The organism is Methylopila sp. 73B (assembly GCF_000526315.1).
Taxonomy (GTDB): Bacteria; Pseudomonadota; Alphaproteobacteria; order Rhizobiales; family Methylopilaceae; genus Methylopila.
Genome location: NZ_JAFV01000001.1, coordinates 671,264 through 727,848, shown reverse-complemented (window position 1 = coordinate 727,848; position 56,585 = coordinate 671,264). Strand labels below are relative to the sequence as shown.

At 66.1% G+C, this 56,585-nt stretch carries 58 protein-coding genes and 1 tRNA gene (2 of these 59 running past the window's edge); 19 read left to right on the top strand and 40 right to left on the bottom strand.

Annotation, left to right across the window (positions count from 1 at the left end; translation table 11 throughout):
* From K244_RS0103525 to K244_RS0103480, 10 genes are all read left to right on the top strand, one after another.
* Nucleotides 1-558: the 3' portion of a DegT/DnrJ/EryC1/StrS family aminotransferase gene (locus K244_RS0103525; protein ID WP_020184864.1), read on the top strand. It extends 642 nt beyond the left edge of the window; 558 of the gene's 1,200 nt are visible here — the last part of the coding sequence; the start codon falls outside the window, past its left edge; it ends in the stop codon at nt 556-558.
* A gap of 38 nt (nt 559-596) precedes the next feature.
* A complete protein-coding gene (locus tag K244_RS0103520) occupies nt 597-1,643 on the top strand; it encodes a hypothetical protein (protein WP_020184863.1) in 1,047 nt (348 codons plus the stop codon).
* Between the two features lie 494 nt (nt 1,644-2,137).
* Complete coding sequence (locus K244_RS0103515; RefSeq protein ID WP_020184862.1) at nt 2,138-2,761, top strand: Crp/Fnr family transcriptional regulator; 624 nt, start codon at nt 2,138-2,140, stop codon at nt 2,759-2,761.
* Nucleotides 2,762-3,001: 240 nt separating this feature from the next.
* A complete protein-coding gene (locus K244_RS0103510; protein WP_020184861.1) occupies nt 3,002-5,419 on the top strand; it encodes a multicopper oxidase domain-containing protein in 2,418 nt (805 codons plus the stop codon).
* 15 nt (nt 5,420-5,434) lie between these two features.
* Nucleotides 5,435-6,370, top strand: coding sequence for an SCO family protein (locus K244_RS0103505; RefSeq protein WP_081761418.1), 936 nt, complete (start codon nt 5,435-5,437; stop codon nt 6,368-6,370).
* A 224-nt stretch (nt 6,371-6,594) separates the two neighbouring features.
* On the top strand, nt 6,595-9,636 hold the full coding sequence (locus K244_RS22535; RefSeq protein ID WP_024816289.1) for an ATP-binding protein: 3,042 nt from the start codon (nt 6,595-6,597) through the stop codon (nt 9,634-9,636).
* Entirely contained in the window at nt 9,633-10,295 is a 663-nt protein-coding gene (locus K244_RS0103495) for a response regulator transcription factor (protein ID WP_020184859.1), read from the top strand. The genes K244_RS22535 and K244_RS0103495 overlap by 4 nt, the downstream gene beginning before the upstream one ends.
* A 487-nt stretch (nt 10,296-10,782) precedes the next feature.
* Entirely contained in the window at nt 10,783-16,869 is a 6,087-nt protein-coding gene (locus tag K244_RS0103490; protein ID WP_197027140.1) for a peroxidase family protein, read from the top strand.
* 152 nt (nt 16,870-17,021) lie between these two features.
* On the top strand, nt 17,022-18,731 hold the full coding sequence (locus tag K244_RS0103485) for a type I secretion system permease/ATPase (protein WP_346430353.1): 1,710 nt from the start codon (nt 17,022-17,024) through the stop codon (nt 18,729-18,731).
* On the top strand, nt 18,731-20,038 hold the full coding sequence (locus K244_RS0103480) for an HlyD family type I secretion periplasmic adaptor subunit (RefSeq protein WP_020184856.1): 1,308 nt from the start codon (nt 18,731-18,733) through the stop codon (nt 20,036-20,038). Before K244_RS0103485 ends, K244_RS0103480 begins: the two co-directional genes overlap by 1 nt.
* Before the next feature lie 33 nt (nt 20,039-20,071).
* Here the strand turns inward: K244_RS0103480 and K244_RS0103475 are convergent, their stop codons facing one another.
* Together K244_RS0103475 and K244_RS0103470 are read right to left on the bottom strand one after the other, a co-directional pair.
* A complete protein-coding gene (locus tag K244_RS0103475) occupies nt 20,072-20,377 on the bottom strand; it encodes an ETC complex I subunit (RefSeq protein ID WP_020184855.1) in 306 nt (101 codons plus the stop codon).
* Between the two features lie 50 nt (nt 20,378-20,427).
* A tRNA-Pro gene (locus K244_RS0103470) sits at nt 20,428-20,504 on the bottom strand.
* A 78-nt stretch (nt 20,505-20,582) separates the two neighbouring features.
* Between K244_RS0103470 and K244_RS0103465 the strand changes: the two genes are divergently transcribed.
* The 6 genes from K244_RS0103465 (at nt 20,583) to K244_RS0103440 (ending at nt 23,809) form a co-directional block, all read left to right on the top strand.
* Entirely contained in the window at nt 20,583-21,152 is a 570-nt protein-coding gene (locus tag K244_RS0103465; protein WP_155931572.1) for a hypothetical protein, read from the top strand.
* Between the two features lie 17 nt (nt 21,153-21,169).
* Complete coding sequence (locus tag K244_RS0103460) at nt 21,170-21,460, top strand: hypothetical protein (protein WP_020184853.1); 291 nt, start codon at nt 21,170-21,172, stop codon at nt 21,458-21,460.
* Nucleotides 21,457-21,651 carry a hypothetical protein gene (locus K244_RS23470; protein WP_020184852.1) on the top strand — a complete coding sequence of 65 codons (195 nt, stop codon included), beginning with the start codon at nt 21,457-21,459 and terminating at the stop codon, nt 21,649-21,651. Before K244_RS0103460 ends, K244_RS23470 begins: the two co-directional genes overlap by 4 nt.
* The gene (locus tag K244_RS21415) at nt 21,648-21,947 is read left to right on the top strand and encodes a hypothetical protein (protein WP_020184851.1); all 300 of its coding nucleotides are present in this window, start codon (nt 21,648-21,650) and stop codon (nt 21,945-21,947) included. Before K244_RS23470 ends, K244_RS21415 begins: the two co-directional genes overlap by 4 nt.
* An 897-nt stretch (nt 21,948-22,844) precedes the next feature.
* Complete coding sequence (locus K244_RS23465; protein ID WP_210164319.1) at nt 22,845-23,159, top strand: hypothetical protein; 315 nt, start codon at nt 22,845-22,847, stop codon at nt 23,157-23,159.
* A 284-nt stretch (nt 23,160-23,443) separates the two neighbouring features.
* Entirely contained in the window at nt 23,444-23,809 is a 366-nt protein-coding gene (locus tag K244_RS0103440) for a hypothetical protein (RefSeq protein ID WP_155931567.1), read from the top strand.
* A 69-nt stretch (nt 23,810-23,878) separates the two neighbouring features.
* Here the strand turns inward: K244_RS0103440 and K244_RS0103435 are convergent, their stop codons facing one another.
* The 3 genes from K244_RS0103435 to K244_RS0103425 are packed head-to-tail and all read right to left on the bottom strand — an operon-like array spanning nt 23,879 to nt 25,736.
* On the bottom strand, nt 23,879-24,676 hold the full coding sequence (locus K244_RS0103435) for a hypothetical protein (RefSeq protein ID WP_020184848.1): 798 nt from the start codon (nt 24,674-24,676) through the stop codon (nt 23,879-23,881).
* A gap of 7 nt (nt 24,677-24,683) precedes the next feature.
* Entirely contained in the window at nt 24,684-25,046 is a 363-nt protein-coding gene (locus K244_RS21410; protein ID WP_020184847.1) for a hypothetical protein, read from the bottom strand.
* 3 nt (nt 25,047-25,049) lie between these two features.
* Nucleotides 25,050-25,736, bottom strand: coding sequence for a TIGR02594 family protein (locus K244_RS0103425; RefSeq protein WP_020184846.1), 687 nt, complete (start codon nt 25,734-25,736; stop codon nt 25,050-25,052).
* 116 nt (nt 25,737-25,852) lie between these two features.
* Between K244_RS0103425 and K244_RS0103420 the strand changes: the two genes are divergently transcribed.
* Nucleotides 25,853-26,248 (top strand): hypothetical protein, encoded by a 396-nt coding sequence (locus K244_RS0103420; RefSeq protein WP_155931565.1) that lies wholly within the window; start codon nt 25,853-25,855, stop codon nt 26,246-26,248.
* Here the strand turns inward: K244_RS0103420 and K244_RS0103415 are convergent.
* The 13 genes from K244_RS0103415 to K244_RS0103355 all read right to left on the bottom strand — a co-directional run bounded on the left by K244_RS0103415 (nt 26,245) and on the right by K244_RS0103355 (nt 39,883).
* Nucleotides 26,245-26,436 carry a hypothetical protein gene (locus K244_RS0103415; protein ID WP_020184844.1) on the bottom strand — a complete coding sequence of 64 codons (192 nt, stop codon included), beginning with the start codon at nt 26,434-26,436 and terminating at the stop codon, nt 26,245-26,247. The genes K244_RS0103420 and K244_RS0103415 overlap by 4 nt on opposite strands.
* Before the next feature lie 159 nt (nt 26,437-26,595).
* Nucleotides 26,596-26,820: a hypothetical protein gene (locus tag K244_RS0103410; protein WP_020184843.1), complete on the bottom strand. Its 225-nt coding sequence runs from the start codon at nt 26,818-26,820 to the stop codon at nt 26,596-26,598.
* A 111-nt stretch (nt 26,821-26,931) separates the two neighbouring features.
* Nucleotides 26,932-27,114, bottom strand: coding sequence for a hypothetical protein (locus tag K244_RS23460; protein ID WP_155931563.1), 183 nt, complete (start codon nt 27,112-27,114; stop codon nt 26,932-26,934).
* Nucleotides 27,115-27,187: 73 nt separating this feature from the next.
* Nucleotides 27,188-27,958 (bottom strand): hypothetical protein, encoded by a 771-nt coding sequence (locus K244_RS0103400; RefSeq protein WP_020184842.1) that lies wholly within the window; start codon nt 27,956-27,958, stop codon nt 27,188-27,190.
* A gap of 3 nt (nt 27,959-27,961) precedes the next feature.
* Nucleotides 27,962-30,535 (bottom strand): hypothetical protein, encoded by a 2,574-nt coding sequence (locus K244_RS0103395; protein ID WP_155931561.1) that lies wholly within the window; start codon nt 30,533-30,535, stop codon nt 27,962-27,964.
* 3 nt (nt 30,536-30,538) lie between these two features.
* The gene (locus K244_RS0103390; protein WP_020187783.1) at nt 30,539-30,916 is read right to left on the bottom strand and encodes a hypothetical protein; all 378 of its coding nucleotides are present in this window, start codon (nt 30,914-30,916) and stop codon (nt 30,539-30,541) included.
* A 28-nt stretch (nt 30,917-30,944) separates the two neighbouring features.
* Nucleotides 30,945-31,325: a hypothetical protein gene (locus tag K244_RS0103385; protein ID WP_020184840.1), complete on the bottom strand. Its 381-nt coding sequence runs from the start codon at nt 31,323-31,325 to the stop codon at nt 30,945-30,947.
* Nucleotides 31,322-33,907: a hypothetical protein gene (locus K244_RS0103380; protein WP_020184839.1), complete on the bottom strand. Its 2,586-nt coding sequence runs from the start codon at nt 33,905-33,907 to the stop codon at nt 31,322-31,324. Before K244_RS0103380 ends, K244_RS0103385 begins: the two co-directional genes overlap by 4 nt.
* On the bottom strand, nt 33,904-34,311 hold the full coding sequence (locus K244_RS0103375) for a hypothetical protein (RefSeq protein WP_020184838.1): 408 nt from the start codon (nt 34,309-34,311) through the stop codon (nt 33,904-33,906). Before K244_RS0103375 ends, K244_RS0103380 begins: the two co-directional genes overlap by 4 nt.
* Nucleotides 34,312-34,314: 3 nt before the next feature.
* On the bottom strand, nt 34,315-34,905 hold the full coding sequence (locus tag K244_RS0103370; RefSeq protein ID WP_024816284.1) for a hypothetical protein: 591 nt from the start codon (nt 34,903-34,905) through the stop codon (nt 34,315-34,317).
* A complete protein-coding gene (locus K244_RS0103365; protein ID WP_020184836.1) occupies nt 34,905-35,537 on the bottom strand; it encodes a hypothetical protein in 633 nt (210 codons plus the stop codon). Before K244_RS0103365 ends, K244_RS0103370 begins: the two co-directional genes overlap by 1 nt.
* A 3-nt stretch (nt 35,538-35,540) precedes the next feature.
* The gene (locus tag K244_RS0103360) at nt 35,541-39,209 is read right to left on the bottom strand and encodes a phage tail length tape measure family protein (RefSeq protein ID WP_020184835.1); all 3,669 of its coding nucleotides are present in this window, start codon (nt 39,207-39,209) and stop codon (nt 35,541-35,543) included.
* Nucleotides 39,209-39,883, bottom strand: coding sequence for a hypothetical protein (locus tag K244_RS0103355; protein WP_020184834.1), 675 nt, complete (start codon nt 39,881-39,883; stop codon nt 39,209-39,211). The genes K244_RS0103360 and K244_RS0103355 overlap by 1 nt, the downstream gene beginning before the upstream one ends.
* Between K244_RS0103355 and K244_RS23455 the strand changes: the two genes are divergently transcribed.
* Nucleotides 39,882-40,415, top strand: coding sequence for a hypothetical protein (locus tag K244_RS23455; RefSeq protein ID WP_197027139.1), 534 nt, complete (start codon nt 39,882-39,884; stop codon nt 40,413-40,415). The genes K244_RS0103355 and K244_RS23455 overlap by 2 nt on opposite strands.
* Here K244_RS23455 and K244_RS0103350 read toward each other — a convergent pair.
* From K244_RS0103350 to K244_RS24080, 10 genes are all read right to left on the bottom strand, one after another.
* The gene (locus K244_RS0103350; RefSeq protein ID WP_245259732.1) at nt 40,408-40,602 is read right to left on the bottom strand and encodes a hypothetical protein; all 195 of its coding nucleotides are present in this window, start codon (nt 40,600-40,602) and stop codon (nt 40,408-40,410) included. The genes K244_RS23455 and K244_RS0103350 overlap by 8 nt on opposite strands.
* Before the next feature lie 146 nt (nt 40,603-40,748).
* Nucleotides 40,749-41,162 carry a hypothetical protein gene (locus K244_RS0103345; protein WP_020184832.1) on the bottom strand — a complete coding sequence of 138 codons (414 nt, stop codon included), beginning with the start codon at nt 41,160-41,162 and terminating at the stop codon, nt 40,749-40,751.
* Nucleotides 41,159-41,467: a hypothetical protein gene (locus tag K244_RS0103340; protein ID WP_020184831.1), complete on the bottom strand. Its 309-nt coding sequence runs from the start codon at nt 41,465-41,467 to the stop codon at nt 41,159-41,161. The genes K244_RS0103345 and K244_RS0103340 overlap by 4 nt, the downstream gene beginning before the upstream one ends.
* A 126-nt stretch (nt 41,468-41,593) precedes the next feature.
* Complete coding sequence (locus K244_RS0103335) at nt 41,594-41,818, bottom strand: hypothetical protein (RefSeq protein WP_020184830.1); 225 nt, start codon at nt 41,816-41,818, stop codon at nt 41,594-41,596.
* Complete coding sequence (locus K244_RS0103330; protein WP_020184829.1) at nt 41,818-42,753, bottom strand: phage tail tube protein; 936 nt, start codon at nt 42,751-42,753, stop codon at nt 41,818-41,820. Before K244_RS0103330 ends, K244_RS0103335 begins: the two co-directional genes overlap by 1 nt.
* Before the next feature lie 150 nt (nt 42,754-42,903).
* A complete protein-coding gene (locus K244_RS23450; RefSeq protein ID WP_020184828.1) occupies nt 42,904-43,092 on the bottom strand; it encodes a hypothetical protein in 189 nt (62 codons plus the stop codon).
* 4 nt (nt 43,093-43,096) lie between these two features.
* Complete coding sequence (locus tag K244_RS0103320) at nt 43,097-43,510, bottom strand: hypothetical protein (RefSeq protein WP_020184827.1); 414 nt, start codon at nt 43,508-43,510, stop codon at nt 43,097-43,099.
* A 1-nt stretch (nt 43,511) separates the two neighbouring features.
* Nucleotides 43,512-43,886: a hypothetical protein gene (locus K244_RS0103315; protein WP_020184826.1), complete on the bottom strand. Its 375-nt coding sequence runs from the start codon at nt 43,884-43,886 to the stop codon at nt 43,512-43,514.
* On the bottom strand, nt 43,883-44,512 hold the full coding sequence (locus K244_RS0103310) for a hypothetical protein (RefSeq protein ID WP_020184825.1): 630 nt from the start codon (nt 44,510-44,512) through the stop codon (nt 43,883-43,885). The genes K244_RS0103315 and K244_RS0103310 overlap by 4 nt, the downstream gene beginning before the upstream one ends.
* Nucleotides 44,512-44,985: a hypothetical protein gene (locus K244_RS24080; protein WP_245259731.1), complete on the bottom strand. Its 474-nt coding sequence runs from the start codon at nt 44,983-44,985 to the stop codon at nt 44,512-44,514. The genes K244_RS0103310 and K244_RS24080 overlap by 1 nt, the downstream gene beginning before the upstream one ends.
* Nucleotides 44,986-45,006: 21 nt before the next feature.
* On the opposite strand from K244_RS24080, the gene K244_RS24075 reads away from it, so the two are divergent.
* Entirely contained in the window at nt 45,007-45,558 is a 552-nt protein-coding gene (locus tag K244_RS24075) for a hypothetical protein (RefSeq protein ID WP_245259730.1), read from the top strand.
* On the opposite strand, the gene K244_RS0103300 is transcribed toward K244_RS24075, so the two are convergent.
* The 12 genes from K244_RS0103300 to K244_RS22975 form a co-directional block, all read right to left on the bottom strand.
* The gene (locus tag K244_RS0103300) at nt 45,548-46,921 is read right to left on the bottom strand and encodes a phage portal protein (RefSeq protein ID WP_020184822.1); all 1,374 of its coding nucleotides are present in this window, start codon (nt 46,919-46,921) and stop codon (nt 45,548-45,550) included. The two genes, K244_RS24075 and K244_RS0103300, sit on opposite strands and share 11 nt — an antisense overlap.
* Before the next feature lie 4 nt (nt 46,922-46,925).
* Nucleotides 46,926-47,126: a hypothetical protein gene (locus K244_RS0103295; protein WP_020184821.1), complete on the bottom strand. Its 201-nt coding sequence runs from the start codon at nt 47,124-47,126 to the stop codon at nt 46,926-46,928.
* Nucleotides 47,127-47,188: 62 nt separating this feature from the next.
* Complete coding sequence (locus K244_RS0103290; protein WP_024816282.1) at nt 47,189-49,126, bottom strand: phage major capsid protein; 1,938 nt, start codon at nt 49,124-49,126, stop codon at nt 47,189-47,191.
* A gap of 18 nt (nt 49,127-49,144) precedes the next feature.
* Complete coding sequence (locus K244_RS0103285; RefSeq protein WP_020184819.1) at nt 49,145-50,854, bottom strand: terminase TerL endonuclease subunit; 1,710 nt, start codon at nt 50,852-50,854, stop codon at nt 49,145-49,147.
* Nucleotides 50,844-51,311: a phage terminase small subunit P27 family gene (locus K244_RS0103280; protein ID WP_036305440.1), complete on the bottom strand. Its 468-nt coding sequence runs from the start codon at nt 51,309-51,311 to the stop codon at nt 50,844-50,846. The genes K244_RS0103285 and K244_RS0103280 overlap by 11 nt, the downstream gene beginning before the upstream one ends.
* A gap of 1,550 nt (nt 51,312-52,861) precedes the next feature.
* Nucleotides 52,862-53,137, bottom strand: a complete 276-nt coding sequence (locus tag K244_RS0103265) for a hypothetical protein (protein WP_020184816.1) — start codon at nt 53,135-53,137, stop codon at nt 52,862-52,864.
* A 618-nt stretch (nt 53,138-53,755) separates the two neighbouring features.
* Complete coding sequence (locus K244_RS0103260; RefSeq protein WP_020184815.1) at nt 53,756-54,394, bottom strand: hypothetical protein; 639 nt, start codon at nt 54,392-54,394, stop codon at nt 53,756-53,758.
* A complete protein-coding gene (locus K244_RS0103255; RefSeq protein WP_020184814.1) occupies nt 54,391-54,627 on the bottom strand; it encodes a hypothetical protein in 237 nt (78 codons plus the stop codon). The genes K244_RS0103260 and K244_RS0103255 overlap by 4 nt, the downstream gene beginning before the upstream one ends.
* 455 nt (nt 54,628-55,082) lie before the next feature.
* A complete protein-coding gene (locus K244_RS23840; RefSeq protein ID WP_020184813.1) occupies nt 55,083-55,343 on the bottom strand; it encodes a hypothetical protein in 261 nt (86 codons plus the stop codon).
* Nucleotides 55,344-55,530: 187 nt separating this feature from the next.
* Nucleotides 55,531-55,824 carry a hypothetical protein gene (locus K244_RS23445; RefSeq protein WP_155931554.1) on the bottom strand — a complete coding sequence of 98 codons (294 nt, stop codon included), beginning with the start codon at nt 55,822-55,824 and terminating at the stop codon, nt 55,531-55,533.
* A gap of 58 nt (nt 55,825-55,882) precedes the next feature.
* A complete protein-coding gene (locus tag K244_RS0103245; protein WP_081761414.1) occupies nt 55,883-56,296 on the bottom strand; it encodes a hypothetical protein in 414 nt (137 codons plus the stop codon).
* A gap of 73 nt (nt 56,297-56,369) precedes the next feature.
* Nucleotides 56,370-56,585 carry the end of a DUF1376 domain-containing protein gene (locus tag K244_RS22975; RefSeq protein ID WP_081761413.1) on the bottom strand. 642 nt of this gene lie beyond the right edge of the window, so 216 of the gene's 858 nt are visible here — the last part of the coding sequence; the start codon falls outside the window, past its right edge — the gene reads right to left on this strand; its stop codon occupies nt 56,370-56,372.

Sequence of the window (56,585 nt, the reverse complement as noted above, 5' to 3'; positions counted from 1 at the left end):
AGCGTGCCGGACACGGTGCGCCATGCCAGTCCGCTCCCGATCGTCGAGAGCTATCCGGTGGTCGGCTACAACTATCGCATGACCGACATCCAGGCCGCGATCGGCCGGGCGCAGCTGAAGCGGCTGGACGACATCGTCGCCAGCCGGCGGTCGCTCGCCGCCCGCTACCGGGTGCTGCTGCGGGACATCGCCGTCGAGTGCCCCGAGGAGCCGGCCTGGGCGCAGTCCAACTGGCAGAGCTACTGCGTGCGCCTCCCCCGCGACGTGTCCGCCTACGAGGTGATGGCGAAGATGCTGGTCGACGGCGTCGCGACGCGGCGCGGCGTCATGTGCATCCACCAGGAGGCGGCCTATGCCGATGCCCCCACGCCGCATCGGCTGTTCTTCTCGGAGCGCGCCCGCGAGGAGTGCATCCTGCTGCCGCTGTTCCCGCGCATGTCCGAACGCATGCAGCGGCGGGTCGCCCTGACGCTCGACGCCGCGATCGCGAAGACCCGCCGCTCGACGGCGAGGGCCTTCGTCGCGCCTCCGGCGACTCTGCGGGGACTTACCATTTGACCTCGCTGTCGACCCAGCCTTCGGCGGAGGAGCCGGGGATGCCACTGAACGGAAGTTCCGACCTTCCGGAGCTGATGACGCCTCCGACCCTGCCGCTGCGGCCCGGCTTCGCCCCGGGGCGCCTGATCCAGCTCGCGCGCGAACGCATCGCGCGCCTCGACCTCAATCTCGGCGGGTTCACGGTGCTCACCGAGGCGGCGAGCGGCGTATACGGCGTCACGCCGATCATCGCGGCGATGGCGGGGGCGCGACGCGTCTATGCGGTCGCGCGCGACAATCGCTACGGCGCCTGCGTCGACGCGATCCGGTGGTGCGAGCGGCTCGCTGTGCTTGCGGGCGTCTCGCAGCGGGTCGCCGTGCTCGAACGCCTGCCGGAGGTGCTCCTCGGCGAGATCGACATCGTGACGAACAGCGGCAATCTCCGCCCCATCCAGGCGGCGACGATCGACGCCCTGCCCCAGCGCGCGGTCATCGCGCTGATGTTCGAGGCCTGGGAGTTCCGCGAGGCCGACATCGACCTCGCCGCCTGTCGGCGACGCGGCATCCCGCTCGTCGGGGTCAACGAGCGGCACAGCGACGTCGACGTGTTCAGCTATCTTGGACCCTTGGCGGTCCGCCTGATGCACGACGCCGGCGTGCCGGTCTACGGCAGCAAGGTCGCGCTGCTCTGCGACAACGACTTCGCGCTCTACGTGACCGCGGGGCTGATCGGCCAGGGCGCGCAGGTGACGGAGGCGCGATCAGCCTCGGGCCTGAGGGGCGAGGGCTACGACGCCGTTCTCGTCGCGCTGAAGCCGTCGGAGACGGCCGACCGCATCGACGCCCAGGACGCTGCGCGTCTTGCGGCGATCGCGCCGCACGCGATCGTCGTTCATCTGTGGGGCGACATGGACCGCGCCGCGCTCGCCCGGCACGCCCTCACCGTGTGGCCCGCCGAAGCGCCGGCGCTCGGGCATATGGCGATCCTGCTGTCCGCCATTGGCCCGGACCCGGTGGTGCGCCTGCAGGCCGGCGGCCTGAAGGCGGCGGAGATCGCCTTCAGGCGCACGACCGCCGACCGTCCGGGGCTTGCCGAAGCCGTATGACGCTCAGGCGTGACGGACCCCATTGCCGCTTGACAACATACGTTTAAGACTTTTCTCGCCCTCGCAGTAAATCACAGGCGCATTGGAAGTCGCCCCGCGCATCATGCAAAGCTGATAGCGCGGCTTCGAGAAGCTCGCATTTCCTCGATTTCGATACGATGTTGTCTTAATTCAATACGGATCAGCAACGACGCGCATGTTCCCAGGGTTGCAATGCCCGCTGGCGTCTTTTCTTCTGACACTGCGCACGTCCTTGATCCAGGCCGGCCCGCGACGCAGCGTCAAGCGGCCGGACGTCTGAGAATATAGACTTCACCGTCGCCCGTGCTAATATATGACTTGGTATCCAATATCATTTCATCAGGCAGCGCATCGAACACGCCATGCTTTCGTCCGGGCCTCACGGTCCCCTGGTTCGTAAATTCCACGCTCTGGCCAATTGGAGCATCGACGAACAGGACGCAATACGGAGTCTTGGAGCCCGCCGAAGGCGCGTGGAGGCTCATCAGCAGCTTGTTCGCGAGAACGATCCCATCGACGACGTCTTCGTGGTGCAGTCCGGTTGGACCTGCATCTACAAGCTTCTTCCCGACGGCGGGCGCCAGGTGCTCGCATTTCCGCTTCCGGGCGATATCGTCGGCGTCAGCTCTCTCACTCTGGGACGCGCCCTGATCGCGCTCGAGAGCATCAGCGAGGCGGAAGTCTCGCCGCTTTCAGCCGCCGCCCTCGCCCGCGTTCGGACCAACCATCCGCGGGTCGCCCGGGCGCTGGATTGGTCGCACGCTCGCGACGTAGCGATCCTCACGGAGCATCTGGTCAATCTGGGACGACGCAGCGCTCTGGTTCGCACCGGGCACTTCATCCTCGAGTGCGCCGAGCGGCTGCGGCTGCTCGGCTTCGACACCGACGGCGGGTTCGACCTCCCGCTGAACCAGTATCTTTTGGCCGATGCTCTCGGACTGACCTCCATCCACCTCAACCGCGTGCTGAGACAATTGCGCGAAGCGGACCTCGCCACCCTCCGCTCGGGCAAATTCATCATCCACGACATCAAGGCGTTGCGGGAGCTCGCGGGCTTCGACGGCGCCTATCTCGCGCCGCCGCCCCGCATGCCCTGACGGTCGGCGGTCGTGCGGCTGCGGTCCTGCACCCGCCCCGGCGCTTGCGTCCGACGAAACGGACGCCGCCGCACGCTCTCTATTCACAACGCCGTACGCCCGAATTGCGGCGGATATACCAATATCAGACGGCTTACGTCCCAATATATTCCGTTTAGTTTTTCCTTATCGGGGCGAAATACAAACGAATGATAAGTCGCGTCTTGCTCCGCCTTGTTCAAATCAGGCAGGAGAATTTCCATGTTCCTTGGACCCAAGGTGTCGAAAACGAGAGCCCGCGAAGCCGCGGCCGCCCGCGCCAATCGTCTGGAGATCGTCAAGGCGCTGTCGATCGGGCAGATCGACCGCCGCGACCTGTTTCGCTGGGGCGTCTTCACGGCGACCGGCGCGCTCGCCTGCGTCAACGGCCTCAGTCCCTATGCGACGAGCGCCTATGCGCAGGTGCCGACCGGCACGCCGCGCAGCCCGCTGTTCGGCGCCAAGAAATTCACGACGGCGATGTACCGGGCGCTGCCGCAAAACCCGATCCCGCTCGTCGCGAACAGCGCCGGCCACGCGGTCTGGCGCACGGAAGACGGCGATCCCGAGCCCCCCGCAATGCGGCTGTCCTACCATGAGCTCTACAACCAGAGCCGCGGAGCCGCATGGGTGAACCCGATGACCGGACGCGGGCCGATCGAAGGCCGGCCGCCCGGCGAATTCTTCGCGCACCAGCGCTGGGACGAGTTCTTCCCCAAGGTCGGCTATCTCATGTCGATGGGGCAGATCCAGGCGAGCGGCCACTACGCCGACGGCTGGCCCGACCAGGAGGAGAACGCCGTCTGGTCGTTCGGCCCCCGCCGCCCGGGCGCCCGCTGCGAGCTGCGGGGCAGCCGAAACGGCTACGGCTACCCCTGCCTGATCAAGGCGCGGTACGGCGAGCCGATCCTGAACCGCATCTACAACGACCTGCCCAACGATCGGACGGCCAACGGCGGCTTCGGCCGCAACGAGATCTCGACGCATCTCCACAACGCGCACAACGGCGCGGAGAGCGACGGCGCCTGCAACGCCTATCACTTCCCCGGCACGTTCTATGACTATCTCTGGAGCAACACGCTCGCGCGGCGCGACCGGCCGGACCTTTGGCTTAGGTCCGACCCCAACCACCTGCTCAAGGCGTCTGGACCCGACGACGGCGACGGTCTCGTGCCTGTCGCCGGAGACTTCCGCGAGCTTCAGAGCTCGCTCTGGTTCCACGACCACCGCTTCTTCTTCACCGCGGAGAACGTCCACAAGGGCAACTTCGCGGTCTACAATCTCTACAGCGGCCCGGACCGCGGCCGGGAGGACCTGAACGACGGGATCAACCTGCGACTGCCAAGCGGCTCGTTGCTGCCGTGGGGCAACACCGACTTCGACGTCAACCTCGCGATCTCCAATCCCGCCTTCGACCAGGACGGGCAACTGTTCTTCGACATCTTCGACACCGAGGGGTTCCTCGGCGACATGCTGTGCGTCAACGGCCAGTATGCGCCCTACTTCGAGGTGCTGCCGCGGCGCTACCGCTTCCGCATCCTGAACGCGTCCATGGCGCGGTTCGTGAAGCTTGCGCTCGCCGTGAACCGGAGCTCGAAATTCGCGCGCCAGACGCCTGCGCCATTCCATGTCATTGGGAACGACGGCAATCTGCTGGTGCGCCCGGTCGCGGCCACTCAGACCGACGAGATCGGCGTCGCCGAACGCTTCGACATCGTCATCGACTTCTCGACCTACAAACCCGGCGACAGCCTGTATTTGCTGAATTTGCTCGAGCAGGTCGACGGGCGGAAGCCGAAGCGCGCCGTGACCCTCGCGAGCGCCTTCGGAAACCTCGCCACCGACCCCTGCGTCGGTCCGTTCCTCGAGTTCCGCGTGGTGGACGAGGTCCGCAGCGTCGACGACCGCAGCAAGACCTACAAGCTCGACGACGGCGTCCAGGACCTCAGCGTCGACTTCAACCATCCCGACTGGGCCTCGGGGCGCAACACCCTCACCCAGCAGGTGCCGGTCGTGGCGCCTGTGCGCGAGCGGGTGTTCACCTTCGGACGCTCCGGCGGCGGCGACAGCCGGAGCAAGACGACCGGTCAGTGCACTCCGGACTGCCCCGAAACCGCGACCTTCCCATGGTCGATCAAGGTCAACGGACAGGCGGCGCACACCTTCAACGCCAACCGGATCTCGGCGCTGATCCCGCGGCCGGGCGAGGTCGAGCACTGGACGCTCGTCAACGACGGCACCGGCTGGGACCATCCCGTGCATCTGCACTTCGAAGAGGGGGTCACGATCGACCGCGGCGGCGCCGCGATCGCCCCGACCGAGCTGCTGGCGCGCAAGGACGTGTGGCGGCTGCGGCCGGGCGGGCGGGTCAAGTTCCAGGTCCGGTTCGGCGAGTTCGGCGGGTCCTATGTGGCGCACTGCCACAACACGACCCACGAAGACTTCGCGATGCTGATGCGGATGCAACTTCAGACGCCGACGCCGAACGACCCCGCTTACAAGGGTCAGCCGCAATACGTGCCCACCATGACGCCGCTGCCGACCCCGGACGGCGTGATGTGGAAGTATCCGGAGATCCTGCCGGAAGCCGACCCGACGAAGCGTCAGTTCTCAGCGACGCTTCAGGCGGCGTTGAAGTAGCGCGGGAGCACGGCCGTGACCCGCTTGTACCGTCTGCGCGCAGCGGCGCTGCTGCTGGCGCTGCTGCTCTCGCCTCCGCTTCAAGCGGAGGCGAGACGCTGGGGCGCCGACTATCTGTCGAACGCGACCGTCGTCGACCAGAACGGCCGCACGCTCCGCTTCTACGACGACGTCATCAAGGGAAAGACCGTCGTCATCAGCTTCATCTTCACGTCATGCCGCTCGATCTGCCCGCTCGTCACCGCCCGCCTCGCGCAGCTGGAGCGCCAGTTGGGAGCAGCCGCCGGACGGGACGTCTTCTTCGTCTCGCTCAGCATCGATCCAGCGACCGACACGCCCGAGCGGCTGAAGGAGTTCTCGCGCAACTTCGATCCCAGCCCCTCCTGGGCGTTCCTGACCGGCGACGAGAGCGTGGTGAAGACGATCGGCTATCGCCTCGGCGAGCGCACCGAGCAACTGGCCGATCACCGCAACCAGATCCTGCTCTACAACGACCGCACCAGCGAATGGCAGCGCTCGTCCGCCTTCGCCGACCTCGACGCCCTCGCGCTTCAGATCTTCGCGATGGATCCGCAAATCCGCGCGGCGAAGGCTCCGAGCGCCGACATCTTCGGCGGCGGCGACGGGCCGGTGCGGCCGGAATTTCCCGGACAGGCGCTGTTCGTCAAGTTCTGCTCGGCCTGCCACACGGTTGGAGCCGGCAGACGGGTGGGCCCCGACCTGCGCGACGTGAACGTCCGCCGGCCGCGCGACTGGACCGCGCGCTACGTACAGAACCCGGAGGCTATGCGAGCCGCAGGCGATCCCCTGGCCCAGTCGCTGCGCGTCGAGTATCCCCACGCCGAGATGCCGGCGCTGAACCTCGCGAACGACGACGTGCAGGATTTGCTGCTCTACGTCGATCTGAAGTCGAGCGAGTGCTCCGCGAACGACCACCAAGCGACCAGATGACCGCAGGCCGCTGGCGCGCGCCTCGTCCGCGCGCGCCCAACGGGCTGGCGAGGCCGAGGCGCGCCTGCGCCAGCGACGCCCTGCGCGCGGGAGTGTCATAATACCTCTACGTAAAGATACTGAAGTCTTCCTGTACGTCCAAATGGGTAGGCTCCGCTCGGATACGAAACTGTATAAAGTAACCGTGAACCGCTTAGTTTTGGCATTATTGAAAGCGCAGCGTCATGCGCGCCGTTCGCCCTCGCAAGCTATTCGCGTATCTGGCTGTGTTTTCGCTCGCGCTCGCGCTGCCGCCCATCATATTGGCGGCGATCGCGACGACCTATTTCGCAAGGGCGGAGCGCACGCGGCTTGAGACTGTCGTCGACAAGACAAACGCGGATGTGGCCCGCGCCATCGAGGCGCGGATAGGCGGCGCCGTCGCCCTGCTGCAGGCCCTGTCGACCTCGCCTCACCTCACGCTTGGCGACTTCGCCGCATTCGACGCGCAGGTCCGCCCCACCGCGGCAGCGCAGAACGTGGTGATCTCTCTCGACAGCCTCGACCATCTGGAGCTGGTCAATACCGCCGCGCCGTTTGGCCCGCCGCGTGCGGCCTCCGCCGATCCGAACGACGTCCAGTTCGGTCCGAGCGGCGCGACGCCCTACGTGTCCGGACTCGACGCCTCTTTGTCCAGCGGAGCCATGAGGCTGCGCGTCGTCGTTCCCATCGTTAGGGACGGCCAGACGCTTTATCATCTCAGCGCTCAGATCAGCCCGCGGGACCTGTCCCAGATCCTGCGGGAGAGCCTGGAGCCGGGCCTGTTCCACGCCACGATCCTGGATCGGAACGGCGTCATCATCGGCCGCTCGGCGGACGAGGAGCAGTTCGTCGGACGGCCCCTGACCAAACTCGCGGAGGCCGCCGAAGTCGGCAAGCAGGGCGCCTGGAAAGGCCTCAATCCGAGCGGGGTTCCTGTCTTCGCCTACTGGCGGCGGTCGCCGCGGTCGGGATGGCTCGTGGCCACGAGCGTCAGCCAAGCCGCCCTACGGGCCCCTTTGTACGAGTCGCTCCTGCTGTTCGCTGGTCTCGCCGCCGCGATGGCGACGGTCGCCGGCGCTCTTGCCTTCTGGGTCGGCCGCAAGGTCGCACGGGCCCAGGAGGCGCTTGGGGAACTGGCCACGCAGCTTGGATCGGGCCGGCCGCTCGCGCCGCCGACGACGCCGCTGGTCGAGGCGAACATGGTCGGCCGCGCGATCGCGCAGGCGTCGCAGCGGCTGTGCGAGCAGGCGCGCCTCATCCTGACGGCCCGGGACGGGCTCGAGCGCCAGATCGCGGAGCGGACCGGGGAGTTGGCTCTCAAGACGACGCTGCTCGAGTCCACGCTCGAGAACATGGATCAGGGACTCGTTGCGCTGAACGCCAAAGGCGAGATGACGGTGTGCAACGACCACGCGCGCCAGTTGTTGCGGGCCTCGCAGGCCGAAGCGGACGGGCGCCAGCCGGGCGCGGAGCTGCGCCGGCTGCGCGACGAACACATCGCGCGGGAGGGAGCCGCCGTCGGCCCGTCGATGGTGTTCGAGCACCATCCTGAGGGGGGAGCGTTCCTCGAGATCCGATCGACGCCGGTGATCGACGGCGGAGAGATCTTCACCATCACCGACGTGTCGGCCGCGCGGCGGCAGGCGGACGAACTGCGGGCCGCGAAGGAGACCGCCGAGCGCGCCAGCTTGGCCAAGTCGGAACTGCTGGCCACCATGAGCCATGAGATCCGGACGCCGTTGAACAGCATGCTCGGCTCCGCCGACCTCCTGGCGGTTCAGCCGGCGATCCAGCCGGCGCAGAAGCGCCTCGTGCTCCGCATCATAAAGGCCGGCACCACGCTCGCCACCATGATGGAGGACATCCTCGATCTCGCGCAGGTCGAGAGCGGACGGGTCACGATCCGGACGCGCCGCTTCGAACTCTCGGAACTCGTGCACGACGTCGAAGTCCTCACCAGCGCCGCCTTCGCCAAGAAGGACTTCCGGCTGCAGATCGTGATGGACCCTGACCTCCCGCGCTTCTTCGAAGGCGACGACAACCGCCTGAAGCAGGTGCTGATCAACTACGTCAGCAACTCCGCCAAGTTCACCTTCGCGGGCTCCGTCCAGCTGCAGATCACCGGAGAGAAATCCGAGAGCGGCGACTGGATGCTGCGGTTCACCGTCACCGACACCGGGATCGGGATCACACGGCAACAGCAGAAGAACCTGTTCCGCCGCTATTTCCAGGCCGACCCATCAATTCAGCCCCGCTTCGGCGGCTCGGGTCTGGGCCTCGCGATCAGCAAGCGTCTTGTCGAGGCCATGAACGGCGACGTGGGGATCGAGAGCGAGGTCGGGCGGGGCACCACGCTCTACTTCACTCTTGCCCTTCGCGAGGCCGCCGAACCCGGCGTCGATCCCGCAGCCTCCTTCCCCGCGCCAACGTCGCTCGCCCGCAGCGCGCGCATTCTCGTGGCGGAGGACATCGCCGTGAACCAGGAGGTGGCGCGCGAACTCCTGCAATGCCTTGGCCATCAGGTCACCATTGTCGGAAGCGGCGAAGAGGCGATCGCGGCGGTCCAGAAGCACGCGTTCGATCTGGTGCTTATGGACATCTTCATGACCGGGATCGACGGCCTCTCGACGACGCGCGCGATCCGCAACCTCGAACACCCCGCTCGCGCTTTGCCGATCATCGCCTGCACGGCGAACGTCCTGCCCACGCAGATCTCGGAGTTCCAGCAAGCCGGCCTCGACGGCTTCGTCAGCAAACCTCTTCGCCTGGGCGAGCTCTACTCGGTCGTCGACCGGTTTGCGGCCGTCGCCGCAGAGCCGGAAGACGTGGAGCCGCAACGGTTGGCGAACCGCCACGAGGCCGAGACGCTCATCAGGCTGATTGGCCCGGACCGGACGATCGCGGCCCTGGAGCCGTTCGACGACGCCTTGTCCCAGTTGCTTTCGCGCGCCAGCAGCGGCGGCGCCATCCGGCCGACGGAGGTCGCCCAGATGGCTCACAGCCTGATCTCGACGGCGAGCCTGTTCGGCATGACGGAGCTGGCCTCCGCCTGCCGGGAGATCGAGGTGGCCTGCATTGCGAAAACGCAGGCGCGCCAGCGGATCCGGCAGTCGAAACCGCTCATCGTGGCGTCGCAGCGACGATTAAGGATTCTTCGCGATCATGTAACCACCCTGGTGCGGCCCACGCCGTCGTCCAGCCAAGCCGGCCCGTCCTGGTCGAGCCGAGCGGAGGAAGCATCATGATCCCGTCGCGATCGATCGCACTCATCGCGGATGACCACGAGCTGTTCAAGGCCGGGCTCGCCGCCGTGCTCAAGGACGAGCTCGGCTTCGACGAGGTCGTGGACGTAGACACGCTCGACGAAGCGATCGAGCGACTGCACCGCCATCCTGAGATCAGCCTCGCGACGTTCGACATCAGCATGTCCGGCGTCATGAACGTCGCGAGCCTGCAGATCGTCCGGCAGGAGTTTCCCTATCTGCAGCTTGCGGTGGTCTCGGGCTCGGACTCCCGCGAAGACATCCTGAAGGCGCTGTCGATCGGCTTGAACGGATACGTGCCGAAGACGATGAGCATCGACGACGTGGTGAGCGCGCTGCGCGTGATCAAGTCGGGACAAGTCTACGTTCCACCGCTCATGATGAAGCCGGAACCCGCGATGTCCTCGCCGCCCGTCAGCTATCCGCATTCCCCCGAGATCGCGGATCCCGCCCAGCTTACGCCCCGTCAACGGCAGGTGCTTGAGTTCATCGCGCAGGGAAAGTCGAACAAGGAGATCGCGCGGATTCTCAGCCTCTCCGACGGCACCGTGAAGGTCCATGTCAACGCGCTGTTCCGTACGCTGGGGGTGCACAACCGGGTGTCCGCCGCAGCGGCGCTGAACACCTTCTCCAGGCCGTGACCGCTACGGCGAAAGCGGAACTTTCACGCTTTTGGGCCGCCCCGCGCCAACGCGCCTCTGCTGGGCGCCTCATCCGGCGTATGTAAAAACCCCAAGTATACCTCCAGAACAATTATTTCATTTTGAACTTGTTTCTGTCTTATGGACGCATTATGCGAGCCATTTCCGTCTCGGATTGACGATCACCAAGCGATCTCAGACCATCCCTCTTGCTGAAAACCGCGATGAAATTTGGATAAATATATATATCTGCATAGAACATGAACTTATCTCTTATCAATTCAGACATACTGGTGTCCTTTCCCGCATTGTGGAATTGATCGAAATAGAGCGATCGCAAGAAATCGCTCCGGGGGTCAATTCAGACCATCAGCAACAGCCGTCCATCCTGCGCCATCGTGCGCGCAGAGCGGACGCGCATGCTTCAAGACACGTGACAGGGGCTAGGGTCATGTCTACGAGCTTTACAGTCAACCAAGACGACTTGGTGTTTATTCTTGCGCAGATCAAAATTGCGGAACGTCATTCCGCCGGCGAGTCCCTTCAGGACATCATCGGGCCGGACTCGACGCTGCTGCCTTACGGGCTGCGGACGGTCGACGGCACGCTGAACAATCTTCTGCCGGGTCACGAGACGATCGGCGCCGCCGACACGGTGCTGCCGCGGATGCTCGATCCGAATTTCCTTAACGAAGGCGACGACTCGATGGCCGTCGGCCCAGGCGTTGTGCTGACCAACAACGACTACGGATCGACCGGGAGCGTCGTGGACGCCGACCCCCGCATCATCAGCAACCTCATCGCCGACATGTCACCCGACAACCCGGCGGCGGTCGCGGCGTGGTACGCGAACCCGATCGCCCAGGCGCTGTACGAAGAGGCGCACGGCGCCCCTCCGCCAGCCGGCTATGTCCCCACGATCGACGAGCTTGCGCTCATCCCGAACCAATCGCCCGACATCGGGCTCTCGCCTCCGTTCAACGACTGGATGACTTTCTTCGGCCAGTTCTTCGACCACGGCCTGGACCTCATCACCAAGGGCGGCAACGGCACGGTCTACATCCCGCTGCAGCCGGACGATCCGCTCTACGATCCTGCGCATCCGGAACTGAATTTCATGGCGCTCACCCGCAGCACGCAGGTCGCCGGGCACGAGACCGTCAACACCACGACCTCCTGGATCGACCAGAACCAGACCTACACCTCGCACCCCTCGCACCAGGCGTTTTTGCGGGAGTACGCCTTCTCGGTCGATTCCGACGGCGACGGCACGCCGGACTCCCATCCGGTCTCGACCGGCATCCTGCTTGAGGGCGCCCACGGCGGCATCGCGAACTGGGCCGAGATCAAGGCCCAGGCCCTGATGCTCGGCGTGCGTCTTACGGACAACGACGTCCACGACGTGCCGCTGCTGCGGACGGACCCTTACGGCAACCTGATACTCGGGCCGAACGGCTTCGCGCAGATCGCGACGTCCGCAGGCTTCGTCGAAGGCGTCGCCGGCGGCCGGCCGCTGCCGGCCGATACGGTTCGCACCGGCCACGCCTTCCTGAACGACATCGCCCATCACGCCGTCCCCGGTCTGGTCGATCATGACCACAACCCGGGCACGCCACGGGTCCAGCTCGTGGCCGACAGCGACGTGCTGGACGTCAATGGCGACGGCGCGATCGACGCCGCCGACCTCGCCGCCGGCGCGGGACGGATTCAGGACGCCAACGGCGACAGCGTGATCGACCTCGCCGACCTGGCGGACGTCAATCTCGACGGCGTCATCGACGGCAAGGACCTCGTGGCCGACGACAACAACCCGCTGACCTACGACAACGAGATGCTCGACGCCCACTACATCACGGGCGACGGGCGCGGCAACGAGAACATCGCCCTGACGGCGGTCCACACCGTGTTCCACGCCGAGCACAATCGCCTGGTCGAGGCCAACAAGGAGACCATCCTCGAGTCCGGCGACCTCGCCTTCATCAACGAATGGCTGGTCGACGACATCACCGAGATCCCGGCCGACACCAGCACGCTGGTGTGGGACGGCGAGCGCCTGTTCCAGGCGGCCCGCTTCGTCACCGAGATGGAGTATCAGCACCTTGTGTTCGAGGAGTTCGCGCGGAAGGTGCAGCCGGCGGTCAACCCGTTCGTCTTCACCAATACCGCCGACATCGACCCCTCGATCACGGCGGAGTTCGCGCACGTGGTCTACCGCTTCGGCCACTCCATGCTGACCGAGACGGTCGCCCGCATGGACGCCGACATGACGTCGGACGACATCGCGCTGTTCGACGCGTTCCTCAACCCGCAGCAGTTCGAGGGGAGCGGGGTCACCGCGGCGGAAGCCGCCGGCGCGATCATCCGGGGCTCGACCCGGCAGATCGGCAACGAGATCGACGAGTTCGTCACCGACGCGCTGCGCAACAACCTCGTCGGACTGCCGCTCGACCTCGCCGCGCTGAACATCGCCCGCGCCCGGGAAACCGGCGTGCCGTCGCTGAACGAGGCTCGCGCGCAGTTCTACGAAGACACCGGCTTCGCGCAGATCAAGCCGTACGACAGCTGGCTCGATTTCACCGGAAACATCAAGAATCCGCTGTCGATCGTCAATTTCATCGCCGCCTACGGCACGCATGAGAGCATCACCTCGCAGACCACGCTCGCCGGCAAGCGCGCGGCGGCCACGGCCCTGGTGCTCGGCACGACGGAGGTCGTGAACGGCGTGACCTACACGCCGCCGGCGGACCGCGAGGACTTCCTCAACAGCACCGGCGGCTGGGCCGCGTTGGAGACCGGCCTCAACAACGTCGACTTCTGGATCGGCGGCCTCGCCGAACAGAAGATGGAGTTCGGCGGCATGCTGGGCTCGACCTTCACCTACGTCTTCGAGGCCCAGCTCACGAACCTCCAGAACGGCGATCGGCTCTATTACCTCAGCCGCACCCAGGGTCTGAATCTGCTGAACGAGCTCGAGGCCAACACCTTCTCGCAGCTGGTGATGCGCAACACCGACCTTGGCGACCCCGGATCGTCGCATCTGCCGGGCGACCTGTTCGGTCGCTCCGACCTCATCCTTGAACTCAATCAGGCGGTGCAGATCGGCGCCGACCCGGTGTTCGACAATCCGACCACGCAGACCCTGACGCCGAAGGTGACGCGCCGGGCTCCGGGCGCGGACGTCGACGGCGACGGCCATGCCGACGGGGGCTACCTCCAGTTCCGCGGCGGCGAGCACGTGGTGCTCGGCGGCACCGAGGGCAACGACACGCTGCTCGGCGACAAGGGCATCGACGCCCTCTGGGGCGGCGCGGGCAACGACTACTTGAACGCCGGCATGGAATCCGACCAGGTGTTCGGCGGCGACGGCGACGACATCATCATCGATCCGTTCGGCGACGACTTCCTGCGCGGCGGCGACGGCAACGACGTGATCAGCGGCGGCGCGGGCCTCGACATCCTTCACGGCGGACGCGGCCAGGACGCGATCTTCGCAGGGGTGAACACCACCGAGGTATTCGCCGGCGAAGGCAACGACTTCATCCTTGGCGGGACCGGTGCCGACAACCTTCTGGGCAACGAGGGCGACGACTGGATCGAAGGCGGCGACGGCTTCGACGGCCTGAGCGGTGAGAACTCGCAGCTGTTCTTCAACAGCACGATCGTCGGCCACGACATCCTGAACGGACAGGGCAACGACACCGACTACGACGGCGAAAACGGCGACGACATCATGGTCGAGGGCGCCGGGATCCAGCGCAACAACGGCATGGCGGGCTTCGACTGGGCGATTCACAAGAGCGACCCCGTCGCGGCCAACTCCGATCTCGGCATCCCGATCTTCGTGACCCAGCAGGCGCTCATCCTGCGCGACCGGTTCGACTCGGTCGAAGGGCTCTCGGGCTGGAAGTTCGACGACATCCTGACGGGGACAAACCGCCCCGTCGGAGGGGGCGGAACCATCGGGGGCAACGGCGCCGAAAACGTGCTCACCCAGGCGGGCGTCGACCGGATCGCCAATCTGCAGCAGTACTTCGGGCCCCGCCTGCTCGATCCGAACGGCGTCGTCTTCGACCCATCGACAGGCGGCGACATCATCCTCGGCGGCGACGGCAACGACCTGATCACCGGCAAAGGCGGCGACGACATCATCGACGGCGACCGCTGGCTGAACGTCCGGATCAGCGTGCGCGATCCGCAGGACCATGACGTCGAACTGTTCTCGGTGAACAGCCTGTCTTCGCTCAGGGCGAGGCTGCTCTCCCGCGAGATCAATCCGTCGCAGCTCGTGGCCGTTCGCGAGATCCTCGACGTCAACGCGACCGACGACGTCGACACCGCCGCCTTCACAGGCAATGCGTCGAACTACGTCATCGACGGCCTCGCGCCCGACGGCAGCATCACGGTGACCGACACCACCGGCGTCGACGGCGTCGATCGGCTGTGGGGCATCGAGCGGCTGCAGTTCGCCGACGTGACCATCGACATCAACGGCAGCGGCAACGCCGTCCCGTTCGGATCGGTCACGATCAGCAACCTGTCGCCCGAGCAGTCGCAGGAGCTGACCGCCTTCGTGGACGTGGACGACGTGAACGGGATCCAGCCCGGCACCATGACGGTGACCTGGCAGGTCTTCGTCACCCAGAACGGCATCGACTCCTGGGTGGATATCGCGGGCGCCACGGGCGAAATTTTTACTCCGACCCAGGCCGAAGTCGGTCTGCAGATCCGCGCCATCGCAAGCTTCGTGGACGGTCTCGGCCTCACCGAGCGCGTGTTCTCAGAGCCGACCGACGCCGTGATCAACGTCAACGACGCGCCGACCGACATCACCGCCGCGACGGCTCTCGAAGTGACGGAGAACGGAGTCAACGGCGTGATCGTGGGTTCGGTGCTGGCGGCCGATCCGGACGGGCCCGCAGGGCTCGTCTACTCGATCATCGACGATCCCGACGGGCGCTTCGCGATCGACGCGGTGGGCCAGATCACGGTGGCGGACCGGACCCTCATCGACTTCGAGCAGAACGTGTCCCACACCGTCACGGTGCGGGTCTCGGACGGCGAGTTCACCTTCGAGAAGGCGTTCACGGTCACCGTGCACGACGTCGCGCCGGAGCAGGTTTCGGGCGACGCCCGCAACAACCTCATCCACGCCGGGGCGGGCGCGGACAAGCTCGACGGCCTCGGCGGCGCGGACACGCTCAAAGCCGGCGTCGGGGACGACATCTACTACGTCGACAACCTCGGCGACGTGGTGCTGGAGGACGCGGGCGAAGGCGCCGACGTCGTCTACGCCTCGAAGTCCTGGACCCTTGGCTCCGGCTCGTCGGTGGAGACCATCCGCACGAACTACGGCGCCGCGGCGGTCGGCATAGCGATCGGGGGCAACGAGCTCGCAAACGCCCTCTACGGCGGCGCCAAGGCGGACACCTTGTCCGGCGGCGACGGCGCGGACCGTCTCGACGGCGGGCTCGGCGCCGATGAGGCAAACGGCGGAGCCGGCAACGACACCTACATCGTCGGCGCGGCCGGCGATCGGGCGGTCGAGGCGGCCGGCGGCGGCAGCGACACGGTCTACAGCACCGTGGACTGGACGCTGGAGGCGGGATCCGCGGTCGAAACCATACGCGCACGCTACAGCGCGGGCGCTCCCGGCCTGACGTTGACCGGCAACGAACTCGCCAACAAGATCTTCGGCGGGGGGGCCGCGGACATCCTCGTCGGCGGCGGGGGGAACGACGTCCTGACGGGCGGCCTGGGCGCCGACCAACTGCGCGGCGGGATCGGCAACGACACCTACTACGTCGACGCGATCGGCGACGTCGTCACCGAACTCGCCGGCGAGGGGACCGACACCGTCTACGCCGCGTCGAGCTGGACGCTCGGCGCCGGCTCGGCGGTCGAGACCCTCAGAAGCGACTACGGCTCGGCCGCGACCGGGATCACCCTCACCGGCAACGAACTGAACAACAAGATCGTCGGCGGCGCCAAGGCGGACACGCTCAACGGCGGCGACGGCGACGATGCTCTCACCGGCGGCGGTGGGGCGGACCAACTTAACGGCGGGCTCGGAAACGACGCGTTCTATGTCGACTCCGCGGGCGACGTCGTGCTGGAGGCGGTAGGCGAAGGCCAGGACACGGTCTACGCCGCGACAAGCTGGACGATCACCGCCGGCTCGTCGATCGAAAGTCTGCGCGCGAACTACGGCGCCGGCGCCGGGATCTCGCTCACGGGCAACGAGCTGGCGAACACGCTGGTCGGCGGCGCCGGAAACGACGTGCTGAACGGCGGCGGCGGCAACGACATCCTGAGCGGCGCAGGCGGCGGCGACGATCTCTTCCGCCTCACCGCCAACTTCGGAAACGACCGCGTCAACCAGTTCGATGCGATCGCCGCCGGAGGACAGGACCATATCGACCTCTCGTCGCTCGGTGTTACGGCTCAGAACTTCGCGGCCAACGTCACGTTCTCGCAGGTCAGCAGCAGCACGCTGGTGACGGTCGCGGGCGGCACGGTCCTGCTCGTGGGGGTCAACATCGCAAACGTCGACATCACGGACTTCGCGCTCGCCTAGCCCGACGCGAAGGGACGGGAAGCCGAGCGCCGCCCGCGGCGTTCCGGCTTCCCGCTTCCCGTTTCCCGTCGCCCGACGTTCCGCCCCCCGCCTGATCTCAGCTCCCGCCGACGGAGAGACCCGTGTCTCCGAACCCAGCCTCCTACCGATTCATCCGATCGAACGCCGGCGCGCTGGTCGCCGTCGCCCTCGTCAGCGGCGCCGCCAACGTGCTGACCCTGTCCGGCGCCGTCTTCATGATGGAAGTCTACGACCGGGTGTTGCCCAGCCACAGCCTGCCGACGCTTGTCGGCCTCGGCCTGGTCGTGCTGCTGCTCTACGCCTTCCTCGGCCTGTTCGACCTTCTGCGCGCTCGCATCCTCGTCCGCGTGGCCGTGCGGCTGGACGAAACCCTGAACGCCGTCGTGTTCCGCAGCACCGTCCGCCGGGCGCTGCTGTCGTCGGGCGACGGCGATGGCATGCAGGCCCAGCGCGACCTCGATCAGGTGCGCGCATTCCTCTCCGGCAGCGGGCCAGGCGCGCTGTTCGACCTGCCGTGGATGCCGATCTACCTCGCGGTGTGCTTCGCCTTCCATCCCTGGCTCGGCCTCACCACCCTCGCCGGCGCGCTCGTCCTGATCGCCGTCACAGGCCTGACCGAGCTGCTCACGCGCGGCGCGGCGCAGCAGGCGGTGGCCGCCGGCATGGCGCGCGAAGGCGTAAGCCAAGCCAGCCGCCGCAACGCCGAAGTGGTCGAGGCGATGGGCATGGGCGGGCGGCTCTGCGCCATCTGGGGCGAAGCCAACGCGCGCTTCCTCACCCACCAGCGCAGCACCTCGGACGTCTCCGGCGGCTTCGGCGCGCTGTCGAAGGTCCTGCGCATGGCGCTGCAGTCCGCGGTGCTCGCCGTCGGCGCCTACCTCGTCATCGACGGCCAGGCCACCGGCGGCATCATGATCGCGAGCTCGATCCTGACGGGCAAGGCGCTCGCCCCGGTCGACCTCGCGATCGGAAACTGGAAGGGTTTCGTCGGGGCGCGGCAGGGCTGGCGACGGCTGAAGGAAACGCTGCGGACCACGCGTCCGACGGCGCAGACCATGAAGCTGCCCGCGCCCCGCATGCGGCTCAGCGTCGAATCCGCCGCGACCGCGGCGCCCGGCGGGCAGGTCCTGCTCGTGGAGGACGTCTCCTTCGCGTTGGAGGCGGGATCGGCGCTCGGCGTGATCGGCCCCAGCGGCTCCGGAAAGTCGTCGCTCGCGCGCATGCTCGTCGGCGTCTGGCCGGCGCGCCGCGGCAAGATCCGCCTCGACGGCGCGTCGCTCGACCAGTGGGATCCCGATCAGCTCGGCCCGCATATCGGCTACCTGCCGCAGGACGTGGAGCTCTTCGCCGGGACGATCGAGCAGAACATCGCGCGCTTCGGCGCGGCGCCGGACCCTGACGCGGTGATCGCCGCGGCCCAGGCCGCGGGCGTCCACGAGATGATCTTGCGCCTGCCCGGCGGCTACAACTGCCAGATTGGCCACGGCGGCGCGGCGCTGTCGGCCGGGCAGCGGCAGCGCGTCGCCCTCGCCCGCGCCCTGTTCGGCTCGCCCTTCCTCGTCGTCCTCGACGAACCGAACTCCAACCTCGACACCGAGGGCGAGGCGGCGCTCGGCCGCGCGATCCAGGGCGTGCGTGACCGCGGCGGCGTCGTGGTCGTCGTGGCGCACCGCTCCAGCGCGCTCGCGCCCGCCGACGTCATCCTCGCGATGAAGGACGGCCGCGTTCAGTCCTTCGGCCGCAAGGACGAGGTGCTGCCCAACTTCCAGCGGCCGACGCCGGCGATGCCGCGCGTCGCGGCCGGCCCTTCCCTCACCGTCGTGCCCGCAGGAGCCGTGTGATGAGCGCCCAGATCTCTCCCGTGCACCGCTCGATCCGGCGGCACGTCATCGCGGCGGCCGCAGGCTTTGCGCTCCTGACCATCGGGATCGGCGGCCTGAGCGCCAGCGTCGAGTTCTCCGGCGCCGTGGTGGCGCCAGGCTCGGTGGTCGTCGACCGCCATGTGAAGAAGGTCCAGCACCCGACCGGCGGGGTTGTCGGCGCGATCAACGTCCGCGACGGCGACCGCGTAAAGGCCGGCGCCGTCGTCCTGCGCCTCGACGAAACGGTGGCGCGGGCGAGCCTCGCCATCGTCGAAAAGGGCCTCGACGAGCTCGCCGCCCGCCAGATGCGCCTCGTCGCAGAGCGCGACGGCGCCGCAGAGATGGCGGTGAGCCTCCGCATGGCCGCCCGGCGCAGCATGCCTGAGGTGGAGGACCTGCTGGGGGGCGAGCTGAAGCTGTTCGCCGCCCGGCGCGAGGCGCGCCTAGGGCAGGTCCGGCAGCTCCGCGAACGGATCGACCAGACCCGGGAGCAGATCCACGGCCTCGAACAGCAGGCCGTCTCCAAGGCCGACGAGACCGACCTCATCCGGAAGGAGCTCGTCGGCGTCGAGAGCCTCTACCGCAGCCAGCTCGTGCCGCTCACCCGCGTCACCAACCTGCGCCGCGAGGAGACGCGCCTGCGCGGCGAGCGCGGCCAGCTCATCTCGGAAACCGCGCAGGCGCGCGGCAGGCTGAGCGAGATCGAGCAGCAGATCATCCAGATCGACCAGGATCTCCGGAGCGAAGTCTCGAAGGAGCTGCGGGAAATTCAGGCCAAGCAGGCGGAGCTCGTCGAACGCAAGACCGCCGCCGACGACGTGCTCGCGCGCATCGACCTGCTCGCCCCGCAGGACGGCGTCGTCCACCAACTCGCCGTCTTCAACCCCGGCGGCGTGATCGGCGCGGCCGAAACAGTCATGCTGATCGTGCCCGACGGCGAGGACCTGATGGTCGAGGCGAAGATCGCGCCCCAGGACATCGATCAGGTGCGCGTGGGCCAGAAGGCGTTCATCCGGATGTCCGGCCTCAACCAGCGGACGACGCCGGAGCTCGCGGGCGAAGTGACGATGGTCGCGGCCGATGTCGTGGTGGACCAGCGCAGCGGCGCCTCGCACTTCCCCGTGCGGATCGCGCTCGCGCCCGGCGAGCGCGCACGGCTCGGCGAACGTGTGCTCGTGCCCGGCATGCCGGCGGAGGCCTTCGTGCAGACCGACTACCGCACGATGCTGTCGTACTTCACCAAACCCCTCGCCGATCAGGTGGCGAAGGCGTTCCGGCAGGACTGACCGGAGGACCGGCCGTACGGCTCGGAGGCCCGGTCAGTGCGTCCAGGGTTCGGGACGGCCGGCGCGGAAATTGTCGGAGTAGGAGAAGGTCCGCGGCGCGGCCGGCTTCGGCTCCTGGACGCGGAAGGCGAGACCCTCGCGTTCGGCGTAGGCGATCGCCTCTTCCTTGGTGTCGAACCAGAGCTTCACCTGCGCGCGGGTGTCGCCGGAGGAGGTCCAGCCCATCAGCGGCTCGATCCGCCGCGCTTCCGCCGCCTCGTGCTCCAGCAGCCAGCGCTTGGTCTTTCCGACGCCCGACTGCATCGCGGTGCGCGCCGGCTTGTAGATGCGTGCGGTCATGGCGGGGTCCTCGGGCGGGTCCTTAGCAGTGGTCGTGCGCGAAAAACGACTGGTCGGGGCGACATGATTCGAACATGCGACTTCCTGCTCCCAAAGCAGGCGCTCTACCAGGCTGAGCTACGCCCCGAAGTCTCATTTCTCTAGGGGTTATGGCCTTCCGAGCCCTGTTCCGCAAGCGCCAAAAAACGGAACAGAGAGTGAAATCATGACCGATCTGGACAACCCGTCCCGAAATGCTCCCGAAGCAGGTTCCGCGTCCGTTCCCCCCGCCCCACGGGCGAAGGCCGGCGTGGTGATCAATGTTTGCTACGGCGGTTTTGGCCTTTCAGAAGCGGCGATCCGCCGATATGCCGAGATCAAGGGGCTGACGCTCTACCCCGAAAAGAGCCGCGTTTCCGGATGGCTCACCACGTGGTGGACCGTGCCGGCCAACGAACGGATCGGCATCATCCCGACCGACGACTGGTACTCGGCTAGCCTCGCTGATCGTCAGGCCTCCAACCGAGCCTACGAAAATTTCGTTCTGACCCCGAGTGACATCGACCGCGAGGACCCTGCGCTGGTCCAAGTTGTGGAGGAGCTTGGGGCGGCTGCGAGCGACCAGCATGCCAAGCTCGTAATCCAAGATCTGGATCGCGGCACCGCTTACGCCATCGACGAGTACGATGGGTTGGAGAGCCTACGCCTACGGGATCAGGACGGCTGGCGGATCGCCGGGCTGTCGCTGCATCCCGTTCACCCCTCCCCGCCCTCCCATGGCGGGAGTGTGGGGTGATGGGCCGACCGGAACACATGACGCTGAAGTGGGGCACGCTTAAGGGTTGGCGCTTCACGCACGAAGCGACCATCGCTGCCGCGCAGCGATATGCCGAGTTTGGCATGTCAGCCGGAGCTGCGACCCAGAATGACACGCCCGACCAGAAGCAAGCCCTTTGCGACCTGATCGACGCTGTCGACGGAGAGATCGTCAACGACTGGTCAGGCGAGGCAATGACTAAGGACGAGGCCAAGCGGTACGTCCTCGACTACGGCAAGCCTCGTGTCGCCTCCCCGCTCTCCCGCGAAGGGAGGGAAGGCGAATGAGGCTGCCCCAGCCCTTCAAGCCCGCTCACATGGGCGACCGCGAATACTGGATCTGCGCCGGGCTCGGCGCAGTGATCGGCCTCGCCTTGTCCGGCTACGTGCTGGTCTACGTCCCGATGAAGGCCAACCTCGAGCGGCATGGCTGCGTCTGGGTCAAGTGCCCGCCTCCTCCCTCGGAGGCAGGACGATGACCTGGGGGAACGTAGCATGGCGTGCGATCAACGAGGCGCACACCACACTTCCGGCAGACACGTCGTTTGCAGATCGCAAGAAAGCGATCGATGCGGCCTATCCGTTCGGGGAGCGGGCGATGTGGCCCTACAAGGCCTGGCTGAGCGCGCGGAAGGCCTATCTAGCGCGCTACTCGGACAAGCCGGCGGGGCCGTTGGCGCCGTTTCCGTTGTCGCCGCTTGAGCGCGCCAAGGCACGCGCAGACGAGATGGCGGCTCGTGTCGAGCAGCGGGCGGAGAAGGGAGCGGGACGGTGAGCGATACACAGACCGAGCAAGCGATCTCTAAGATTGAGGAGGCTTTGGGATACCCGGCTTTTCGGGGGTTCATCTCCTTCGCGTGGGACTCTCTGGAGATGCGGCGTGCCTTCACCGATGATACCGGGATGGTTTGGCCGGATGATCCCCCAAAAGGGCTGAGGATTGCGGCTCAGCCCCAGCCCGCAGAAGGCGCTTCGCACGCCGAAGCATTTCTCATGTGGGCGGTTAAAACCCACTGGGGGCCTGATCTGATCCCAAACGAACTACGACAGAAAGTGTTCGGAGACCCCCGCCCATGACCCCCTCTCTCGACACGCTGCGAGATCTTCAGAGGCGCGTCGCAGCCGCAAGTGGGGCGGATAGGGAGTTGGCGAACGAGATCTGCGTATCGCTGACCGGAGGCTACGCCGGGGAGCCCGACACGTCGATTGACGCTGCGGTGGCGCTGGTAGAGCGGACGTTGCCGGGGTGGTCCTATGAAGTCATGTTTTGGCCCGGCGGAGACGAGCGTGGGTCTTGTCTTCTTCTCGAAGTTGGCCCCGATGGTTGGCGGCAGGGCGGCATGCAGAAAATCAACGTATCTGCCGCGACCCCGCCGCTTGCCATATGCTCCGCCCTTCTCTCCGCGCTTATCTCCCGCGCTGAGACGGCGAAGGCGGAGGGGTAGGATGCCCACCTACACGTTTGGGAGCCAGTTAGACGCCGAGGCTCTGAGAGGCTACACGCCGCACGGCTACCCTGCTGAAAACTACCCACCGGCTGGGGGCAAAACCGCTATCCTATGAGGAACCGACGAATGGGCGGCTCGTGTCGGCGCGATCCTGTCTGACGGCGACCAAGATGTGTGGATTAGCAATCGAGGCGGGCCTTTCAAGAAGGCGGAGGGTGAGGACGATGGAAAGCGGCATGTGGAAGCCGATCGACACCGTCCCACGTGACGGAACTCGCGTCATGCTGACCAATGGCGTTTGGTTTTCTGCTGGGAGCCTCGTGCGCCACGTCGAGCCGGAAACAACATCCGAAGGCAAAACGCCGCAAGGATGGTCTGTCCGTCAGGTTCCTAACCCGGACGCGGGCAAGGTAAGCTATTATTTTTCCCTCGATAACCCATGCGCATTTCTAGAGGAAGACCAGGACTATCCGGATTATGATCGTCACTTCGATCGCTGGGAGCCGACGCATTGGTCCGAGATGATACCACGGCCGTGACCCGCCCCGCCCTTCTCGCTCTCTCCCTCCTTGCCGCAACGCCTGCGTGGGCTAATCGGAGGTTGCCGTGGTAGGGTCGGGGGCTGTTGGAGGGGCGGCACTGGCCGCTAAAGGCTGCGAAAGTTGCGACCCGCAGACCACGGGCATCATCTTCGCTGTCATCGTTGCCCTAGCCGCGGCGACTGCTGTCGCGTCGTGGTGGTGGCTCAAGGAATGAACCGTCCCACCACCATCCAGCTCGCGATCATCCTCGCTGGAAGCATCTGCGTGCTGGCGTGGGGTGGGTGGCGAGCCATAATGGGCGGATGACCGAACTGCCGCCTCTCCACTTCGCATGGCGCCGCACATGGCCCGACGAGCCTCACGACCAAGATGACTGGGTCGCCAGCCCCTACGAGGGCTATCCGTCCTGCCTCCGCATCCGGAAGGACAAGACGACCCACGGGCACGTTGGCGAATGGCATTGGATCGCGAACGGAGGCGTCTTGCTGGGGAGAGGCTGGGAACCAAACGCTAAGCTAGCGGCGCGCGCCGCGGAGGCGGAGTTTCTCAAGGCGCTAGCCGAGGGCCGCACCCGGCCGTTGGGCACGAAGACCGCGAGCGAGATCTATGCGCGGGAGAGCGCGCCAGAGGTCGACATCGACTACTAGAACGCAAAAAGGACCGCCCGCCCGGCGTGAGCCGAGACGGGCGGGATGTTTGCATAATGTGCAAAGAACTCAGAACGGCGCCCTAGCGCTCCCTCTCCACCCTCGGAGGAACACGGGGCGCAGGACGGCCCTGAGGATGAAGGGATCCGGGCGGGGCGGGAACCCTCTCCATGTCTGATTTTGGTCGAAAGGGATCGGCGGGTTGCGACCCCTCGCCTCCAGCCATGTGATGATGCGTTGGGTTTGTTCGCGAAGCACCTTGATGTCCCCGGCCATATCGGCCGCTGCCGTCCGGTTGTCGTCAAAGCGCTTGTTGTAAATGTCAAAAGTTCGATCCAGCCTGGAGTTGATTGCCGTTCGGTCCGTCTCTAGCTGTGCGACGCGATATTCAATCCCCTCCTGCTTGCGCGTCAGGGACCCAATATCGTCCTTCATGACCTGAAGCTGGGTCGCGATGCCTTCCCGGTATTTGACGCGATCCTCTTTGTACTGAAAGTTCTGTTGCTCAAGGGCGGAAGAACGGTTCTTAAGGTCGGTATTGGCAGCCTCAAGCGTGACGATGCGATTGGCCTGCGGCGTGATCTCGCTGATTTTGTCCGAGACTGTCCACACCCAGAATGCGCTACCGGCGGCCATCCCGAGGAGGAGGATGGTCGTTGCCGGAGTTAGGTTCCAGTCCTTGAACAGCGAGTATTTGCCGCTTCCGTTCTGAAGCGGCTGTTGGCTTTTGCGCATGGCGTTGGCGTCGCGAAGCTCCTTTTTGAGTTCGCCAACCTCCGCCCTGAGCTGTTCCAACGCCTGCCTCGCAATCTCGGGGTTTGTAGCGACGCCGAGCGTCGGAGCGACCTCAGGGATATCGTCAGCCATCAATCGGTCAGGCCAGCGGGCGCGTGGTGGTCTCGCGGCCGTACCAGGCATAGGCGAGGCCGGCGGCCGTCACGACGGTCGTGAGGACGGTCGAGACCTCATCCGCGTTCCACGTCTGGCCGAACCAGCCGGCGACGATCACGAGGCTCTTCGTGACGCCGAGCACGTTGAGAACCTGCGCGGCGCCGGCCGCCGTAATGCCCTGCAGCGTCTCGGACGCCCACCGGGACACGGGCTTCAGGGCAGGTGAGATCGCGGGGTCGGTGACGACGCGCTTGGCGACTTCTGCTGGGGTCGCGCTGTTCGGCAGGTTGCGGACAGCATCCTCGACGACGTCAGCGAGCCGCGGCTTGGTGATGGCTTTGGACATGGGTTAGGCCTCGTTGGTGGTGATGTCGCCGGTCGCCGCCGCCATGGGCGCGACCGTGATTGCGCCGGCCGTCTTGGGCCAGCGGTAGCCAAGCGCCCGGCTCTTCGCGATCCGCGAGACGCTGACGCTGTTGCTCTGGTTGCCGCCGAGGATCGACAGATAGGTCTTGTCCTGGCCCACGACGAAGCCGACGTGGCCGGCGTTCGGCCCGCGCTCGAACACGGCGATGCAGCCGACAACCGGTTCGGGACACTTCACCCCGACCGCGAGCCAGTTGCGCGCGAAATACGGGTTCGCCGGCAGAATCTCGTCGGGGAGCACGAGCCGGATGCAGGTCTCCACGAAATCGCCGCACCATGGCAGGCGTTCGGGATCGCCCAGGGTCTTGCCGTCCGACTTGAGGAAGGCCTTCAGCGCGGGGTTACTCTCGTGCAGACCAAGGCGTCGGCGGCCCTCCTGAACCCAAACGGGCTCGCCCACCGTGAGCGGCGTCGCCTGCACCCCGCCGCCGGTCGCTGCGGCGTTCAGAGCCGCGAGCGTCTTCGGCCCCACGACGCCGTCCTGGGACAGCTTCTTCGCCGTCTGGAAGGCGATGACGGCCTTCCGCGTGGTCGGGCCCCACACCCCGTCGAGGGGGCCAGGATTGTAGCCGAGCGCGGTCAAGCGCTGCTGGATGGCCAGCACGTTCATGGCAGTCTCCGGACATGAAAAAGCCCCGCTCGAGGGCGGGGCGACAAGACGAGTGTCGGATTCGACCGCGGCTGCGCCGCGTGCTCCTATTCGGAGCTTCCAGGGGAGGGTTTCAGATGGCCGACGAAGATCCGGCGAATGCACCGAAGTTTCGGGATCTACACTCAAAAACAAATCCAAGTTTAGGACTTGGGCGTTTTGAGTTGCATTTTGAGAATGGCCAAGATGTCTCGTTCATATCGGACGTAGATGGCATTCACCTTCTGCAGGGGGCGCTACAAAAGGCATTGCTGGACCTCCAAAGCGGAAAGCCCAATGAAGGCACGGCGATCCCAGTGGACGCGGTCGGCGGAGGCATCGGGATTGATGTCGACGGGGCGCATATGCTGCTGTTCCTGCGGAACGGCGCAAACCTCAAATTCCAGCTGAGTGAAGGGTTTGCTCGCCAGATGAGCGAGGCGGCGACACAGCTACTTCCCTACTACCAGCCAGCCCCTAGCGGGAAAAACTAGCGCGCGCCGTGCGAGATCGGTCCTAGGTCGATGAAGACTTCCTGGCCACCATCGAACGTGGCCAGGAAGCCCTCGACATTGAACGGGGTCTGGGTGAACTCGATCACGTCTGCGGCCCGCGCCAGGAACGCCGTTTCGATCTGCGCGGAGCGGACATGCTCTCGATCGGACCATTCGGTGTCGTTCATCCGTCACTCCACAAAAAATCCGCCTCGCGGGCGGCCGGTTCAGTCGTTGACGAAGCCCTCGTCGGGCAGCGTCTCGTCGTAGGGGTCCATGGCGGGGCTCCAACAAAAAAGCCGCCCCGGAGGGCGGCTCGATACGTGCGAGATGGCGGCAGGCTTAGCTTACCCTGGCATTCGAGCCTTGTCGGCGGCTTGATCATCCCGCGCGCCCTGAGAGATCATGGCGATGCGCGCGCGCAGGACGGCGCATTTCTTCTGCGCGGCGACCACCGCGTCATGGCACTCAAGCGCTTCGATCTCGCCTGCGTTGGCCCCCGCGTAGCGGTAGGCCCTCACGCTCGCCTCATGATGCGCTAGCTCGTCCTGGAGTTCAGACAGCTTCGACATGCGAGCGCCCTTGTGTCGCGGGGCTAGATTTGTCGCATGACTGTCACAGATCGCGCAACCATCCGCTGCATCAGGTCGCTGTCTGCGGCCGTTGAGCGACCAGCAAGCCGCTCAACCAGGGAATGCGTTTTCCGGCGTGTCGTTGCCCGGAAGGCTGTCCCGCATTTCGTCTTGAACAGTGTCCATCGCCTCGTTGATAAAACGAATGGTGGCGCCCCTGGCCCGGTACCCGACGGTTAGCGCGCGGAACGCAGCTTTCATTTCCTCGACTGTCGGATTTACCTTGTTATCCATTTCATAGCACTCCGTAGGATAGTCGCCATTGGCGTTGGTTTGGTCAAAATCACGGCTTTCACCGGTACTTGCGTTAAAGCGTTACGCCCGTCGTCTTTGAGAGATAGTCCTGCAGGCTGAGGTAGACCGCCTCCATCTCCCCTGCGTCGAGCTTGCGCCCAAAGAACACGAGCGCCGCGAGATCGAAGTAGCCCGCGTAGTTCGAGCCCTGGGCGTTGATGCCGGACTTGAACGGCCGCGCGCCGCCGAGGGTCTTGGGCGTGGTCGTGGGGGGCGTCGCCTGCATCGCCGTGTTGAGCCGCCGGCGATAGACGATGCGCTCGGCCGGGAGGTAGGACGCCGCGATCATCTCGAAGCGGGAGCCGCGGGTGGCGTCGGGCGCGCCGGAGTCGAGCGTGGTGTGGACCGGCGCCGTGTCGCTGATCACGGTGGCCCGGCCGTTGTCCGTCGTGGTCTCGATCAGGGCCAGGGACTGTTCCGTCCCGAACAGCGAGCCCGCGATGAATGCGCCGGCGCCCGCGGCGACGACGCCGACGATCGAACACGCCGTGTTCGCGGCGACGAGGTCGTTCGCGTTGAACGGCATGACGATGTCGCGGCCGACGCCGGTCCCGTCGGCGTCCACGCCGAGGCGCGCCCGGCTCGAATAAAGCTTCGCGTTCGAGGTGTTCGAGTGCCGGCCATGGCCCGAATAGTCGTAGCCGGGAACCTCGGACCCGCCGCTGCGCGGCACGTAGGCTGCAAACATGTCCGCGCGGAAGGCCGGCAGCAGGACGCGGCTGCTCGGGAGGCCGAGGCCGCGGAAATCGCGTCCGGGAATGACGCGCTTGAAAGACTTCGCCATAGCTTAAGCTCCTCGGCAATAGGTGTAGGCGATGTAGTTACGAGTAAGGTCGGCCCATTCCATGTAGCCGATGGGGGCGTAGTGGACGTGGTCGGACGACCCCTCAAGTTCCCGCGAAGACCAGTCGCTAAACTTGTTTTTGGTCTTCGAGTAGGCTGTCTCGGGGCAGATCTGGTGGCTGGTCTGCACGAAGGTCGCGTAGGACCGCGGGGCGCAGGCCGCCTGATAGGCAAGACCGATCGCTTTGGTGGCCTGCTCGAAAACCGTGCGCTGCGACACGAACCGGCCGGCCGCGACGCCGTCTCCGACGAAGTCTTCGCCGAAGCTCTGGTTCTTGAAGATGGTCTTGGGCGGCGCGCCGATGCCGAACACGATGCACTTCGCCCCAGGCGCGGTCTCGTGACAGCTGTCGAGCGCGACCTCCATGTCGGACCTCGCCTCGATCGCGTTCTGAGCGGGATCGGGCGTGGGGCCGTAGACGTTGTTCCAGCCCACCGCGAAGACGATGTTGAGGTTGGAGAAGTTGGACAGGACGCCGTCCGGCATGGCGACGCCGTTCGCGTTCAGCGAACCGTCCGCCATGAGGTTGTTGTCGCGGCAATACTTCGCCGGGTTCATCCGGCGCCCGGCCGGACGCGTCGCGTCGTAGTAGGGGTTAGTCTTGAGATTCACGCCGGAGCCGGTCGTGAGCTTGTTGTTGTATTCGAACATCGACCAGCCGGGCCGGCCCTCGTGCTTGACCGGCCCCGTCCCCAGCGTCCCGAAGAACTTGATCTTGGTGAGGCTTCCGGCCGGCCGCGCAGGGATCACCGCGCCCGTGTCCTGGTCCGTGACGGTAAGGGTCGCGCCAACGCCGGTGAGCTGACGGCTCGCCTCGTTCCACCACGACCCTGGGGTCAGCACGCCGGCCTGCGCGTCCATGGTGCTGTCGCCGGTGGCGATGAACCACTGCGTCACCGCGGGCTCGACGAGGTTCGCGACGGTCGGCGCCCAGTAGATCGGGAAGCTGCCGAGAGACTTCAGCGCGCCGTCTGCCGGGTCCCAATAGCCGTACTGCGCCGTGATCGGCGTCGGGTCGGTGCTGGCGACGGGATAGACAATGGCGAGCTTCGGATCGGCGCGCGGGATCGACCACACGAGATCCAATTCGGCGTCCACGATGATGCCGCTCATGTGGAGGCGGACCGGTCCCGGCAGCCTGCCGTAGGCGGCCGGGGGCCTGAGCGGCACGTAGGTGCGGCTCGCGCCTCCCCCGCCGACTTCGATGTCGTCAATCTGCGCCTGCAGGTCGAGCAGCTTCGCATCCTGCCGGCGCTGCGTGACGCTCTCTTCCTCGAAGTTGTCTTCGCGAAGCCCCCAGACGACGTTGCCGTACTCATCCTCGACGCTGTCGAGATAAGCCGCGCCCTCGACGGTCGGGATGCCGGACTGAGGCATCGCGTCGATCGCGGCCTGAAGCGCGGCGTCTTTCGCGTCCAGCCGGTGAATGGTCGGGCTTTCGATCTCGAAGTTGCCCGCCGCGTCCTTGACCCCGAACACCACGTTGTCGTGCTCGTCCTCGAGCGTGTCGAGGAACGACGAGGATTCGATGGTCTCCGGAATGCGCGTCTCGAGGTCGTTCACAGTCGTGGCCAGCGCCGCCGTCGCGGCCTGAGCCGCGGTCAGAGTGGTCGCCAGCACCTCGTCCTGCGTGTCGAGGCGCGTGATCGTGGGGCTCTCGATCTCGAACCCGCCGGCGGCGTCTCGGATGCCGAAGGCGACGTTGTCGAACTCGTCTTCGAGGCTGTCGAGGTAGGCCGCGCCCTCAACCTGCTGAGCGCCAGTGCCCGCCGCCGTGATCCTCGTCTCGAGCGTGACGATCTTCTCGCTCGACGGCTGACGCTTCCGCACGGTCGAGCCGCCAGAGGTGCGCTCCCGCAGCTCGGTGAACTCGTTGCTGTCGGCGGCGATGACGTAGAACAGCTCGCCCGTCGTGGTGGCGGCCTCACCCTCGGCCACGGTCTTGTAGACGTCGGACGCCGCGATCGCGATGCTCGACGCCGTCTCCGCGCGGGTCGCCGCCGCGTCCGCGTTCGCGGCGCCCAAAGCCACAGCGGCGCGGTCCGTCGCGACGGCGGTCTTGTCTGCGGCGACGGCCGCGCGGTCCGTCCCGGTCGCCTCCGCGGCGAGAACGGCGGCCTGCGCCAGCGTCGTGACCTGGCCGGCGTTCGCCGCGACCTCTTCGCGATCCGCAATCACCTCGGCGCGCGCCGTCATGACGGTGGAGCGCTCGGAGGCGACCGCTTCCTTGTCGTCCGCGACCGCGCCGCGGTCCTGTGCGGCTGCGAGCGCCGCCGCCTCGGCCGCAGCGCGAGCGGCCTCCGCGCCCTCCTGAGCCGCCGCGTTCGGCGTCAGGTCGAACAGCATCTCCCAATCGTCGGACGACGGGCTCGGAACCGCCGAGGTGGCGCGCTTCGCGTACCAGTAGCGTCCATCGTGGTAGACGCCGTCACGCGGATCGACGCTGTCGCCGGGCTCATAGGATGCGCGCGGGGTGACGCCAGCAACGCCCGGAAATCGGGATGCAGTGATAGCCATTTCTTACTCCCGGAATTGTCGGACGCCGGACGCGAAACAGCCGGTCTGGCCGTCAGCGGTGGCGAAGAGGTCGAGGCGGTAGTCGTGGGGGCGCAGCGCATCGGCGACGGCGGACGCGGGCACGCGCAGGAACAGATCGACGTCGCCATTCGTGGCGCGGGATCCGATCTCAAGGCGGACGGGAGGCGGGTCGTTGACCGCGTCCACGAGGGGGATCACCAACGCGACCTCATCGGGTCGATAAAGATCGACGAGCCGCGCCTCGAGCGTCACTCCAACGAGGTCGACCGCTTCTGGCGTTGCGGTCAGCGTGACGCTCTCGATCCAGTCCTCGCGCAAGCGCAAGGCTGCCGTCCCGAGAGTTCGGGTCAGTCGGAGCATGTCGGGATCTTTCAGGAGAGGAGGAGCGTCAGGCGGTCCGAAGAGCGATGACGCGGGGCTTGAGCGTCACCGTTCCCGCAAGCGACAGCGTGATGACGGGCACGATAAGCCTGGCTTCAATGCGCCCCGCCGAGGTCACGAAAGCGTAGTTCGTTGATGCAAAGCCTGCGGCCCAAGTCGCCGCCGGGCGCAACGTCAGCATGTCGCCGACCTTGGCGCCTGCGAGCAGCGCGTTGATGGAGACGATCCCGGTCTGAACCGAAACCGTGAGGTTGAGCGACAGGTCGACCTCGCCAAGATCGACGCGGGTCGTGACGCTTGAGGCCGTCGTGCGGGCGATCTGCTCGGCGTCCGCCGCCATCTTGCCGACCAGCTTCACGCGGTCGCGGTAGTCGCTCACAGGGCTCATGGCGTGAGAAGCCCCGCCTTGTAGTCGTTGAGCAGAGCGCCCTCGTTCTTGCCGATGAACAGGCCGACCTTCGTGCCGGTCGCAAGGATGCCGCCGAGGGAGGTCCAGCCGATGACCTCGACGCCGCCCACAAGCGCCCGCACCTGATTGCCCTTGGTCTCAAGCCGGTACCGCGTTCCGGCGGCGGCGAGCGCCATCGCGGCGGAGCTGACGAGCGTCGTGAAGGACCCGCCGTTGCGATATTCGATCCGCCACACGCCCCCGACGTAGCGGATACCGATGTGGTGCGTCGTGTCGGAGTAGCGAACCAAAAGCGCGCGGGAGAGCGTCGCCGCCGTGAAGGCGATCTCGCCCTCGGCGTAGTGGTCGGGGTCGAAGAGATCGGCCGCCACGTACCAGGTCGAGGTGTCCGACACTCCATGCAGCACGTTCGAGACGATGGTAGCGGCGCCGTCCGCGCCGGTCGCCTTGATATAAGGGCTCCCGAGCGGTCCGCCGGCGCGGTTGTAATCGTCGGCGAAGACCTCGCCCGCGATCCGCGCGAAGGTCGCCCCCGTGTCCACGTCCGCCGCGTAGGTCTCCGGCGACCGCAGCCCCGACGAGTTCAGCGCGAACCAGGGGTAGCGCCAGACGCCGGAGCCGGGGCTGTCGGTGTAGCTTTTCGGCTCGTTCGGCTGCGTGATCTGCGGGGCACCAAGGGCGACGCCGGCGAGCGCGGCCTGATCCGGCCGGCAGCGCCGGACCTCGAGCGAGCGGATGTGCGTGTCGTTCGGGGCGCTCTTGGCGCTCGTGAAGACCGACGCTCCGGTGATGTCGAGCTGCGCAGTGATGGGGGCCTGCGGCGGCGTGGCGTCCGCGACAGCGACAATGTTCTCGATCATCGCCCAGTCTCCGGGCGCCTGGCTGGAGCCGATGAACCGCACCCGCATGTCGTAGGACTCGCCGTCGACCAGCGGGAAGACCTCGGCCTTGCGCTGGCTGTCGGCGACCGCCATCGGCTTCCAGACGTTCTGATCCGCGACCGAGATCTGCGCCTCCGCGTCGAGATCGTCGTCCTCCGGCTCGTCCCACGCGAGCTCCATACCGACGACCACGCCCGATCCGGAGTTGCGCCGCAGGACGGTCGCCGACAGTCCATCCGGCGTCTCAATCGCGTCCGGCGCGTCGTCCTCGGGCGACACGGGGGCGACGCCCTCCTCCGTCGCGAAGTCGAAGGCGAAGGCTTCCTCCGTCATGCTCGCGACTTCCAGGGTGACGCTCATATCGCTGTCGTCGAGCCGGATCGACTGCACCTCGAAGCTCTCGTTGTCGATGTCGAGGTCTTCGATCGAGATCCGGATGAAGCGTTGATCCCAGGCCTTCATGCCGTAGAGGTTCGTGGTGATCGTGCCGGACCAGCGCGGGTTGAGCCGGCGGTCGAAGAACTTCGCCACCCGCCGGGCGTGGTGGTGGTTCTGGATCTCGTAGGCCTCGATCGTCGTCGACTTGACCTGGCCGGTGGCGGTGATCAGCGCTTCGTTGCGCCACTTCTGGGCGTCGGCCTCGGAGTATTTGGCGTCCGGGTTCGTCCACTTGACCAGAACTTCGTTCGTCTCGCGAAGCGGCCCTGTGCGGTCCTCCAGCCGGTAGTGCGAGATCATCCGGTCTTCGATGAAGACCGTTGGCTCCTCCCATTCCCCGACCTTGAAGCCGATCTTCCCCTCCGGGCGGAGGTAGAGCCGCCCGAGCATCGCGGTCATCAGCCGGCGCAGATTGTCTTCATGCGCGGTGTCGAAGACGTGGGTGAACTCGCCGTGGTAGCGGCGGACGGTCTTCCCATCCTTCGCCGGCAGGATCTCGTCGGCCTTGTTCGCGGCGACGACAAAGTCGGGGTCGTGGACCAGCGAAGCCGGGATCTGCATCGCATCGGCGTGGGTCAGATAGTCCCGCAGAATCAACGGCAGGTTCGGCGTGAAGATCGTCGTCGCCGACCGCGGGTCGTAGACGAGCGCGCAGTCCGCGACGCCGTTCCACTGCGGTATGCGGTTGGGGTAGGTTTCCTGGAAGTTCTTGGCTTTGACGCCGCTGGTGTAGAGCTCGACGAGCACGCATCCCAGGCCGCGGTGGTCGTCGGTGACGCGGTCGGAGAACCGGCGCTTCCAGCCGGCGAAGACGATTTGATCCTGCGTCCCCATCCGGCGCCGGATCTCGACCTCCGTCGCGAAGGGGTCGTTGGTGGCGTCGCCCTCGCTGTCCGTGTAGCAGATGCGGTCGTCGATGTAGTCCTCGTAGAAGGCGCTGTAGGGACCTTCCCCGACGTAGAGGATCTGCGTCAGGTTGCCGTTGCGCTGCTTGATGAACAGACGTTTCGCCCCGAGACGCTTGCGTCCGTAGTGCCGGGCGCGCGGAGGCGTCGACTGCTGGAACAGGGCCTTGCCCGTGTCCGGCTTCGGCGGGCGCGGAGCCAGCAGGGCGGGCAACAGCGACAGCCCCAGGCCGATGGCGCCGGCGACGATGTTGCCGAGCAACGTCAGCGAACCGTCCGCCGCGAGCGCCCCGCCGAACGCCGGCGCTATGGCGAGAACGAGCGCCTGCGGGTTCACGCGAAGCTCCAGGCCGCGACCACGCGGACGTCGCGCGCGTCGCGGACGCTCAGTCCGTCCGCGCACTTGATCGCCCAGCGTCCGGCAGGGGTCATGATCGCTCCGAACCAGGTGGACGAGCCGTCAGTCAGGAAGGCGCGCACCACGGCGACGTCGCCGGGTTTCGGGTCGCGGGCGCGGCGCGCGCCGGCCGCGGCCATCCGGCGGGCGACGAGCCGCGGCAGACAGCCCTCGCGGAAGAACAGAAGCTCGGCGTCGGCCTCGGAGGCGTAGGCGCCGCGCAGATCGCCGGCCGGGTCGCGGCCGGTGTTCATGAGCCACCAGTCCGCCGGCGCGAGGACGCAGTCCGCCGCGCCCCACCCGAAGCGGGTCCGGGCGAGGCCTTTCAGGAAGTCGGCGAGCATCGGCTACTTCGGGAACTTGACGTAGACGCTCTCGATCCCGGCGATGAACTCGGCGATCCGGTCGCCGGGGTGGCGCGCCTTCTGATCGGGGTCGCTCATGTAGGCGGCGCGCGTCCGTTTCTTGCTGGCGAAGGGCGTCTCGGCGGTCAGCGTGACCGTGCGCTCGAAGCCGTCGGCGGTCGTTTTCTTCTCCGGGATCAGGCTGTGCATCAGCCCCCAGGTTTCGGCCCACGGCGCGCCGAGCAGCTGCCAGGGGCCGTTCATGTGGTCGTCGCCGGTGAAGAACTGCGAGAACACGAACACCGGGCGATTGACGTATTCGGCGGTCTCGGCCTTTGCCATGGCGGCGAACCGGGCGTAGACCCCGGACAGCGAGAACCGGATTTCAGGCGCCGCGCCGTCGATCGACTGCGCGATGCCCTCGATCCGCCCCAGGCCCCGCAGGCCCAGCCACGTGCGACCGTCCGAGGTCGTGAGCGGCCGGGCGCCGTTCCAGACGCCCATCGGCTCCGTTGCGAAGTCGAACCACACCAGGCGCGCCCGCCGCACCCGCTGGCCCCTGAGCTGGGCTTCGATCGCCGGCCCGAAGTCCATCAGACGTCCAACCCGTAGAAGTCTTCCTCGAGCTCCAGCGAGCCCTCGCCCTGCCAGTTGCGCGTGAGGTCGAGCGGTCCCGCCGCAGGATTCGTCGGCCGCGCGATGAAGGTCGGGTTCTCGAACTCGACGGCCGCGTTGATGAGGGCGCTCTCGCGCGCCGGCGGCAGAAACACGATGTCGCTGCGCGCGCCGTTGACGACGTTCGGAGCGCGGATGATCTGATGGAGCCGGTCGTTGATCGAGAAGAACATGCCGCGCTTCAGCGGCGCGACGTTGGTCGTGGTCAGGCTCCCCGTGGTCGCGCCCTCGTTCAGCGCCGTCCGCAAGGTCACGTTGATCGCTCCCGACGTCGGCTTAGGCACCCAGCGCTCGCCGAAGATCGGGCAGACGAATGGATTGAGCCCGCCCTGGATCGCGGTGACGAAGCCCATCCACTCCAGCTGCTCGGCGAGCAGGCTGACGTCGACCGAGATCCTGAGCGTCCAATAGCCGGCGTCAGGCGCGCCGATCTGCTGGCGCCCGTCGAAGGTGCGCGGACCCATCTGCAGCATCGGCTTCAGGAACGGCGGCTGCAGCGTCTTCGGCTTGCGGATCAGCGCCGGGAACGTCTCGAGCTCGGGATGCGCCACGGGTCAGGCCGCCCGCCATGCGTTGTCGCGCTGGTAGGCCCAGGCGCGGTCGCGGGCGTCCAACTCGCGTTTGAGCTCGGCGAGAACGCGGTCGTCCGCGCTACCTTGGATGGTGATGTTCGTGTCGCCGAAGCGGTTGACGCGGGCGGCGGCCGGCGGCGGCGTCATGGGCATGGCGCCGCGCATCTCGACGGGAATGCGGCCCGAGGGAACCGGCACGTAGGCCTCCGGGGTAGAGCCTTCACCGAACATCGCAAGCTGCGGGGAGTTGGCGACGCCGCCCGCGGAGTAGGCGCGGATGGGCAACCGCCCGCGCGAGGTCATCACACCCCCATCCTCGAACTTGAGCATGCTGGACAGCCAGCCGCCTTCTTGCATGCCCGCGCCGACGACCTTCCCCAGCAGCATGCCGACCATGCCGCCGACCGCGCCGTTCTTCTTGCCGCCGAGCGCCATGCCGAGCATGCCGCCGAGGCCCTGCGCGAGATCGCTGAAGACGCCGCCGGCGTTCCCCGCGGTCTGGGCCACGTTGCCCAGCGCCGGGGCGGCCTGCGCGGCCGTCTGGTTCAGGTTTCGGATGCTGGCCGTGGTCTCCGCCATCGCCTGCGACTGCGCCGTGAGCGCCGCAGCGTCCGCGGACGGCGGGGCTTGATTGTAGAGCTGGCCGAAACGCGACCCATACCCGCCAACGCTGGTCCCGACGACGTCGGTCGCGCCCGCGCGGTTCATCCCGCCTTCGCCCGCGAACCAGGCCCGCGACGCGCCCTCCGCGCCGTAGCGCGACGAGAGCCGCCCAAACTCGCCGTTGAACACGGCGTCCTGGGCGGAGGGGCTGGCGCGGAACTGGTCCGCCGTCATCCGCTGGCCGACGTACTTTTCCGTCCACGGCCCGACGTTCGCGCCCATCACCTGATAGGCGCCATGGGCGCGGTCGCCCGTCCGCGTCGCGGGGCCGAGGGCGCCGTAATTGCCGCCGCTCTCGATCGTCTTGATGGCGCGGGCCGCGGCCGCGAGGTCGACGCCGTCCGCGCTCGCCGCGGCGCTTCTGCCGTCGCTGCTCGGCGCGCGCAGCCCCGCGAACGGGTTGCCCGCGTTGTCGTTCGCGACCGAGGCGAGCGGGCTGCGCGAGATGTTGCCCGGTCCAGTGAGCGCCGCAACGCCGGTTCCGCCGATCGAGACGTTCGCGGCGGTCACGGCCATGCTCGCCGTGGAGAGCGGCGCCTTGCCGATGTCCTTCATAGAACCGTTGGCGTTGCTCCAGAGACCGTCCCAGACGTTCTCGACCGACTTGTCGAAGGCCTTTTCGCCCATCCGGCCCAGCGCGTTGGCCAGGGCCTCCGCGGGCTTCACGCCGTTCCGGAGGTCGCTGGCGAGCCCCTTGAACGCCTCGCCGCCCGTGTCCTTCATTTCGCGAAGGCTCTCGGTCATGCGGGTCGTCTGTTCGATCCAGCGGCCGTATTCGCTCTCCGGCGAGACGCCGGCCTGGCGCTGCATGTCGGCGATGCGGGACGCGGTGGCGTCCCGGAACAGGTCCGCACGCTCGTTCTGCAACTCGAGCGCAGTGTTGGCCTGCCGTCGAGCCGCGGTCAGCGCGACCGTCATAGCGGCCTCGCGCTGGATCAGGTCGAGCGTCGCCGGAGCGACCTTGTTGAAGTCGCCCGTCAGGTCGTAGGCCCGCTGTCGCGCCGCGTTCGTCTTCTCCATGACGATGCGCAGGCGGTCGTTCTCCGTCGCGGAACGCCCGACGCTCTGCGCCTCCAGCGCCGCCGCTTCGACGCTCTGGCGGATGCGTTCGGCCTGACTTTCCCGGTAGCGCTTCTCCTCCTCGCGCGCCTGCGCCCGGATCAGATCGCCCGCCGCGCTCGCATTGAACTGGCGGGTCGCCGGATCGATATCGGTGCGCCCGCGGGTGCTCTCGAGATACTGGCGACTGGCGAGCCCCGCGCGCTGTTCGGGAGTGCGCGCGGTGATCCCCTCCATCTGCAGGCCGAAACCGATCTTGGCGCGGTCAAGGTCGCTCAGGAGCTTGCCGTTCTCGCCCCGCAGGGAAGCGATGGCGCCTTCAAGCCTCCGGGCCTGCTCCTGCGCTAGCTTAAAGTTGTCGCCGAGGATCACACCGGCGCTCATGTCGTTTTTCAGGCGTTCAAGCTCCGTTTCCAGACGCCGCACGCTGTTCGACGATGCGTCTATGCCGAGAAGGTAGTCCTGTGCGGTGATGGACCGTTCGCGTGCACGTTGCGATCGAGCCTGCTCCTGGGCCTCCGTCTGTCGGCTGCGAAGGCTGGCAAGGTCACGCTCATCCTGTCCGCCGGAGGGGACGTTGCGCCCAAGGCCAGAGATTGCCGAGCGCCGTGAAGCGATGCGCCCCTCGATCGTGGTAATCTGCCGCTCGATCGACGGACCCTCAAACGCTCCGGTCCAGACGTCCGACAGCCCCGTCTTCGTCGCGTTCCACGTCCGGGCCAGCCAGCTCAGCCGATCGCCGGCCCTGTCGATCCCCGTCACCATCGCGGCGTAGAGCGCCCTCTGCGCGCCCTCGACGTCGCCGGTCGCGGCCATCCGGTCGATGGCGCGCTTCTGGGTGGCGTCCAGCACGCCGAGCTTCTCGTTCAGCGCCGCGGCGCCCTTGGCCGGATCGGCGAAGGCGCGCGCCAGCTCCTTCGACGCCTCGGGAACCTCCTGCCCCGTCGTGATGGCGTAGTCGCGCGTCACCTTGATCAGGTCGGACAGCACGCCGCCGCCGATCTTGCCGGTGGACGCGTAGCTCCCGGCGATCTCCCGCGCCGTGGCGTTGCTGACGCCGCCGGCCGAGGCGTTGGCGACGGCGAGGTCGTTCAGCGCCCTGGCGGTCATCCCGACGCCGCGGCCGACGCCCGCCGTCGAGGCCTCAAGCTGCTTCTGCTGGTCCAGCCAGTCACTGTAGGCCATGACCGCAGCGATGCCGAGCGCCGCGACGCCGCCGGTCAGCAGCCTCACGGGGGTCAGCATCGCCGCGGCGCGGGACCCGAGGTCCGACACGATCTCGCGAGCGGTCATCCCCGTTTCGGCGGCGATCCCGACAATCTGGGGAATCTGCTGGAACCCGACCTGGCCGAGGCTCGCGCCCGCGCCAAGCGAGCCGACGCTGTCCCCGATCTGGTAGCCGAAGTTCACCGCCTGATCGGTGCGCAGGCGACGGCCGCCGGCCGGCGCGCCCGGCCCGGTGCCCAATCCGCGCAACAGCGCCTCGGCGCGCTTCGCGGACGCGACCCGAGCTTCCGCCTGACGCGTGACGATCTGCATCGCGTCGTAGGAGCCGGTGCTGGAGGCGGTCATGCCCGCCCAGCCGCGCGCGACCTCCTTCTGCGCCTGCGCGACGCTCATGAGCTTCGCCTGCATGCCCGACAGGGTCGCCGTGTACTGCTCGTCGGTGACCCGCCCGCGGGCGCGGGCCTCGGCGAGCAGTTGCGTGTCCCTGGTGACCTGCTGGACGAGGCGGTGGTGTTCGATGTAGCGGCCCTGCACCGCGTTCAGCCCGCGCGCCACGCTGGCGTCCGACCGCTCGATCTTCTCGTTGACGATCACGACGCCCTCTTCCGCCGTGATCAGGCGGTTGAGGAGGCCGATCGTCTCCGCGACGCCGGTCGCCTTGGACCGGATGTCGATCTCGCGGACTTCGGAGGTCGTGACCATCAGTAGAGCCTCACGATGATCGCGGGTTGCCGGATGTCCTTCGCCAGCGCCGCATCGCGCTTGCGTCGTGAGTAGCCGGTCTTGGACGGACGCCTGAGCTTCGCCCAGTCACTAACCGGGCCGCCCATGTAGGAGCGGTACCCGAAGGTGATGTTGGCGACGTCCTTGAAGCGCGTCTTCGCCAGCAACGCGACGGCTTGCAACACCCCGTCGGGCGCTTGCTTGGACAGCCCGCGCTCGATTTTGCGCGCGTACGGCATGGCGTTCAGGAACACGAACTCGTCGGCTTTCGGCAGAGGTTCGCCAGGCTGCATTTCGCGCCCGCCAGCGAGCAGCTTGAAGGCGTCCGCATAACGCCCATGGTCGTGCGTGATGACCCCACGCGGGGCGTGCTTGACGATCTGTTCGGCGATCCACACGAACAGCTCGTTCTTCGCCACATCGAACATGAATAGGATGCGGCCGGCGTCCGCGTTCACGCTCTCCAAGCGGGCACCGAGACGGCCGTCGACCGCCTGCGTGTATGGCACCTCGCGGCCTGTCGCCCGGCGGTTCTGGTCCACACCTTCGGCCAGCTTACGCCGGGCGAAGTCAGCGATTATTCGCTGGCGCGCCGCAGGCGACAGGTCGTTCGAGACGATCGTCTCCACGATCTGACGGAGCGGCTTGGACATGCGGGCGCTCTCGACATTGCGCGGATGCGCCGCCACCCTCTGGCAATCCGAGAGGGAGGACGACATGCGCAGTTGGTGGATAGGACTGTTCGCGCTGGCCGCTGGAACGGGGATGGCTTCTGCCGACCCCCTCGAATCTCACTGTTTGCTGGCCGCGGCGGGAAAGCTTCCGAAACTTCAAGACCTGAAGATCACGAAGGCCGATGTGAAGAAGCGCTCATACACAGTGTCGCCAATCGAAAACTTGCTGTCGACAATTGGAGGCGATCCCGCAAAAGCAAAAAGCGTTTTGTCTTCTTACACGACTGTGGACGGCGCTATTGCAACCGAGATCGAACAAGCGACCGGCGACCCAATCCGCATGAGATCAGTAGTAGACCGGTTTCTCTCCGCCAAGTTCAAGCCAATTCAAAAGCAAGATGTATTTGTGATTCTGGTAACAGAATTGGCTGGACGTAGCATCGAGTTCTCGATTGCCTGTGCATTAAATTCATATGGTCAAGTCGAAACCCAGCCCCCGGTGATCAATTAGCAGGCGGAGCTTTCGCTCGTATCGCCGCATCCTCGACCCACACCCGGTCCATCGCGCGCACCAAGCGCACCAAGCGAGTGAAGCCGTCGCCGCCGACGCTATGGCGGCGCGCCCAGGCGTCGATCGCAAGGAACGGGATCGATGAGACCCCGCCCATGAACACCTGACGGTCGTGCGCGAGGTCCATGAAAGCGCTCCAGTAGAACGCCAGATGGGCCGCCAGCTTCGGTTTGTCGCGGAGAGCCGGCGGAAGCGGGCCGCCCTCTTCCTCATGCAACTCCCGAAGGTCCGCCTCGTGCGCGCCCCACGCCAGGTGCCAGCGTAGGGCGGCGGTCAGTTTCCCTCGGCGGCCTCAAGTTCGTCCTTGCCTTGATCGGCGACGTGGAACGCCGCCCAGTTCACCCAACTCCGGAAGATCGTCTCGTCCGGCGGCAGGATGTAGTCCGCCGAGGCTTCAAGGCTGAACGCGATCGGCTTCTCGTCGTCGTCGGTGAACCTGTCCCAGCCGACCAGCACCGTCTCGTGCAGCAGAATGCGGTCGTGGCGCTCAAGCGCCTCCTGCGTGAGAACGCCGCCCGGCTTGTTTTCGGCCGGCTCGGCGTCGAACAGCTCCTTCTGGCGGCGCAGGTAGTCGGTGTTGTTCCGAGCCCGCACCTTGAGGGCGAGGTCGTCCGCGCCGGGAATGTTCTTCACCCAGGCGCCGTGCTCGAAGCGGCGGCTGTAGGCCTTCGCGGTGCTCGCCTTCATTTCCCGCGCTCCTGCTCGTTTGCCGGCGCCTGCGAAGCCGCAGCAGCGGCCGCATCGGCCTCCGCCTTCTCCGCCGCAGCCTTGGCGTCCGCCTCGGCCCTCTCGGCCGCCTTCACCGCGGCCTTGGTCGCGCGCTTCGCCAGCCCCTTCTCGATCAGCAGATCGGCGTAGTCGTCGGCCACGTCGTGGACGGAGCCCGGCGCGAAGAACATGGCGCGCTCAGGCGCATCGTCCTTGGGGCCGTCGGGGAAGCTGTCGGGATAGCCCGAGAACCCGTGTTCGGCCGTGATCTCGATCGTCTGCATCGGTGCTACCGTTGTCGTTTGGGGGAATCGTCATGGACGCGACGTGCGCGAAATGCGGTCTGACCGCGGAAATCCAGATGGTGGGGATCAACAGGTTCGAGAGCCGAGACCCCGTTGGGTTCGGCGCTAGGTGCCCGGAGCTTCAGCAGCGACTGCAGCGCGAAGGATCGCTTTCAGATCTGTCGTGCCCGCATCTGGATCAGGCAAGCGCACAAGCCCGATCAATGCTCGCCGCTCGCCGCCGATAACGACGTAATGCTCCCGGGATCGGAGCGCGCCGGCGTCATCCGTTTGATCGACGACGACTGTCTCGGTGGCGTCGTCGATCTCGATCAGAGCGGCGACCCGCATCACGCCACGGCCCGCGTGATCTTGACGGAACAGGCCTCGGTGGCGTCGTAGACCGCGCGGAACGGGATGGTGACCATCACGTCGTCGGTGTTGCCGCCCTGCGGGATGTTGCCGTTCAGGAAGATGATCTTGGGGAAGGCGAACGTGTACTTCTTGTTCGCCGCGGCTCCGGCCGTGAACGACAGCGCGCCGCCGCCGTGGTCGAGCACCTTCTGGTAGAGCTCGTTGCTCTCGAAGTAGACGTCCATGGACCCGGTGACCTCGCACCGGCCGACGCCGAAGTCGGTGGAGTAGACGTCGCCGACGAGCGGCCGCACCCGCAGGCCGTTGTCGATCGTGAAGGACAGGCCCATCACCTTCGGCGGCGTGGCGGCGCCGACGACGGACAGCGCCGCGACGTTCTTCGACGCCGTCAGGATCGGCTCGGCGCTCGCGGCGGCGTAGGTCGCGCCCGACATCGTGCCGGTCACCAGCAGCTCGGACTTCGCCATCAGGCCGAAGGTGGCCTCGATCTTCTGCCGCCCGCGGACGGTGAACTCGCCGCGGTTGACCATGGCGCCGGCGAAGCGGCTGAAGCTTTTACCGGTGCCGACGTTGGTCTCGCGCGTCTCCTCGAACGTGAAGGACTTCCGGTCCTTCGCGTTCTTGAGGACGTTCGTCGTCCAGGTGCCGAACAGCAGGCCCTCGAGCAGCGGGTCGAAGCTGCCGTAGGACAGCTCGACCGGATAGTCGCCGGCGCAGTCGAGCCCTAGGATAAACTCGTCGGCGACGTTGCGGTCGGCACGGATTTCGTCCGAGACCGCAGTCGTCTTGTTCGTCCGCAGCCCCGACGCGCGCGTCGTGCGGAACGCCTGGAACGACGGCGTCGCGGGGATCTCTCCCCAGGCGACTTCAGGCACGAACGCGATGCGCGTGCTGCTGTGATCAGCGGGCATGGAAGGGCTCCATCTGAGGGATGGCCGGCGTCGTCACGACGCGGGCTGGCGCGCTTCACAGCGGGCCGTACGGCCTTGCCCAAGGACCGGTTCGGGCAACAAAAAACCCGCCGGTCAGGGCGGGCTTTCTGAAAGGGATGACGTTTGGATTTAGCCTTCGCCGAGAAGGTGGAGTTTGAGCATCTCGACTTCGGCCACAGTCAGAACCGCGGTTGCGAAGTCGTAATCCCCAGATAAGGTGACCTCTAAACGTCCGTCGGGCATCAACTCAAAGACTGCCTCGACTTTCGCGCCGGTTGCAGGGCACCGGCGATCACCGAAGACGAGTGGCTTGCTCATCTAACTACCCGAGATGGTCGAAGTGGTAGGGGATCGAAACGCTGATGACGTCGAACAGGCCGTCGTCGTTGCGGTCGTCGATCGACGCTCCCTCAGGGGCGAAGCAGGACAAAACCCCGTCAGCGGATTGCCATCCGCGGAAGATCCGCCCGACAGTGTCAGCGTCTTCGACCAGTTGGCGAAGCTGACCCTTAGGCCGGTAAGCGCGAACCAGAAACACGCCCTCGTCGCGCCAGAGGTTGTTCCCCGGATCGCCGATCGAGGCGATGTCCGAGTTGGTCACGGGGTACTGAACGACGAGGAACGGGGACCCGTCGTGCGGATCGGCTTCGGGCGTGAGAACCCCAACAATAGGAGACGCGGTCCACACCTCGGCGAGCCGTCCTTCGACAGCCTCGATCACCGCGAGCTGGGCCACGTCAGAACCCCTTGGCGACGATGTCGTAAGCCATCAGCACACCGCCGACGCGACGGGTGCTGTCGTCCACGCTCTCGACGTTCAGAGGAGCGCCGCGAACCACGATGCGGTCGTTCTTCACGATGGCCGTGCGCCCGGCAGACGGCTCAGGCCATGCGCCTTCGTCGATTGCCGCCTCGACGTCCTCTGCGAGCAGGACGATCTTGCGGGAGCCCTGATCAATGCCCGACGCCAGTTCGTCAGGGCTGAAGCCCATGATCCGAGCGCGGAGATCGATGGCTTCCGACGCGTTCTGCCCCAGCCGCTGAAGCGTGACGCATTCCCCGTCTTCACAGAGCGAAAGAGCGTAGTCCGCTCGGATCTGAGCGGCGCTCATACCGAGGGTACCCAATAGGGGGCCAGCAGGCGGTCAACCGCGCTTTGCACGATCTTGGAGGCCGCATCGGAAACGACATACGTGCGGGTGCTGACGCCCACGACCTCGACCGACCTCAGCGCCAGATCCGCGCTCGAGAGCGACCGCAGAGCCGTAGCCGATAGCACGATCGCCTGCTTCGCCGCCGACAGCCGCGGGTCGGTGCGCTCGGACCCGGTGACGTAACGGATCCTTACGGCGTTTGCGCCGCAGTCCGTCGCCGGCCAGGAGCAGTTGCGCCGAAGCTCGATCCGAGCCCGAAGCGATCCGCCGTCGATCAGCCGATAGTCCGCCGCGTCGACTGTGCGCTCGTCTCCGTCCGCGTCGTCGTACTTTACGCTGACGATGCTGGACGCTGGGCCGAACGGAAGCCGCTCGGAAGCGCAGGGGAAGCCAGAGAGCCGCCATTCGAGCGTCTGACGGCCGAAGGCCGCCCCAGGCCAAGAAACCGGCTCTATGGCCGCCTGTGCGGCAGCGAGAAGCTCGCGCACACGCACATAGCCGTCGTCAGCCATCACCGGAGCCATCATCTGCGCCTCTTCAGGCGTCAGGAGCGCTTCGGGCGGGGTGATGACGACGACGGACATCAGCGGCCGGTCTCTTCAAGAAAGCGCTCGAGGAACACCCGCACCTCAAGTTGAGGCCCAAGCGATCCATCGCTCATGATCGGCGTGGCGACATAGCCGCGGAGGTCCGTCTCCCAACCTACAATGGACGCGCCGGGCATCCCATCGCGTCCCGCAATTCCCTGCAGTCCGCGCTCGCCCGCGGGGCCCTTCTCGCCTCGACGGCCGCCCATCGCCAAAGCCTGCCAGCCATCTCCGGGGCACGCGCCAGGCGCATCCCGGAGGGCCACGAAGGAACTGCTGTTCAGAGCGACCACGTCAAAACGGGAATACGACGACGAGGGCTCGAAAGTGCCTCGAACTTGGAAAGTTTGGCCGTCATGACCGCGCTCGGCGATGCATGTCCAATCTTCGTGTGAAGGATCGTTGGCCGTGTCCCGACCCGCCTGATAGGTGGCGCCACGGAATGTCACGATGTCGCCTTCGTAATGCACGCCGGGCTCATAGGACCGGACGTGGCTCAATTTGCCAGGAGCGCCGCGCTCTCCGCGTTCGCCCTGAACACCGGGCGCGCCATCGGAGCCGCGCTCGCCTTGGGGGCCTACGGCTCCCGGGACACCCTGCGGCCCGGACGGGCCTTCTGTGCCAACGGCTCCAGGCTCTCCACGCTCGCCTTGGGGGCCTACGGCGCCGTCAGCGCCGCGCTCGCCCTGCGGCCCTGCGGGGCCAGTTTCGCCAATTGGGCCAGCAGGCCCCATTTCTCCGCGCTCACCCTGCTCTCCGCGCGGACCAGGCTCGCCCATAGGGCCAGCTTCGCCACGTTCGCCAATCGGGCCGGGAAGGCCGGGCTCACCATTGGTCCCAGGAGCGCCGTCCAAACCATCGCGCCCGTCGCGGAGGCTGGCGATCCGGTCTTCTGCAGCCCTTTCGAGCCGGGACAGGCGCAACTCGCGCTCGGCATCAACTCTCTGCATGTCCGAGAGCGCGGCGCTAATCCTGAGACCCGCCTCGCGCTCAAGCCGTCCAGCTACCGCGCCGAGCTCCTCAGCCAGAACGTCAAATGGTGACATGGCGGACGTGCGACGCTCGGAAGAGTTGGCGGGCTCGCTCATTGTCATTTGCGACGCTCTCCGAGCTATCAGGGTCCGGCTCAGAAGCGGCCGGAGCCGGCGGCGCAGGCGGAGCGGAAGGGATTGCGGAAGCAGCGCTTAGCGGAACGTCCTGCTGCTGAACGCGCGGCTCATTGCCGTGCGCTACGGAGGCGTAGCCTTCAGCGTTTCGGAACTCATTGATGGCGAGGCCGGCTTTGGTCGCGACCGCCCAGCCTTCCATGCGCTCCTTGAAATTCGACCTCAGCAGCGCCGAGGTATCGAACTCGAGATAATCCGCCGGGACACCCTTCAGGCCAAACAAGAGTCCGAAAGCTTCCTCCACGTGGTTCAGAGCGAAGCCGAGACCCTGGCTGACCCAGCTGGTCATCAGCGCTTCTGTCGATGCAAATGGCGTGTCGCCAATGCCGAGGATCTGAAGTGGCGTCCGGAAAACAAGCGCTACATGCTGCTCGCTCAGCTTGAGCATCTCGACGAGCTGCGCGTCCTTCGCGTTGCTGCCGAGATTGAAGGGCTTAAGGCCGCCGGAGAGGATAGGCGTGCCGCCGGCGTTAAGGCCTTTGCTCTGCTCGTTCCAGAGTTCACGGAGGGTTGCAACCTGCTCTTTCGTCAGAACCTGGTCGCTGACGAGAACCGACGAAGGCCGCGCCTGGTTGAGGTAAAACGCAATCTGCTGCTGCAGCATCGCATTGCCGGCTGCGAGATCCATCGCCGCGGCTGAGATCGGGGACTCGCCCTTTAGCGGATCACGCGGCGTATGCAGGCGGATGTGGAGCACGTCTCGAGCCGGGACAATCAACGATCCATCGACGCGCCTGTCGATGATCGGATTGCCACCGAGCCGATAGAACACCTCTCCAGTGACCGATACCTGCGCAGAGCACTCACGCGGGTTCATCAGGTGCAGTTCGGAAATCTCGAAGCGGTCGTTCCGCAACGCGAGCGCGTAGGTATTGCCGTCCACGTAAAGGGACCGCACGGCGTTCAACATGAAGTCCGAAATGGACTGGTAGTCGTTCGGCTTCCTGAGGATGCGCGCCAGCGCCGAGTTCACAACGCGCTCGCGCCCGCCCCTCTCGTTCGTGCGCCAATGATCCCCGGGGCACATGGCGACCGTTTGCGAGTAGGCCGAGACACAAGCCTCGACCATCGTTGAGGTGTTGCCGTAGCTCACAGGGTCAGCGCCGGTCTGCCACCAGTTCCACGGCGAGCCCGCAGGCAGGATGCCGCCTGTGATCGGAAGATTATAGGGGCCATCGCGGTACGCGCCTTCTACGGACCTACCCGCAAAAAAGCCCGCGACACGCGACAGCATCCCCATGTGGTCAGGCCTTCCCCGTGGTGCGGGTCTGGTAGCCGGAGCCGGTCGAAGCGGCAGGCTTGGCCTCGCGCGACTTCTCATCGTCCTTGTCGTCAGACTTCTCGTCGACAGGCTTCACTTCGCCGACGACACCGAGCTTCGCGGCGTCGTTCTCAGCCTGAGTAGGGGTCGGCTGCAGGTCTTCGGTGTTCTTGTCCTTGGACATGATCGTCCTCCTTCAAGGAAAAGGGCGGGCCGCAGGTTTCCCCGCGGCCCGTACTTTCATCGTCACCAGCTGACGGACTCGGTCCAGGCCAGAACGCCAGCGCGGCGGAAGCCCCAGTTCATCGGCAGGATCATCCGGATGCCGATGCTGTCCGTCTGGAACAGCGAGCGAACCGGGGCAGCGATCGTGTTGGGCGTTCCAGTCGCGCCGATCGCGAGCGGGGTGGTGTCCTCCATGTGGAGCGTCGCCTGATCGCTCACGTCGAAGCGCGGCTCGTCGCCCGTGACGCTGACAAAGTCGGCGGCGTCGACGAGGATGACGCGGCCAGCGGCCACGGACGCCGACTGGATCACCGGGTAACCCTGGAGGCGATTGCCGTTGATCTCGTTGGCAAACGGGAAATCGCCGCCAGCGTTCTGGGTCAGAGCGATGGAGATCGCCTGAACCGGGTTCATGATCCACACCGGAGAACGAACGCTGCCGTTCGTCGCCGTGATCAGAGCGCCGACGAGCGCCTTGATGTCGCCGACCAGAGCCGCGAAGCCGCCACCAGCGGTCGCCGTGGTCACAGTGACGCCGTTGCGAATGCCCGCCGGACGGATGGAGCTAGCCGCGGTGGCGTCGAGGAGAACGGTGTCGATCGCGACGGCCGTGTCTTCCTGGATCGCGTTGCGGATCAGGCCTTCGATCGCCGGGGTCGAATGCTCGGCGATCTCACGAGTGAACGTGGAGATGACGGCCATCTTCTTCGGGGTGAGCGTGGTCGAGGTGAACGCGCCCTGACGAACCGGGATCGGCGCGCCCTCTCCGACGAACGAGCCCGCGATGGTTGGGGTCGCCGACCGGGACGGGATGCTGATGGCGACGGCGCGGCCGAAGTTCAGACGCAGGCCACGAGCCGACAGACCCGGATAGACCGAGGCCGGCATCAGGTCTTCCATGAAGTCCGCGTTCACGGTCTCCACAAGCTGCGAGGCCCAGCCCGACGTGGTCGTGGTGGCCGGCGCCGTCGCGGCGCGGGTCAGGATGCCGGTGACGACCTTGGTCGGCTCGTCGTCGCCGTAGCGCTCCTGCCGCACGAGATCCACCGGCTTCCGCTCGATGTGCGAGAGCAGCTTGATGGTCGCGGCACGGTAGGCGTAGCTCTTCGGGTCGACCTTGACAGCCGGCACGGCGAACGGACGACGGGTCTCAGCGGTGCGCTGCTGAGCCGCCGGCTCAGACGTGGCGGCCAGCCGGGCCTCGGACTCGCGGAGGGTCGCCAGGTGGCTCTCCTGCGAGGCGATGCGCTGGTTGAGTTCGTCGGTGACCGTCTTCGACGCCTCGTCGGGGTTCAGGTCGTCGACGGTGGCGAGATGATCGGTCAGCTGGTCACGGAGCGCGACAACGCGCTCCTGCGCATCCACGATGCGCTGGGCAAGGGGGTTGCTCACGGTGGAGCTCCTTCGATGTGGGGTAACAGGAGGGTTCGCGGCGATCTCGCCAAGGCCGCGACCCGTCATCCCCACGTCTGCATCGGCAGTCCTGCCAAAGACGAGGTTCAGGGTGTCGTCGGAAACGTTCAACGACCTGGCCAAGGCCAAGGCGTTTTTGTTCGAAGGCACGGCTGCAAGAGATGCCTCGAGCAGTTCTTGCCGTTCGAATTCGTAGGGGCCGCCCGGCTTCCCGTGCTCAATGACGTGGAAACCTGCGGACACGCCCCGGAGAATGTCCTGTTCGATAAGGGTGCGGTATTCGTCTACGCGCTTGCTTGTTCCGGGCGCAGCGAGCTTGAGGCGGCCACGCAGCTGGCCATTCTCAACTCTCAGGTTCGACCAGGTGCCGATCGGAAGCGGATCGCTTTTCGCATGACCGAAAAAGGCGATGGGGTTGGCAATGAACCGCCGAAGATCCCAGCCATTCGGGTTGATCCGGGTGCCATAGGTATCCCGGCTGCCGTCGCTGATGACAAAATCGTAGCCATCGCCGGCCGAGACCGTCGTTCGGTGTTCAACGCTCATGTTCAGAATGCCTTTCGGCTAGGCGATCATCGCCATGACGTCGATGGGCTGGTCTGCTCCGACCAGTTGGCGACCCATCGCCATGATCAGCGCCACAGCGCCGTCGATCTTGTTCTCTGCACGCTCTTTGCGCGGATAGACGTTGTCTTTGGGGTCGTCGCGTTTCGTGACGACGTTGCCGATCTGCCAGGCGAAGCACGGGTCGCCGTCGTGGGCGATCTTCTGAGACCGTATAAGGGCCTCGACCTCTTTCATCGGCTCCGACATCGTCATAACCGTATGTCGGAACTCAACAACCGGCAGGTTCTCTTTCATCATCGCAGTGATGAGCATGGTCGCTTGCGCTGGATCATACCCAATGCTGTCGATCGTGTAGACTTTGGACGCCGCCACGATGTCCTCGAGGATCTTCTCGTGGTCGATCATGTCGCCTTCGGTCTTGATCAGGCGACCGGCGCGCTCCCATGTGACGTAATTGCCCGTCGCCTCTAGCTCGATCGTCTTCTCAGGCAGGTAGAACTTGCCGAAAGCTGCGAACCCGCCCTGAGGCCTGCGGAACAGGAACACCGCCGCGGCGATGTCGACCTTGCTCGCGAGATCGAGCCCCACTGTGCAGGGCTGACCGGCGAAGTCCTCCATGCGAAGGCCGTCCTCAGCGGACGCCATCCACTTCGCGATGTTGAAGTAGGCTTCTTTCGCGAACACCCATTCGTTCAGGTGCTTCGTGCGGAAAGCGGACGCCTTGCGGGCGTTGTTGATCGCGTCGCGCTGCTGCGACAGCAGGAACTCGCCACGCACCGACACGTCAAAGTTCGGGTTGGCCTTCTTCAGCGTCTCCGGCTTGGTCCAGTCATCGCCGGCGAAATAGTCCGGATCCTCTGGCTTCCCCCGCGGAGGATCGATCCCGTACATCAGTGAGAAGGTTTCGGGATCGTCGGTGATCCCCTCCAGCATCCGCCGCGCTTCGACGACAGCCTGGTAGCAAGGACCGGCGACATTCGTGCCCGCGGTCGTAATGATCAGAAGCAGCGCTTGCTCACGGGCGCCCATGCCGGTCTCCATGGTCGAAACCATGTCGTCCGTCTCGTGCTCGTGGTACTCGTCGATGATCGCGCAGTGCGGCGACGAGCCATCGCCCGGCTTGCCAATCATCGGCTCAAACCGGCTCTCGTTCCCCAGCATATGCAGGTTTGACGCGTTGACGGTGATGCCGCATGCGCTCAGCAGCGCAGGGGTCTTAGCCGCCATCGACTTCGCAGGTCTGAAGACCTCCCAAGCCTGTTTCTCACTCGTGGCGCCGGAATAGACCTCCGAACCGTGCTCTCCATCGAGAGCGAACATGTAGAGCCCGACGCCGGCGGCCCACGCCGACTTGCCGTTCTTCCTAGGCTCGAGAATGACCGCGCGGCGGAAGCGACGATTGCCGTCCGCCTTCTTCAACCACCCGAACAGAACGGCTGTCTTGAACACCTGCCACGGAGCCAGGGCCAAAAGCTCGCGCTTCGACGCCCACTTCCCCTTCACATGCGGCAACAATTCGATGAAGGCGCAGACCTTACGGGCCGCCTCGGCGTCGAACCGATAGGGATAGTCCTTGCGCTTCGACGCCTTCAGGTCGTCGAGATGCCGCTGGCAGGCAAGGCACACCCATCGGCACGCCGCAATCTTCCCGCTGACAACCTCCTGCGCGTATCGCTCTGCGACCGCGGCATAGTTTCTATCCGGCACCCATCAGCGCCTTGAACGGGTTATCGTCTGTCTTCTTGCCCGCCGAGACCTTCGACCGAGCTGCAGGCGTCAGCCCAAGCTCGGACAACAGCGCGTGCGCATGCCGCATGGCCTCCGAACGCTGCGCCACCATCGGGTTGGGGCGGATCATCCGCTCACCTTGGGCATTGTGCGTCTCGTAGGTCCGGCCCTCGTCTTCCACTCGAGCCGTCGCGATCTCGACCTCTTCCAGCCGGCTCGCGGCCATCGCCAGAACCGCTTGGTCAGCCGTCGACAGGTACCCCATGCCGTGGATCGTAGCGCAGAGGCCGGCGAAGATCTCAGCGCCCCGATCCGAGAGCCAGATCGGCGCGTCGGGCGCACCCATCGGTGCAGTCGGCTCGTTCGGGTTGTCGCGATCTTTCCGAGCCGTGCCCGAAACGACCTTCAGGTGCGAAGGCTTGCGAGGACGGGCCATAAAACGATCTCGGTTTTGACAGTGTGAGAAAATGACTACCCCTACGGTGCACGCCCTAGTCGCGTCCGATTTTGAGACCGCCCCCCCATGGGGTTCACATTGGCTCGGGGAACAGCGTGAGCTGGCCTAGAGCTAGTCTAGCGCCCTTAACCATGTTGCAGGCGCGGCATGCACACTGCACGTTGGCCCAAGTGTGAGGGCCGCCTAGGGCCATAGGGATGCGGTGGTCAATCTCCGGAGCATTGGGCTCTAGAGTTCCCCGGAGACGCTTAGGCGTTTTGATCCCGCATATCTGACAACGCCAGCTATCCCGGTCAAACAGCTTGGCCGGGCTTATAGGCTGGTATTCGACCTTGAAGCGCCGCGCTCTGTGCCGATGCTTCTTTGTTGCCCCATGTGCCTTGACGAATAGGGCAGCGCTGCGCCTACGAACGCACTTGCTGCAGAACTTCTTTGCGGCATTGCCAGTAATGAGCTCGCCGCAGGCGCCGCAAGGCTTCGTAAGCTTGGCCCTAGGATAGCCTGGCCTGCAGGGCTCACACCTTTTGGCGTTAGCGGATCTCGCTATGAAAAGTCCGGCACATGCGATGCATGCTGCTTCGGTCGGCTGCCAAGCTGGGGGCAGTCCCAATCGGTCTCTGTGCCTTAAACGTTCGGCCCGCTTAGCCTCTTTGGCCGAGGCATAAAGACGGGAGGAGGACGCTCTGCACGCGTTGCTGCAGAACCTGGCCTTGTGCCCCTTTGCCCGCTGCTCAGCGCTTAGTTTTCCTTCGACAAATTCAGCGCCGCAACTCTCGCAAACCCTAAGCCTTCTCTTGATCGAATTTTCGCGGCGGGTGATGTCGCATTTACGTAAAGGCGCTGGCGAAATAGGTTCGCAGTTAGCCATCTAGGTGCCTCCAGCACTCGGTTGGTTAGGCCCGGCTCAGTGTGTCCAGCACTGCGTCGGGCCGCCCGATTCTAGAGGCTATCGACTCCCGGCATCAAGCCTTGAGCTTCTTGGCGTTTCTTCGCCCCATTGTGGCACGATGCACAGAGGCTTTGTCTCTGCCCTTGCCAAAACAGCGTTTCGTCGCCGCGGTGCGGAACCACATGGTCGCAGACGCTCGCGGCGGTAACCCGTCCTGACTTCTGACACTCGACACACAATGGGCTGGAGGCGAGATGCGCCTTGGCGATTTTCCGCCAGCGAGCCGTCCAGTACCACTTGCGCCATGGCTGCTCAGCGGTGCGCCTTGCGTCGTGCGCCTTGTCTCGTTCTCTCTTGGAGCGGGATGCGAGAGGGCGATGAAGAGGCGGGCGGGTCGGCATCAGCCGGCAGTGGCCCGCTCTACAGGCTGTAAGTCGGCGTAAGTGGCGTCTCTCCAACGGAACGTGTTGTGAGGCCGATCTGACCACGTGCCCCATTCGTTCGGGTTCGGAGCAAAACCTGAGTAGCAGCCCTCTTCAAGCTGAAGCACCATGCGCCCTAGCCATGTGCGCCGGTAGCGGCGGCCTCCGGTGAGGCTGTATGCCGTCCTGCAGCGCGGGTTGTTCATGGGCATGGACGGTCAGGCCTGACCGGCGACCCGTCTCGCGGCATCCACGACCGGCTGAACATCGGATGGGAACACCACAGCCATGCTGAACGGTTCGACGCCAAGGCGCTGCTGCTCGCCCCTCGCCAGCGCAACGCCAACCTCATACGAGGTGTCGAAGTTGTCGTAGACGCCGAGTTGAGAAGATTTTCCAGTCCCACCGTTCGAGGTGTACTCGTACTTCGTCACCGCATAGCGGACGATGGGGCGGATCTTAAACTCGACGAGGGTTTCGGTCTGGTCAGTCATGGCGTTCGCCTTTCCGCCTCCGCAGAGGCCAGCGTGGTTGAAATGAAAAAGCCGCCCGAGATCGCTCCCGGACGGCTGATGGATCAACGAGAGAGCTTCCACCGACCGTGTTACCCCGTGTCCCCTGATGCGCTTGCGCGATAGGGCTGACCGCTCTCCCGAGCTTCCGGCACGTCCCCAACGATCCCCAGCAGGCTGTTGGGCCTCCGCCTCCGAAGAGGCCTCCCGTCGAACTGAATTGTCGCCCTACTCAGCGCCCTTGCGGGCCGGCTGCCTACCAGGTCTTCGTCAGCCGCTTGTGCTAAGCTCCGGCCTTGGTTCGCCGCCGGCGGCTGAGCCTCACTGTGTCCCTGAGGCGGGGAACAACCGACCTGACCGAAGCGAGTTCCAGTCGCCAAGGCCGGGCCGGTTGCAGGCATCCAATCGGGGTGATGGTGGCAGCCCGATTGACATCCAGCGCGCCCTTAGCGTGGCCACCGTTCGGGTGATGGGCGATGAAGCCTGCGCGTCCTGCTCCGCCTGCCGCTGGAATCCCTAAACCCGCCTCGGCAAACCGGTGCGGGCGCAAATCGGAGATTTAAGAGGGTGACATCACTGAGTCAGATTTGCGCCCCCGTGTCAAGCCGCCATCTCGGGCCTCATCGCCTTCTGCCCTGAGAAGTGCTTTGCGAGGGCGTTGAGCACTAGCCGAAGCGAGCCCACTAGCTCGGGAATGTCCTGATCCGCGAGCACGATTAGGCGGAGAGCTTCCTTCGGCGCGGGGGTCCGGTGTGAAACGCAGAGGGCATCGACCACCTCCACCATGCCGTCATAGCGAGCAGCAGCCGCGACAGCCCAATCCTCGTAGGACACCTCGTCACCGCCGCCGCCCTCTTCCGGCCGGGGCTCGGTGTAGTCCGGTGCGATGCCCTTGGCGCGCTGGTAGCAGTTGCGGATCGTCTGGTAGCGCATGGCCGCGTCGTATTGATCGCGGTCGATGCCCATGGCGTAGTCCTTGGACGCGTCGTAAGCGAGCCACAGGCGGCCCAGAACGGTCGATGCCTCGGCTTGGGCGGCATGGGACGCGCTCAGGCCGAAAACCCGCTGGCGAGCCTCTGTGGCCCGCTGGATGGCCCTCTGGCTTTCCATCTTCTCGTTCTCAGTGCGCTGCTCGGCTAGCCACTTGCGATCGATGCGGCCGTTTGGCTCTCGCGGCCCCTGCATCCGGTTGCGGCCACGGGAGGCGATCTTGGCGCGGCGCTTCTGTGCGATGCTCATCGGGGCTCAGCTTCCTGCTTGGCGACAGAGTGGGCGGAGGGGGTGGCGGGCGGTGCGGGGTAGTCGATCTCGGCCCAGAGCGTCGGGTAACGAAGCTCGTCGACGCAGAAGCCCGCGTCTGGGTGCCAGCGGCAGAGCGAGACGATATCCGGCAGGTCGAACTCAGCACCCGGCGCATAGACGAAGATGTGCCTGTCACGCGGTGCCGTATCGATGTCGCGCCACTCGTTCATCGCCCTGCCCCCATGGAAAACATCGTGTCCCAAATCCAGCGGGCGAAGGAGCGGCGGGGAGGACGGGGCTCCCAGAGCAGGCCGGCTGGGCCGCAGCCGCTGGCTTGGTACATGCGCACCGTGCAGCACTGGTTTTCGACGGCGCCGCACATCCGATCGCTAAAACCCACTCGGCGCTGATAACGGCACGTCCCGCACGCTCGGACAGCCGGACTCTCTCGGCTCGTGGCGAGATGGACGACGTCAGCCATGGGGCGTGGCCTCCTGTGGCATAGGAAGGTTCCAGCGCTTGGCGAACCGCTCCGCTCCAGCATGATCCGTATCCCGCGAACAACGACGAGGATGACGAAGCCGGCTGTCGGGGTAGTAGCGATCGACAACCCACCTGACCCGGTAGCAGTCAGCGAGGACTCGCTCGATGCTATGGCCATACGAGCCCGTTGAGCGGTGTCGGCTCACAGCCAATCTCCCTCGTGCTCAACAGGCTCAAGTTGTGCAATCTGCATGGCCTCAGAGCAGGCGATCTCGTCGGTTGGCCGCCAGTAGGCCCATGCCTGAAACTTCGCGGTCAGGTAATACCGCTGCGGCGTTATGCAGGCCGTCTCTACTGTGCGAAGCCATGCGAGCCTGCCCGTAATCAGCCGCACGGGCCGCCATGCGAACCACCGCTGCGGGTAGAACGGATTTCGCGTGGGATGGAACGTCGGAGCGCTCATAGCCTCGCCCTCCCGCACTTCGCCTGCGCGACCCTGTATCCCGGATGATCCGCGATCAGCTCGGCCCCAGCCTGCACCGCAGCGAGAGCGCAAGCCCCTGGCAGCGTGAAGCCTGGGATCGAGACACGCATGCATGCGGACAAATCGCCGGGCGTGCAGAGCGTGATGACGAGGGTGAGGGCGGCGTTCATGACCCGACCCGGCGCTGAAGATCATCGGTCGGCCTGCGAATGCCAGCAGCCGAGCGAGCGACCTCGCGAGCGTTCGCGTCTGTTGAGCCGTTGGCGATGGCAGCGAGCGAAGAGCGCAAAGCCTTGGCTTGGTTCTCCAGCCGATTGAGTTCACCGGAGCATCTGCGCAGCATGCTAGATGCGCGTCGCATTGCCCGCTCAGCGGGACTGCCAGCGATTACGGTGAACGCCTGACCGTGAAGTTCATTGGCGAGGTCCAGCACCGATTGCGGATCGACTATGTCCGTCATCACGAAGCCCTCTCCCGGATGCTGATCACCGCCGCAGCGGCGTAGACGATCGCGCCGGTCACTGAGCCAACTCCTTGTGCTTCACGATGCCCTGCAGGCGCTCAAGGTTCGCAGCGCGCTCCTTGTCCGTGATGTCCCTTTCGACCTCTGCGGAGAGCAGTCGACGCAGCCGCATCAGGTCTCCGCGAACGGGCGCCGCAGCGATCAGCGCCAGCCGCCGCAGCTCCGGGGGGCTCGGCGCGAAGGCGTAGTTCTCGCGCCCGGCGCCATGCTCGCTGCGGAGCCAGAAGCCCACCGCACGCCTCACGGCCCATGACGGCAGATCGTCCAGAGCGATGGCGTACCCCTCGCCCTTGGCATCCCCGGCATCGGCGTTCGTCGCCTGCCTGGGGAAGCTGGACAGCAGGCTCATCACGAGCGCCCCGGTGCGGTCTGGCGGCCCAGCCTTGGCGAACTTCTCGAGGTCGGACACATGGCGCTCAACCTCGGCCCGCTGCGGTGTGGTGAGCCCGAAGCCAGCCGGCAGGACCGGCCGGTTCCAGTCCTCACCCGTGAGCGCGACGACCGAACGCTGAAGCCACGCCGGCCAAGACCGGGTCGAAGTCTCGGGGGCTGCTCGGTCGATTGCCGGGATAAGATCGATCTTGGCGGGAAGGTTGGCGGGCATCGAGCAAGTCTCCGGTGCGGGGGTCGACGTCGAGAATGTTCGGCGGGCCGCCCGGCGGAGCGCGGCCGAACTTGCCGCCCTCCTCTGCGGTCAG

Coding starts and splice junctions, on each gene's coding strand:
- K244_RS0103520 (WP_020184863.1), top strand. CDS start 597: ATGCCACTGAACGGAAGTTCCGACCTTCCGGAGCTGATGACGCCTCCG.
- K244_RS0103510 (WP_020184861.1), top strand. CDS start 3,002: ATGTTCCTTGGACCCAAGGTGTCGAAAACGAGAGCCCGCGAAGCCGCG.
- K244_RS22535 (WP_024816289.1), top strand. CDS start 6,595: ATGCGCGCCGTTCGCCCTCGCAAGCTATTCGCGTATCTGGCTGTGTTT.
- K244_RS0103495 (WP_020184859.1), top strand. CDS start 9,633: ATGATCCCGTCGCGATCGATCGCACTCATCGCGGATGACCACGAGCTG.
- K244_RS0103480 (WP_020184856.1), top strand. CDS start 18,731: ATGAGCGCCCAGATCTCTCCCGTGCACCGCTCGATCCGGCGGCACGTC.
- K244_RS0103475 (WP_020184855.1), bottom strand. CDS start 20,377: ATGACCGCACGCATCTACAAGCCGGCGCGCACCGCGATGCAGTCGGGC.
- K244_RS0103465 (WP_155931572.1), top strand. CDS start 20,583: ATGACCGATCTGGACAACCCGTCCCGAAATGCTCCCGAAGCAGGTTCC.
- K244_RS0103460 (WP_020184853.1), top strand. CDS start 21,170: ATGACGCTGAAGTGGGGCACGCTTAAGGGTTGGCGCTTCACGCACGAA.
- K244_RS23470 (WP_020184852.1), top strand. CDS start 21,457: ATGAGGCTGCCCCAGCCCTTCAAGCCCGCTCACATGGGCGACCGCGAA.
- K244_RS21415 (WP_020184851.1), top strand. CDS start 21,648: ATGACCTGGGGGAACGTAGCATGGCGTGCGATCAACGAGGCGCACACC.
- K244_RS23465 (WP_210164319.1), top strand. CDS start 22,845: ATGGAAAGCGGCATGTGGAAGCCGATCGACACCGTCCCACGTGACGGA.
- K244_RS0103435 (WP_020184848.1), bottom strand. CDS start 24,676: ATGGCTGACGATATCCCTGAGGTCGCTCCGACGCTCGGCGTCGCTACA.
- K244_RS21410 (WP_020184847.1), bottom strand. CDS start 25,046: ATGTCCAAAGCCATCACCAAGCCGCGGCTCGCTGACGTCGTCGAGGAT.
- K244_RS0103425 (WP_020184846.1), bottom strand. CDS start 25,736: ATGAACGTGCTGGCCATCCAGCAGCGCTTGACCGCGCTCGGCTACAAT.
- K244_RS0103420 (WP_155931565.1), top strand. CDS start 25,853: ATGGCCGACGAAGATCCGGCGAATGCACCGAAGTTTCGGGATCTACAC.
- K244_RS0103415 (WP_020184844.1), bottom strand. CDS start 26,436: ATGAACGACACCGAATGGTCCGATCGAGAGCATGTCCGCTCCGCGCAG.
- K244_RS0103410 (WP_020184843.1), bottom strand. CDS start 26,820: ATGTCGAAGCTGTCTGAACTCCAGGACGAGCTAGCGCATCATGAGGCG.
- K244_RS23460 (WP_155931563.1), bottom strand. CDS start 27,114: ATGGATAACAAGGTAAATCCGACAGTCGAGGAAATGAAAGCTGCGTTC.
- K244_RS0103400 (WP_020184842.1), bottom strand. CDS start 27,958: ATGGCGAAGTCTTTCAAGCGCGTCATTCCCGGACGCGATTTCCGCGGC.
- K244_RS0103395 (WP_155931561.1), bottom strand. CDS start 30,535: ATGGCTATCACTGCATCCCGATTTCCGGGCGTTGCTGGCGTCACCCCG.
- K244_RS0103390 (WP_020187783.1), bottom strand. CDS start 30,916: ATGCTCCGACTGACCCGAACTCTCGGGACGGCAGCCTTGCGCTTGCGC.
- K244_RS0103385 (WP_020184840.1), bottom strand. CDS start 31,325: ATGAGCCCTGTGAGCGACTACCGCGACCGCGTGAAGCTGGTCGGCAAG.
- K244_RS0103375 (WP_020184838.1), bottom strand. CDS start 34,311: ATGCTCGCCGACTTCCTGAAAGGCCTCGCCCGGACCCGCTTCGGGTGG.
- K244_RS0103370 (WP_024816284.1), bottom strand. CDS start 34,905: ATGGACTTCGGGCCGGCGATCGAAGCCCAGCTCAGGGGCCAGCGGGTG.
- K244_RS0103360 (WP_020184835.1), bottom strand. CDS start 39,209: ATGGTCACGACCTCCGAAGTCCGCGAGATCGACATCCGGTCCAAGGCG.
- K244_RS23455 (WP_197027139.1), top strand. CDS start 39,882: ATGCGGGCGCTCTCGACATTGCGCGGATGCGCCGCCACCCTCTGGCAA.
- K244_RS0103355 (WP_020184834.1), bottom strand. CDS start 39,883: ATGTCCAAGCCGCTCCGTCAGATCGTGGAGACGATCGTCTCGAACGAC.
- K244_RS0103350 (WP_245259732.1), bottom strand. CDS start 40,602: ATGGACCTCGCGCACGACCGTCAGGTGTTCATGGGCGGGGTCTCATCG.
- K244_RS0103345 (WP_020184832.1), bottom strand. CDS start 41,162: ATGAAGGCGAGCACCGCGAAGGCCTACAGCCGCCGCTTCGAGCACGGC.
- K244_RS0103340 (WP_020184831.1), bottom strand. CDS start 41,467: ATGCAGACGATCGAGATCACGGCCGAACACGGGTTCTCGGGCTATCCC.
- K244_RS0103335 (WP_020184830.1), bottom strand. CDS start 41,818: ATGCGGGTCGCCGCTCTGATCGAGATCGACGACGCCACCGAGACAGTC.
- K244_RS0103330 (WP_020184829.1), bottom strand. CDS start 42,753: ATGCCCGCTGATCACAGCAGCACGCGCATCGCGTTCGTGCCTGAAGTC.
- K244_RS23450 (WP_020184828.1), bottom strand. CDS start 43,092: ATGAGCAAGCCACTCGTCTTCGGTGATCGCCGGTGCCCTGCAACCGGC.
- K244_RS0103315 (WP_020184826.1), bottom strand. CDS start 43,886: ATGAGCGCCGCTCAGATCCGAGCGGACTACGCTCTTTCGCTCTGTGAA.
- K244_RS0103310 (WP_020184825.1), bottom strand. CDS start 44,512: ATGTCCGTCGTCGTCATCACCCCGCCCGAAGCGCTCCTGACGCCTGAA.
- K244_RS0103300 (WP_020184822.1), bottom strand. CDS start 46,921: ATGGGGATGCTGTCGCGTGTCGCGGGCTTTTTTGCGGGTAGGTCCGTA.
- K244_RS0103295 (WP_020184821.1), bottom strand. CDS start 47,126: ATGTCCAAGGACAAGAACACCGAAGACCTGCAGCCGACCCCTACTCAG.
- K244_RS0103290 (WP_024816282.1), bottom strand. CDS start 49,126: ATGAGCGTTGAACACCGAACGACGGTCTCGGCCGGCGATGGCTACGAT.
- K244_RS0103280 (WP_036305440.1), bottom strand. CDS start 51,311: ATGGCCCGTCCTCGCAAGCCTTCGCACCTGAAGGTCGTTTCGGGCACG.
- K244_RS0103265 (WP_020184816.1), bottom strand. CDS start 53,137: ATGACTGACCAGACCGAAACCCTCGTCGAGTTTAAGATCCGCCCCATC.
- K244_RS0103260 (WP_020184815.1), bottom strand. CDS start 54,394: ATGAGCATCGCACAGAAGCGCCGCGCCAAGATCGCCTCCCGTGGCCGC.
- K244_RS0103255 (WP_020184814.1), bottom strand. CDS start 54,627: ATGAACGAGTGGCGCGACATCGATACGGCACCGCGTGACAGGCACATC.
- K244_RS23840 (WP_020184813.1), bottom strand. CDS start 55,343: ATGAGCGCTCCGACGTTCCATCCCACGCGAAATCCGTTCTACCCGCAG.
- K244_RS23445 (WP_155931554.1), bottom strand. CDS start 55,824: ATGACGGACATAGTCGATCCGCAATCGGTGCTGGACCTCGCCAATGAA.